This is a genomic window from Streptococcus sp. 'group B', assembly GCF_002073795.1.
Taxonomy (GTDB): Bacteria; Bacillota; Bacilli; order Lactobacillales; family Streptococcaceae; genus Streptococcus; species Streptococcus agalactiae.
The window spans coordinates 115,343-173,013 of sequence record NZ_CP020432.1 but is presented as its reverse complement, the minus strand read 5'-3'; the positions used below and the strand labels follow the sequence as shown (position 1 = coordinate 173,013).

Sequence of the window (57,671 nt, the reverse complement as noted above, 5' to 3'; positions counted from 1 at the left end):
GATATTGAAGATAATTTTTATAGCAGTGACTTAGCACTAAAATCTTTATTCTACAATAATAAGACACTTCGTTTACCTAAGTATGGTACAGCATCTTTAGTGGAATCAGAAAATTCATTTACAGCTTATCAAGAATTTCAGAAGATGCTTAAGGAAGATCAATTAGATATTTTTGTCGTAGGAGATTTTGATGACTATCGAATGATTCAGGCATTTAATCGTATGGCATTTGAGCCACGTCACAAAGTATTAGCTTTTGATTATACGCAGACTTATGAAAATATCACGAGAAGTCAAGTAGAAGATAAGGACGTTAATCAATCTATTATGCAATTGGCTTATCATCTTCCAATAACTTATAAAGATGAAGATTATTTTGCTTTAATAGTATTTAACGGTTTATTTGGTGCTTTTGCCCATTCCTTGTTGTTTACAGAAATTCGAGAAAAGCAAGGTTTAGCCTATACTATAGGTAGTCAATTTGACAGCTTTACAGGTCTCTTTACGATATATGCAGGTATTGATAAAGAGAATCGTGAGCGTTTTTTGAAGCTTATTAATAAGCAATTCAATAATATTAAGATGGGCAGGTTCTCTTCTACATTATTGAAACAAACAAAAGATATATTGAAAATGAACTATGTTTTAGCTTCTGATAATCCTAAGGTCATAGTTGACCACATTTATCATGAACATTATTTAGATCAGTTTCATACTTCAGCACTATTCATTGACAAAGTGGACGATGTAACAAAATCAGATATTGTCAGCGTAGCAACAAAATTAAAATTACAAGCTTTTTATTTTTTGGAAGGAAACTAGGATGACAGTTAATAAAATAACTTATCAGAACCTTCAGGAGGAAGTATATAAGTTAACATTAGAGAGCGGGCTAAATGTATATCTTATTCCAAAACCATCATTTAAGGAAACTGTTGGAGTATTGACAGCAAATTTTGGATCACTCCATACAAGATATACGAGGAATGGTTGTGTAGAACATTATCCGGCAGGAATTGCTCACTTCTTAGAACATAAATTATTTGAACTGGATAAAGGACAAGACGCTGCAACTCAATTTACTAAATATGGCGCCGAGAGTAATGCCTTTACAACTTTTGATAAAACTAGTTTTTATTTTTCAACTATAAGTCACATTACAAACTGCTTAGATATACTACTTGACTTTGTATTGACAACAAACTTTACAGAAGAGTCAATTACTAAAGAAAAAGACATTATCAAACAAGAAATTGAAATGTATCAAGATGACCCAGAATATAGGCTTTATCAAGGAGTGTTATCGAACCTTTACCCCAACTCTCCATTAGCATTTGATATCGCTGGAGATTACCAATCAATCTCTCAAATAACCTTAACCGATTTACAAGAAAATCACAAAGACTTTTATCAGTTGTCTAATATGAATTTAGTTCTTGTTGGACAATTTAGTCCACAAGAAATTATAACTTACCTTCAAAAAAATTCTCATTTAACAAATTACTCACAGAATATTGACCGAGATTCTATTAGTCTTGAACCTGTTATAAAAAACAACTCTTGCCATATGACAGTGACAAAACCTAAATTAGCTATTGGTTATCGAAAATCAAGTCATATGAGACATGGTTCTTACCTAAAAGAGAAAATCGGATTACAGCTATTTTTTGCAATGCTTTTAGGATGGACTTCTACAATTAATCAAGACTGGTACGAATCTGGTCAAATTGATGACTCTTTTGATATAGAAATTGAAGTTCATCCAGATTTTGAGTGCGTTATTATTTCTTTAGATACGACAGAGCCAATTGCTTTTTCAACTCAGTTGAGGTTATTGCTAAAAAATGCTTTGCAATCATCTGATCTTACCGAAAGCCACTTACAAAACGTTAAGAGAGAGCTCTATGGCGATTTTTTAAGGAGCTTAGATTCTATTGAAAATCTCGCAATGCAATTCGTCACCTATTTATATGATGGAAAAACGATGTATTTAGATTTGCCATCTATCGTTGAAGAATTAGACTTGGAAGATGTCATTACGATTGGTAAGGATTTCTTAGATAATGCTGACACATCTGACTTCGTTATTTTTCCAAAATCTTCGTAAATAATCTGAAATTTTGATATAATAAGGAAGCTTAGACATCTATAAAGTTGGTATGTCAAAAGTCTTTTACTAGTTTTGAAATAACATAATATAGGAATACTATGTTTCCAAAAGGAGAATTTATGGTGAAGAAAGAAAATATTCCGAATCTATTAACTGTAGTCAGAATTTTAATGATTCCGTTATTTATAGTATTAACTTCAGTAACAACAAGTACAACTTGGCATATTGTTGCAGCTATTGTATTTGCTATTGCAAGCTTGACCGATTACCTAGACGGTTATCTAGCACGTAAATGGCAAGTAGTAACAAATTTTGGGAAATTTGCAGATCCATTAGCTGATAAAATGCTAGTTATGAGTGCTTTTATCATGTTAGTTGGACTAGACTTAGCACCGGCTTGGGTTTCAGCTATTATCATTTGTAGAGAGCTAGCAGTTACAGGTTTGCGTTTACTTTTAGTTGAAACAGGTGGAACAGTACTTGCTGCAGCTATGCCAGGGAAAATAAAGACGGCTACTCAAATGTTTGCAGTTATTTTTTTGTTAGTACATTGGATGACACTTGGTAACATCATGTTATACATTGCTTTATTCTTTACCTTGTATTCAGGCTACGACTATTTTAAAGGTGCAGGCTTCTTATTTAAGGATACTTTTAAATAATGACAAATATTATTACTGTTAATAATCTCTTTTTTAAATATGATAGTAATCAAACACATTATCAATTGGAGAATGTATCGTTTCATGTGAAACAAGGAGAATGGCTATCTATTATCGGTCATAATGGTTCTGGGAAATCCACTACTGTTCGTTTAATAGATGGGCTTTTAGAGGCGGAGTCAGGCCAGATTATCATTGATGGACAAGAGTTAACCGAAGATAATGTCTGGGAGTTACGTCACAAGATTGGCATGGTATTTCAAAATCCTGATAACCAATTTGTAGGGGCAACTGTTGAAGATGACGTCGCCTTTGGTTTGGAAAATAAAGGTATTCCTTTGAAAGACATGAAAGAAAGAGTGGACCAAGCACTTGATTTGGTAGGCATGTCTGAATTTAAAATGAGGGAGCCTGCACGTTTATCTGGGGGACAAAAGCAGCGTGTAGCCATTGCAGGAGCTGTAGCTATGCGTCCACAAGTTATCATCTTGGATGAGGCGACTAGTATGCTTGATCCTGAGGGACGATTGGAACTGATAAGAACGATACGAGCTATTCGTCAAAAATATAATCTTACTGTTATTTCAATTACACACGACTTAGATGAAGTTGCATTGAGTGATCGTGTCATCGTTATGAAAAATGGTAAAGTTGAGTCGACATCCACTCCAAAAGCGTTATTTGGTCGTGGAAATCGTTTGATTAGTTTAGGTTTAGATGTTCCCTTTACAAGTAGGTTAATGGCAGAACTGGCTGCTAATGGTCTTGATATAGGGACAGAGTATCTTACAGAGAAGGAATTAGAAGAACAATTATGGGAATTGAATTTAAAAATGTAAGTTATACCTATCAAGCCGGCACTCCTTTTGAAGGGCGTGCCCTTTTTGACGTCAATCTGAAAATTGAAGATGTTTCCTATACCGCGTTCATTGGGCACACAGGTTCTGGAAAATCAACTATTATGCAACTTTTGAATGGTTTACATATTCCTACAAAAGGTGAGGTAATTGTCGATGATTTTTCTATTAAAGCAGGGGACAAGAACAAAGAAATCAAATTTATAAGGCAAAAAGTTGGTTTAGTTTTTCAATTTCCAGAAAGTCAGCTTTTTGAAGAGACAGTTTTAAAGGATGTTGCTTTTGGACCACAAAATTTTGGTATTTCTCAGATTGAAGCTGAAAGGCTGGCTGAAGAAAAATTAAGGTTAGTTGGTATCAGTGAGGATTTATTCGATAAAAATCCATTTGAACTTTCTGGAGGGCAGATGAGGCGGGTTGCTATAGCTGGTATTTTAGCGATGGAACCCAAAGTACTAGTACTGGATGAGCCAACAGCTGGACTTGATCCTAAGGGAAGAAAAGAATTAATGACTCTTTTTAAAAATCTTCATAAAAAAGGAATGACTATCGTCTTAGTGACTCACTTAATGGACGATGTAGCGGATTATGCTGACTATGTGTATGTTTTAGAAGCAGGGAAAGTAACCTTATCAGGACAACCAAAACAGATTTTTCAAGAAGTAGAACTTTTAGAAAGTAAACAATTAGGAGTTCCCAAAATCACCAAGTTTGCTCAAAGACTATCTCATAAGGGATTAAATTTACCTAGTTTACCAATTACTATTAACGAATTTGTGGAGGCTATTAAGCATGGATAAATTGATTTTGGGACGTTACATACCAGGTAATTCTCTCATTCATAAATTAGATCCTCGAAGTAAGTTACTAGCCATGTTGCTTTTTATCATTATTGTTTTTTGGGCAAATAATGTAGTGACAAATGTGATCGTATTCATTTTTACGTTGGTTATTGTGGGTTTATCTCAGATAAAATTTTCCTATTTTTTCAATGGTATTAAACCGATGGTTGGTATTATTTTATTTACAACCCTGTTCCAGATGCTGTTTGCACAAGGCGGGCAGGTTATCTTCTCGTTTTGGATTTTTAGCATCACTAGCCTTGGGTTACAACAAGCAGCACTTATTTTTATGAGATTTGTTTTAATTATCTTCTTTTCGACATTACTTACCTTAACTACTACTCCGTTAAGTTTAGCAGATGCTGTTGAATCTTTGTTAAAACCATTGGAAGTACTGAGAGTACCAGCACACGAGATTGGTTTGATGTTATCCCTTAGCTTACGTTTCGTTCCTACTTTAATGGATGATACAACACGTATCATGAATGCTCAAAGAGCTCGTGGAGTTGATTTTGGAGAGGGAAACCTAATTCATAAGGTTAAGTCCATTATCCCTATTTTGATTCCATTATTTGCTTCTAGTTTTAAAAGAGCAGATGCGTTGGCAATTGCTATGGAAGCAAGAGGTTATCAAGGTGGAGCCAATCGTAGTAAGTACCGTTTATTGAAGTGGACTGTTCGGGATACTTTTAGTATATTACTGATGTTATTATTGGGTTTGAGTTTGTTTCTATTAAAAAATTAAAAGGTTAAGGTCAGTTTATGGTCTTAGCCTTTTCATTTATATAATGTGAAAAGCTCAACAACTTTACTTAAAGAAAACTAAAAATTGTTTTTTGGAGGCCTTTTCTTTATTAATTTACAATTTATTTGTAATAAATTTCATCTAAGGCAAAACAATTAGTAATATTTACAAGGTATGATAGTACGCGTATCAATTAATGAAAGAGAGCATATATTATGTCAATAACCTCGGTTAAAAAATCAAAACCATTTAAATTAGGAGTGGCAGGTCTTTTAGTGGGTGCTTCATTAGCTTTACCACTTTCAGTAAGCGCAGCATCTTATACCGTGAAATCAGGTGATACCTTATCAGCTATTGCTAAAAATCATAAAACTACGGTACAATAGTTAGTGTCTCTCAATAGTATCAGTAACGCTGATGTCATCAGTATAGGTGATGTTTTAAAATTGGATAATTCTACAGCTAGTCAAGCAGAAGCAAAATCTCAACCAACAATTGAAAATTCAATGAATTCTTCATCAAATTTGAGTTCAAGTGATTCAGCTGCAAAAGAAGAAATAGCTCGTCGTGAATCAAATGGTAGTTATACTGCACAGAATGGACAATATTATGGAAGATATCAACTGTCTCAATCTTACCTAAATGGCGACTTATCTCCTGAAAATCAAGAAAAAGTAGCGGACAATTATGTGGCTTCTCGTTACGGATCTTGGTCGGCAGCGCTATCATTTTGGAATAGTAACGGTTGGTATTAATAAAAGTTGATAAAACAAAGAGATTTACTTAAAATTAAATCTCTTTGTAATATTTTTAACATCTATTCAATTGCAAGGTAACAAATAAAGTATAATATAGGTAACATGAATAAAAGAAGAAAATTATCAAAATTGAATGTAAAAAAACAACATTTAGCTTATGGAGCTATCACTTTAGTAGCCCTTTTTTCATGTATTTTGGCTGTAACGGTCATCTTTAAAAGTTCACAAGTTACTACTGAATCTTTGTCAAAAGCAGATAAAGTTCGCGTAGCCAAAAAATCAAAAATGACTAAGGCGACATCTAAATCAAAAGTAGAAGATGTAAAACAGGCTCCAAAACCTTCTCAGGCATCTAATGAAGCCCCAAAATCAAGTTCTCAATCTACAGAAGCTAATTCTCAGCAACAAGTTACTGCGAGTGAAGAGGCGGCTGTAGAACAAGCAGTTGTAACAGAAAATACCCCTGCTACCAGTCAGGCACAACAAACTTATGCTGTTACTGAGACAACTTACAAACCTGCTCAACACCAGACAAGTGGCCAAGTATTGAGCAATGGAAATACTGCAGGGGCGGTCGGATCTGCTGCTGCAGCACAAATGGCTGCTGCAACAGGAGTCCCTCAGTCTACTTGGGAACATATTATTGCCCGTGAATCAAATGGTAATCCTAATGTTGCTAATGCCTCAGGAGCTTCAGGACTTTTCCAAACGATGCCAGGTTGGGGTTCAACAGCTACAGTTCAGGATCAAGTTAATTCAGCTATTAAAGCTTATCGTGCTCAAGGTTTATCAGCTTGGGGTTACTAGTGAATAGCTATAAATTAACTTTACACTATTGTCAATAATAATTACAGATTGCTAAAACAAATAAATAAAAACGCTACAGTAAAGCTGTAGCGTTTTTATTTATTTTCAGGGAAAGAGTAGAAAATTGATAAACTTTATTCCCCAAAAATTTCTTTGCTATAACGTCTTCCTGTCGGCGTGGCAGCAAGTCCTCCTTCTGCAGTTTCACGAAAAGCAGTCGGTAAACTTGATCCAACTTGATACATTGCATCAATAACTTCATCTACTGGAATTTGCGATTCAATACCAGCCAAGGCCATATCAGCAGCAACAAGTGCAAAACTTGATCCAAGAGCATTCCGCTTCACACAAGGGACTTCAACTAAACCTGCAACAGGGTCACAGATAAGTCCAAGCATATTTTTAATAACAAATGCTATAGCTTGGCTAGCTTGGAAAGGAGTACCTCCAGCAGCCATAACTAAAGCAGCCGCAGCCATAGCACTAGCTGACCCAACTTCAGCTTGGCAACCTCCTTCTGCACCTGAGATAGAGGCATTATTACCAATGACAAGACCAAATGCGCCGGCTGTAAATAGAAAATTAAGTTGCTCTTCTTCTGTTAAATTAAGCTTTTCAATGGCTGTAGAAATCACAGCTGGTAAACATCCTGCACTACCTGCAGTTGGTGTTGCACAGACCAGTCCCATCTTAGCATTTAACTCATTAACAGCCATAGCATTCCTAACGGCAGCTAGGATTGTGGTATCTGAAATAGTTTTTCCTGATTGTAAATATTGATCCATCTTGACAGCATCACCGCCTGTTAAACCACTGATTGATTTACTAGGGGTCAATCCATCAATAACAGAAGCTTTCATAACCTCAAGGTTTCGGGACATAATATAACGAATTTCTTCACGACTTCTACCAGTCATTTCAATTTCCGTTTGGATCATGAGCTCTGCTATGTTACCCTTATGTTGGCTATTAGCTTGCTCTACCAGCTCTTCAATTGTATAAAACATAGTTACCCTTTCTCTTAATCAAAGAAGTTGACATTGTGTAAATGAGGAATAGCTTCTATCTTTTTGACAGCTTGTTGACAATCTCGTGAATCTACTTCTATAATCATGATAGCTTTTTCTCCTGCACTTTCGCGTGTTACATTCATTTGAGCAATATTAATGTTAAAGTCAGATAAAATATCAGTTACTTTAGCAATCATGCCAGGTATATCTTGATGAACGATAATTAAAGTAGGAGTATTCATTGTTAATGAAACTGAGAATCCATTCAACTCAGTAACTTGGATGTTTCCGCCACCAATTGACACTCCTGTAATACTCATGCTCCTATCCCCATTTTTAACAGTTATTTTCGCAGTATTTGGATGTGGTGAATTACTATCTTTTAGGATATCCCAGTAAATCTTAATTCCTTTTTGATGAGCAATTTCAAGAGAGTTTTTAATATCTGGATTATCTGTATCCATTCCTAGAATCCCTGCAACCAATGCTTTATCAGTACCGTGTCCTTGGTAAGTTTTAGCAAAAGAATTGTATAAATGAAAGGTTACTTCACTAGGTTCACCAAAAATAGAATGGACAACTTTACCAATGCGGACAGCTCCTGCAGTATGACTACTTGATGGTCCAATCATAACAGGACCAATAATGTCGAAGACCGATTGAAATTTTAAATGTTTCATAGTTTTTCCTCGTGATTTTTGTACATTCTCATTATAACAGATTATTTCTAAAAAATATCATAAAAAGATAAAAAAACTGCAATGTAATAAATATTTATCACAACAAAAACATACAACTTGACAACAAATAGTGCTATAATATATAAGCACTTTTATAGTGTTTCTTAGTCAATATGATTGATCTAAGAACAACTTGGCCCTTCAAGCCTAAGTTAAAAATAAAACTTTTTGATGGGAGAATTCTTATGACTGATAATTCAAACATTCGTGTCGTTGTAGGCATGAGTGGAGGTGTTGATTCATCAGTAACTGCCCTGCTTTTAAAAGAGCAAGGTTATGATGTTATTGGTGTTTTTATGAAAAATTGGGATGACACAGATGAATTTGGTGTTTGTACGGCTACTGAAGATTATAAAGATGTTGCTGCTGTTGCTGATCAGATCGGCATACCATACTACTCTGTCAACTTTGAAAAAGAGTATTGGGACAGGGTTTTCGAATATTTTTTAGCAGAATATCGAGCAGGTCGTACGCCAAATCCAGATGTTATGTGTAATAAGGAAATTAAATTTAAAGCATTTCTAGATTATGCGATGACATTAGGTGCTGACTATGTAGCAACAGGTCATTATGCACAAGTAACACGTGATGAGAACGGAATAGTTCATATGCTTAGAGGAGCAGATAATAATAAGGATCAAACTTATTTTCTAAGTCAATTATCTCAGGAGCAATTGCAAAAAACGTTATTTCCACTTGGTCATTTACAAAAACCAGAAGTTCGCCGTATAGCTGAAGAAGCAGGACTTGCGACCGCTAAGAAAAAAGACTCTACTGGTATTTGTTTTATTGGAGAAAAAAATTTCAAGGATTTCCTGGGTCAATATTTACCGGCTCAACCAGGTCGTATGATGACTGTTGATGGTCGTGACATGGGTGAACATGCTGGTTTAATGTATTATACTATTGGTCAAAGAGGGGGCCTTGGTATTGGTGGGCAACATGGTGGAGATAATAAACCTTGGTTTGTAGTTGGAAAGGATTTAAGTAAAAACATTCTTTATGTAGGTCAAGGTTTCTATCATGACTCATTGATGTCAACTAGCTTGACAGCTTCTGAAATCCACTTTACACGTGATATGCCTAATGAATTTAAGCTAGAATGTACAGCTAAGTTCAGATATCGTCAACCTGACAGTAAAGTTACAGTTTACGTAAAAGGTAATCAAGCAAGGGTTGTGTTTGATGATTTACAACGAGCAATCACACCAGGTCAAGCTGTTGTTTTTTATAATGAACAAGAATGTTTAGGCGGTGGGATGATTGATCAGGCTTATCGTGATGATAAAATCTGTCAATACATTTAATTGACACTTAATTATTAAGTGAGGTAATCGTATGATTTCAAAATTTATTTTAGCTTTCATGGCTTTTTTCGCCATTATGAATCCCATTTCTAATTTGCCAGCTTTTATGGCTTTAGTAGCTGATGATGATCAGAAGATTTCACGTCGGATTGCAGCAAAAGGAGTATTACTTGCTTTTGTCATTATTGTAATCTTTGTATTAAGTGGCCACTTACTTTTTAACTTATTTGGGATTACCCTAGCCGCCCTAAAAATATCTGGTGGAATATTGGTAGGCATTATAGGTTATAAAATGATTAATGGTATACATTCACCAACCAATAAAAACCTAGAGGAGCATAAGGATGATCCAATGAATGTGGCAGTTTCACCATTAGCAATGCCCCTTTTGGCAGGTCCGGGTACTATTGCAACTGCTATGGGGTTATCAAGTGGTGGTTTATCTGGCAAACTCATTACTATACTTGCTTTTGCCATATTATGTGTGATAATGTATGTTATTTTAATAAGTGCAAACGAAATTACTAAATTTCTTGGAAAAAATGCAATGACTATAATCACCAAAATGATGGGACTTATTTTGATGACTATCGGGATAGAGATGCTAATAACAGGCATAAAAATTGGTTTTCATTTAACATAGCCTATCCCCTCTGGTTGACTTTTAAAAGATAAATGCTAAAATAAATTTAACAATAACTATGATGGTCAAAGCTCATGGAATTTGTAAGTCTTTTTGACGTACAATTTTCGAGAGTTTTGGCTATTTTTGTGTTTTAATGAATTAGACTTTGAAATTGGAAAGGAATAAAATGACACATAATTTTGCAGAAAACTATGATATTATCGTTGTTGGAGCGGGTCATGCAGGTGTGGAAGCTAGTCTAGCTGCTAGTCGTATGGGATGTAAGACACTTCTAGCCACTATCAACTTAGAAATGTTAGCATTTATGCCTTGTAATCCTTCTATAGGTGGCTCTGCTAAAGGTATCGTTGTCAGAGAGATTGACGCTTTAGGTGGTGAAATGGGTAAAAACATTGATAAAACCTATATACAAATGAAAATGCTTAATACAGGTAAGGGGCCTGCTGTCCGTGCCTTAAGAGCACAAGCTGATAAAGCCCTCTATGCACAAACAATGAAGCAAACTGTAGAAAAGCAAGAAAATCTTACCTTAAGACAAGCTATGATTGACGAAATACTTGTTGAAGATGGAAAGGTTGTGGGGGTTCGTACAGCAACTAATCAGAAATTTTCAGCAAAATCTGTTGTTATAACAACAGGTACTGCTCTTCGAGGAGAGATTATATTAGGTGATCTTAAGTACTCCTCGGGCCCTAATAATAGTTTAGCTTCTGTGACATTGGCAGATAATTTAAGAGACCTAGGATTAGAAATTGGTCGTTTCAAAACTGGAACACCTCCTCGTGTAAAAGCCTCCTCTATTAATTATGAAAAGACAGAGATACAACCTGGGGATGAGCAACCAAATCATTTTTCATTTATGTCTAGGGATGAAGATTATATTACTGACCAGGTACCGTGCTGGTTGACCTATACGAATACTTTGAGTCATGACATCATCAATCAAAATCTACACCGTGCTCCTATGTTTTCTGGAATCGTTAAGGGAGTTGGTCCTAGATATTGTCCGTCAATTGAAGATAAAATTGTGCGTTTTGCTGATAAAGAGCGCCACCAACTCTTCTTAGAACCAGAAGGTAGATACACTGAAGAAGTTTATGTTCAAGGGCTATCAACGAGTCTTCCTGAGGATGTTCAAGTTGATTTATTACGTTCTATAAAAGGGCTTGAAAATGCTGAAATGATGCGTACAGGCTATGCTATTGAGTATGATATTGTATTGCCTCATCAATTAAGAGCAACACTCGAAACAAAAGTAATTGCTGGTTTGTTTACTGCAGGACAGACTAATGGTACTTCAGGTTATGAAGAAGCTGCTGGTCAAGGGTTGGTTGCTGGGATCAACGCTGCTCTTAAAGTTCAAGGGAAGCCAGAACTTATTTTAAAACGAAGTGATGCTTACATTGGTGTCATGATTGATGATTTAGTTACCAAAGGGACTCTAGAACCATATCGTCTGTTGACAAGTCGCGCAGAATATCGTCTGATTCTTCGTCATGATAATGCAGATATGCGTTTAACAGAAATCGGTTATGAGATTGGCCTAGTAGATGAAGAGCGTTATGCGATATTTAAAAAGCGTCAAATGCAATTTGAAAATGAATTAGAACGTTTAGACTCTATAAAGTTAAAGCCAGTTTCTGAGACAAATAAACGGATTCAAGAATTGGGCTTTAAACCTTTGACAGATGCTTTAACTGCCAAAGAATTTATGCGCCGCCCACAAATCACATATGCAGTAGCAACGGATTTTGTTGGTTGTGCTGATGAGCCATTAGACAGTAAGGTTATTGAACTTTTGGAAACTGAAATTAAATACGAAGGCTATATTAAAAAGGCTTTAGATCAAGTTGCAAAAATGAAACGAATGGAAGAAAAACGTATTCCCCCTCATATTGACTGGGACGACATTGATTCTATCGCAACAGAAGCTAGACAAAAATTCAAAAAAATTAACCCAGAAACGCTAGGTCAGGCTAGTCGTATTTCAGGAGTTAATCCAGCCGATATTAGTATTTTAATGGTTTACCTTGAAGGAAGACAAAAAGGTCGTAAAAATATCAATTGATAATAGTGTTCGCCCCTGTTTATCAGGGGCGTTTTGTGTTATAATTAGGTCTTAAGAGGTTATTTAATGAAAAGATTTCGTTTTGCAACCGTCCATTTAGTTTTAATAGGCCTGATTTTATTTGGACTATTAGCTATTTGTGTTAGGTTATTTCAATCCTATACGGCTCTATTATTGGCTATTTTTGTTGCTTTATCTTTTGTTGTTGCCTTATTATATTACCAAAAGATAACTTATGAACTATCTGAAGTTGAACAAATTGAATTACTTAATGATCAAACAGAAGTTTCTCTTAAGAGTCTTCTTGAACAAATGCCAGTTGGTGTTATACAATTTGATCTTGAAACAAATGATATTGAGTGGTTTAACCCTTATGCAGAATTGATTTTTACTGGGGATAATGGTCATTTTCAGTCTGCTACTGTTAAAGATATCATTACTAGTAGACGTAATGGAACGGCTGGGCAATCATTTGAATACGGTGATAACAAATATTCAGCTTATTTGGATACAGAGACGGGTGTTTTCTATTTCTTCGATAATTTCATGGGGAATAGAAGAAACTATGATAGTTCAATGCTACGTCCAGTTATTGGTATTATTTCCATTGATAACTACGATGATATTATGGATACTATGTTAGAGGCTGATATGTCAAAGATTAACGCCTTCGTGACTAGTTTTATTTCTGATTTTACACAGTCTAAAAATATTTTTTATCGTCGTGTCAATATGGATCGATACTATATTTTTACCGACTATAGCGTTTTAAATACATTGATAAAAGATAAATTTGATATTTTAAATGAGTTTCGAAAACGCGCTCAGGAAAACCATTTATCATTAACATTAAGTATGGGAATTTCTTATGGTGATGGTAACCATAATCAAATTGGGCAAATTGCTTTAGAAAATCTTAATACAGCACTCGTTCGCGGAGGAGATCAAATAGTAGTACGTGAAAATGATAGTAGTAAAAAAGCACTTTACTTTGGTGGTGGTGCTGTTTCAACTATTAAACGTTCACGAACACGTACCAGAGCTATGATGACTGCTATTTCTGACCGTTTGAAAGTAGTTGATAGTGTCTTTATTGTGGGACACAGGAAATTGGACATGGATGCACTAGGTGCATCTGTAGGGATGCAATTTTTTGCTAGTAATATTGTTAATGCCAGTTATGTAGTTTATGACCCAAATGACATGAATTCTGATGTTGAAAGAGCAATTGATTACTTGCAAGAAGACGGCGAAACACGTCTCGTAAGTGTTGAGAGAGCTTTTGAATTAATTACTCAAAATTCTTTATTAGTCATGGTAGACCATTCTAAAACAGCTTTAACCTTATCTAAGGAATTCTTTAACAAGTTTGCAGATGTTATTGTGGTAGATCATCATAGAAGAGATGAAGATTTTCCAAAAAATGCTGTTCTTTCATTTATAGAAAGTGGCGCAAGTAGTGCCAGCGAATTAGTTACAGAATTGATTCAATTTCAACAAGCTAAAGATAAATTAAGCCGCAGTCAAGCAAGTATTTTAATGGCTGGTATCATGCTTGATACAAGAAATTTTGCATCTAATGTAACGAGTAGAACTTTTGATGTGGCAAGCTATTTACGCGGTTTAGGTAGTAATAGTATGGCTATTCAAAAAATATCAGCTACAGATTTTGATGAATATCGTTTAATTAATGAATTGATTTTAAAAGGTGAGCGTATTTATGATAACATCATTGTTGCTACCGGAGAAGAACATAAAGTTTACTCGCATGTTATAGCTAGTAAAGCAGCTGACACCATGTTGACAATGGCAGGTATTGAGGCTACTTTTGTTATTACTAAAAACAGTTCAAATATTGGTATTTCAGCGCGCAGTAGAAATAATATCAATGTCCAGCGTATTATGGAAAAACTTGGTGGTGGCGGACATTTTAGTTTTGCTGCTTGTCAAATACAAGACAAGTCTGTAAAGCAAGTTAGACGTATGTTACTGGAAATAATTGACGAAGATTTAAGAGAAAATAGTACAGTCGAAAATAGAAGGGATTAATTGAGATGAAAGTTATTTTTTTACAAGATGTTAAGGGGAAAGGAAAAAAAGGTGAGGTTAAGGAAGTACCTACTGGTTATGCTCAAAACTTCTTATTAAAAAAGAATCTAGCTAAAGAAGCAACGACACAAGCTATCGGTGAATTAAAAGGAAAACAAAAGTCCGAAGAAAAAGCACAAGCAGAAATTTTAGCACAGGCAAAGGAGCTGAAAACACAATTAGAATCCGAAACTACCCGAGTGCAATTTATTGAAAAGGTAGGTCCAGATGGTCGTACGTTTGGTTCTATCACAGCCAAAAAGATTGCTGAAGAGTTACAAAAACAATACGGCATTAAAATTGACAAACGTCATATTGATTTAGATCATACTATTAGAGCGATTGGTAAGGTTGAAGTACCAGTAAAATTACATAAACAGGTTTCTTCACAGATTAAGCTTGATATCAAAGAAGCGTAAACTGAGAGATGATAAAGGTTGACAAGTCAGGAGGAATGAAGTTTGGTAGAAGTATCTGAGCTAAGAGTACAACCTCAAGACCTGTTGGCAGAACAGGCCGTTCTAGGATCTATCTTTATCTCACCAGAGAAACTGATTATGGTGAGAGAATTTATAAGTCCAGATGATTTTTATAAATATTCACACAAAGTTATCTTCAGAGCGATGATTACCTTAGCTGATAGAAATGATGCAATTGATGCTGCTACTGTTAGAAATATTTTAGATGACCAAGGTGATCTTCAAAACATTGGTGGGTTGGGCTATATTGTTGAATTAGTTAATAGTGTTCCAACAAGTGCTAATGCGGAGTTTTATGCCAAAATAGTTTCTGAGAAAGCCATGTTGCGAGATATCATTTCTAAGTTGACAGATACTGTCAACATGGCCTATGAAGGAAATGATTCTGATGAAATTATTGCCACCGCTGAGAAGGCTTTAGTTGATATTAACGAACACAGTAATCGTAGCGGGTTTAGAAAGATATCTGATGTTTTAAAAGTTAATTACGAAAACTTAGAATTACGTTCACAGCAAACCTCAGATGTCACAGGTTTACCAACTGGATTTAGAGATTTAGACAGGATTACTACAGGTTTACATCCAGATCAATTAATCATCTTAGCGGCTCGTCCTGCAGTAGGTAAAACAGCCTTTGTTTTAAATATTGCTCAAAATGTTGGAACTAAACAAAATAGACCTGTAGCTATTTTTTCACTTGAAATGGGGGCTGAGAGTTTAGTTGACCGTATGTTGGCAGCAGAGGGAATGGTTGATTCTCATAGTTTACGAACTGGTCAGTTGACGGATCAAGATTGGAATAATGTAACGATTGCTCAAGGAGCTTTGGCGGATGCGCCAATTTATATTGATGATACGCCCGGGATTAAAATTACAGAAATTAGAGCACGCTCTAGGAAGTTATCTCAAGAAGTTGATGATGGTTTAGGTTTAATCGTCATTGACTACCTCCAATTAATTTCAGGAACTAGACCAGAAAATCGTCAGCAAGAAGTTTCTGAAATTTCAAGGCAGTTGAAGATTTTAGCTAAAGAATTAAAGGTTCCTGTTATCGCATTAAGCCAGCTCTCTCGTGGGGTTGAGCAAAGGCAGGATAAACGACCGGTCTTATCTGATATTCGTGAATCTGGATCGATTGAACAAGATGCTGACATTGTTGCTTTCTTATATCGAGATGATTATTATCGTAGAGAGGGCGAAGAAGCAGAGGAAATTGTAGAAGATAATACTGTTGAGGTTATTTTAGAAAAGAACCGTGCTGGTGCGCGTGGGACAGTAAAATTAATGTTTCAAAAGGAATATAATAAATTTTCTAGTATAGCTCAATTTGAAGAATAGGAGATGTTAATATGAGTGATGCATTTGCAGATGTTGCAAAAATGAAAAAAATAAAAGAAGATATCAAGTCACATGAGGGACAGATGGTCGAACTTACTCTCGAAAATGGTCGTAAGAGGGAAAAAAATAAAATTGGGCGCCTAATTGAAGTTTACCCATCTTTGTTTATCGTAGAGTATAAGGATACTGCAGCTGTACCAGGAGCAATTGATAATACTTATGTAGAGTCTTACACTTATTCAGATATTTTAACTGAGAAAACTTTAATTCGTTATTTTGATGACGAGTCAGCAGAATAGTATGAAAACCTCGACTGAGGTTTTTTGTTTCTATAAAAAAATTTACTAATTCTCTATTGGTGGTTAGAATTAAGAATCTTTCTTATTATAATTGGAAATACTTATTAGATGTCTATTTGTATTTAAGGTTTAAGAGACATAAAAACTTGATTCAATATTATTTTCATGATATAATATAGCTTGTGTGAAATAACAGCAGAAAAATATGAAGCTCGTCAACAGGTGGTTAACTAATCTAGTACCCTTTGCTGTTTAGGCGAAAATCCCCTGCACGAATCAGGATTTTTTAAATCGTTATTTCCTCAATTATTTTAGAGGAGGACATTTAGATGTCACGTTATACTGGTCCATCATGGAAACAATCACGTCGCCTTGGTTTATCACTTACAGGCACAGGTAAAGAATTGGCACGTCGTAACTACGTACCTGGTCAACACGGTCCTAATAACCGTAGCAAGCTTTCAGAATATGGCTTGCAGTTAGCTGAGAAACAAAAACTTCGTTTTTCATACGGACTTGGTGAAAAACAATTCCGTAACTTGTTCGTACAAGCTACTAAAGCAAAAGAAGGAACTCTTGGTTTCAACTTTATGGTTCTTTTAGAGCGTCGTCTTGATAACGTTGTTTATCGTTTAGGACTTGCAACAACTCGTCGCCAAGCTCGTCAATTTGTTAACCATGGTCATATCCTTGTTGATGGTAAACGTGTTGATATCCCATCATACCGCGTTACTCCAGGACAAGTTATTTCAGTTCGTGAAAAATCAATGAAAGTACCTGCAATCCTTGAAGCTGTTGAAGCTACTTTAGGACGTCCAGCTTTCGTATCATTTGATGCTGAAAAACTTGAAGGTTCATTGACTCGCCTTCCAGAACGCGATGAAATTAACCCAGAAATCAATGAAGCACTTGTCGTTGAATTCTACAACAAAATGCTTTAATTTTAAGATATATCTTACAGAAAGCCTACAACAGTGGGCTTTTTGTCTTATCTTAAAACATTGATTTCTGGGTTTGCTTACTTTTTTGCTAACTTTTGATTTTTTACTATATTGAGTTAATTGCTGTTTCAAAGAATGAGACAGCTTTTTTTGCATTCTCTTTTGATAAATGGCTATAAATATCCATAGTCATAGATAGAGTAGAGTGCCCTAATCTATATTGGAGTTCTTTGTAGGGGATGCCTGTGTTCAGCAATAAACTAGCGTGAGTGTGACGAAAACCATGGAAGCCTATATTCGATACATTTGCTCTTTTAAAATGTGTTCTTAATCGAGTTTGTAAGGTTCTATTGTTTGGGTACTTATGGATAAAATCAGAAAATACCACTGTTTCTGAACGCCCTAACTTCCATGCTTCTTGAATCTGTCGTCGTCTATACTGCTTAAGCATTGTAACTGTTCGACTATCTATGTCAATATCACGATAGCTTGACTTTGACTTTGGACTATTAATTTCTTGCTTGTAATTTAGCGTTTTTGTGACATGAACAACGGCATTATCCAAGTCGATATCTGACCAGTTTAGTGCTAACGCTTCATTAATGCGACAACCTGTAGCTAATAAAAACTTATAAAGTGTGACTTCATAGAAGTATCTGTATTTACTTTTATCTAGATTGTTTAAGTAGTTGAAAAATGTTCTTAGTTCATCATTTTCGAAATGCTTTACTCTTTTAGTGTTAGCTTTCTTAGTGTTGCGAGGGAGAATGACCTCACGCGCAGGGTTGAATGGTATAGCTTGCATGATAACGCCATACTGTAGTATACGTTTATTCAGCGCGTGTATTCTGTCATAATGGAGGTAAGCTTTTCTTTCTCCTTTATTAGTTTTATCAGCTAGTTTATTAATGATAGACTGTATAAGTGGTGTCGTTAACTTATCAAGCTTATATGCTCCAAAAATTGGTATGACATGAACGGTTAACAGCTTTTCAGTAGCTAGCTGAGTATTGTATTTTACGGTATGTTTGTAACTATCCCACCATAAGGTTGCAAGTTCCTGATAACTTGTTACGGAAGTAGCTTTGAAGCGAGTAGAACCATTTTTTATAAACTCGACAGCTTCGTACTTAGCTTTTTCTCTAACTTCTTTCTTAGTTCGTCCTGTTATTTTAGTAGTTACTTTTTTACCTGTTACTTTATCAGTACCAAGATAAATACTGGCACGATAAATTACCGTACCATCTTTCTTTTTTACTTCAGTTATTTTCATGATCATAAACCTTTCCATCAGCAGGCAAGCTATTATTAAAGGGATTTTAGGTTTATATCATGGTATAATAATGGTATCGGGTAAATATCCGAAATATTACAAATAGAAAATTGTGATATAATATTAGACTTTTAAGGCCTTGCGAGCGTAAAAACTTGTGAAGTCTTTTTTGTTTTTTTGGGGTAAGTTGATAAATTTATATGATTGAGAGTTGAAATAGCTATACGAGGATATTATGCCTATTTTTTACATATCATCAAAAAGTGAAAGTTGATTATCGTCTGGTTGTTTATCTAGTTGTTTATGTTTCTTTTTCAAATCTTGGATACTCTCTTGAGGTGTAGGGAGATTTTCGGGCATAGTTGTGCCTAGTTTCTGCATTGTTTTTCTGATTGTTCTACCTACGTTAAAGTGTGTATCGTTAGCTAGATTTTCATCGTGTATCTGCCGATTTCTTAACACTTCATCGGTTTGAGTAGCACGGAATAAGTTAGCGGCCAATTCAGCGCTACCCATATAATCAAGAATACTTTGCCCTTTTTCCAGTTCTTTTCTATCATGAATATCTTGCATAGACATTCCACCATAAAGGCCTTTATATCCAAAGTTTTGAAACTTGCCGTAGTTAGTGACACCCGACATTTTAGCAGCTTCAGCTAAGGATTTATTATGTTCCTTCATCTCTTGGCGAATCGCTAAACGTTTGTGCTCTTCATCGAGTTTGTTGAAATTATCAGCTAGTTCTTGCTGACGGGTTTTAATAGCAAAATATGATTGACCCAGTGCAATGACTTCTTTTCTAGGGTCACCATTTTGGACAATCAAATAGCAGGCATAGCGAGATAGTTTATAATCTTTAATCTCCCTATCTCCTAGAGGGAGCTGTACAATTTTGCTGACCTCGGGAAAATTCATAGCGATGGGGTTTCCAGTGTTTTCACAAGCTATTTTAGCCCGCTCAATAACGTTTAAAAAATTGTCCCATTTAGCATACTCTAAAACAGTTTGTAATTCACGGGCATACCAAAACTCTACACCGTTTTCATCTATGTGTTTAATATTTTCGAAAGCTAATTCGTCATAATGTTGTAATTCGTTCATGCTTTTCCTTTCTATGTTCTAACGGTCAAGGTACGGTGAGTTAAAAATGACTAAAAATAATTTTATGTATATTTTTATGATATTTTATGCAACTGCTTAACAGATAAGATAATAGTTTTTAGTTATAGGTCGTTTTTTCTACTCTGGTAGCTCATTTTTAGACTTAAAGCAGTGGGGTATAGTTTTATACTGCTAGAGTATTTCATGTCTGTTTTAACACACCAGAGTGGGCGTTTTCGGCCTTAAAATAGAAACTATGGGTTATTCATCTCTATCCTTGCTAAATATGACAAAAATTCCAAAAGCTAAAATCAACTTGATAATTCCTCTTATATACTCACCAGATAGAAGCATATCAATGCCTGTCACTGAAATAGCAATACCACACAGTATCAAGAATACTTGTTTTTTGTTTATGTTCATAGAAAATCTCCTTTTATTGAAATACAACCACGCGCAGATAGCTTATTAATTACCGCCGACAAAAGTTCAGAAAAGTTCAGATTATACTCCAATTTTTGCTAAGTTTTGAGGGTCTTGTAATTAAAGAAAATAAAAGGCGTATCAAGGAGTTTGCGCGTAGGTAAAGATAATAAAATTGGCATTTAGACATGAAAATTTAACAGGTCGTTATTGAGTGGTAACTGTAAGGTAGCTAAATTTGTTCCACGCGCATAATGCTGAACTTCGAGCGAACTTAGAGAATAGAAGGTTACTACTCCCAACCACGAACACATGGTCGCATTTCGGAATGCTGGAAAATGTTGGCGCGTGGGTTAGTTGTCTATACTATTATTGCTGTTAGCAAATTCCCTACTTAAATCCATAATGAGTTTTCTTTGGTTGTCAGTCCCCATGGTCCAATATACTAACAAATCCCGAAAATCTTCAGGCAAAGTAGAAATATTGTTGATTAAGTGATTTATATCTCTACGAGCTTCTTCTTTTGAATTGTAGGCACCTAGCCCGAATTTCTTATTTTCAATGTTAGCTATATTGATAAGAGCATTGTAAAAATCGTCTCCCCTCTTTTCTCCAATAGTATTAAAAGTTAAAAGTTCTATAGGGTCGGCTCTTAGTTCAATAATATCTCCTACTTCTTCATGATGCACTATTTCACGACTATTTAGAAAATCTTCGGGTACTTTGAAATCACTATACCCCAACAGATACCCAACACTAACCCCGAAGAAATCAGCGAGGGCTTGAGCTTTGTCTGATTTGATGACATGCTTTTCATTTTCCCAATTTGAAACAGTTAATTTTGTTGTACCTATTCCATGTGCTAGCTCTGCTTGAGTTAGTCCTTTTTCTTTTCGTAATTCTTTCAACCTATTCATAAAATATCACACCTTTCAAAAACAATTATAACCGTGATTTTAACAAAAAGCAAAGAAAACTATATTTTTTTCAAAAAAATCGTTGACAAAGAATAGAAAACTATATATAATCAAAATCAAGGTATAGAAAACTATATCAAAATACCCCCCTAACACCTTTCACTTTTTCAATCTATTCATCTAGAAAGGAGAACAGAATGAGCAAATTAAAAGGCTATCGTGTCATGCTTGGGCTAACACAGCAAGCAATGGCAGACAAGCTGAATATCTCTTTGCAGTCTTACAATAACAAAGAGACGAAGAAAACGCCCTTCAATGACAAAGAGCGCCTAGCGATTAAGTCAATGGTTGCTGAAATTAAACCAGACATCACCATTGATGAACTATTTTATCAAGACTAGAAAGGAGCAAACCAATGGCAAAACAACCATTTACCCAAGAAACACTCTATAAGCTCTATGAAGATAACGGAGTTATCACTTTGGCTCTTATCGCCGAAGCTTTGCCAACGTGGACGCTTGCAGACATTAAGCAGCGACTTTCGGGTTGGCGGTATCGAAAGGCTATTGACTATAAGTTAGAAGATGATGAGCTGATAGATTTTGAATTTTTGAGAAATAAAAAAGCCCAACAAGTAGAAATTACAGAAGGGCATAGACTCAAATTAGACTTACTTTTTCGGCAAGTTCTCGCAACTTCTGAAATTATCGAAAAAAGCACTGCCAAAGCGAGCGACCGCAACAAAGCAATGGAACTGCAACAAAAAGCAATGCGGGCAATCCCTGACGCTGTTTTTAAAGAGCTATCAGAAGTTTACGAGTAAGAAAGGCAGGTCACAAATGAATCTAGTTTATTTAGACGGCAAGAAAGAGCCGTACACCACAAGCGAGATAATCGCTGAATGTGCTGAAGTACAGCACCACACAATTACACGCACCATCAGAAAGAACCTTGAACGTTTTGAGCGTTTGGGAAAGGTTGGATTTAATATCCAAGCTATGGAAAGCGGACAGCAGTCTAAAATCTATATTCTGAATGAGCAACAAGCAACCTTGCTGATCACGTTCTTGAAGAATACGGACCAGGTAGCAACATTCAAAGAAAATCTAGTCAAAGCCTTCTTTGAAATGCGTGACGAGGTGGCAGAGTTTCGCTATCAGAGGGCTCTAGAAAAGCCGAAACGTAAAACCTTACATGACAGTATAGAGAACTGGGAGCAAGCCCCTAAACACGCGCACAGCACGGTTACAAACCTATTGCTTAAAGGTGCCAGCGGATTGAATAAACGCCAGCTAGTGGCTCAACGTGGAGGTCTGACAGGCATTGATAGCCTAACTAGTAAGGAGCTAGTGAGATACCAAGCTTTGGAAGATATGGCAATCGCTCTTATCAATCTTAATTTTACCTATCAAGATATTAAGACAATGGCATTAAAAAACACGCTACAATGCGCGTGAGAGCAACAAAGAAAGGCAGGCAAGTATGAAAAGGAATTATAGCAAAGTCATAGATGAGCTAAGAACTTCCTATAACTTGAACTTGGTAGAAATTGGGCAACGTATCGGAATAGACCCCCGAACAGTTGGTAAATGGTGGCAGGGTAAACACAAACCTAACCAAGTTAGTAGAAGCAAACTGAACAAGCTATATAGAGAGGTAAAAGAAACTATGACAATACAAAATACAAAGAACCCATTTGAAGACTTTTTCAATTGGTCAAAGGAAATGAACAAGAAACCAACCGCTGACGTTATCGCTAGCCGACAATTTGGGGATAAGTCGTTTGAAATTTATGGCAATAAAGATAACCCGCTTTTTATTGCCGTTGAAGTTGCTGAAATGATTGAAGTGCAAAATACAACGGACTTATTAAAAAGGATTGATGAAGATGAAAAGCTGACCTATGTAATATCTAGGGCAGGTCAAAAACGTGAAGTAAATATGTTAACTGAATTTGGTCTATATGAAGTGCTTTTCCAATCACGCAAACCAAAAGCCAAAGAGTTTAGAAAAGCAGTCAAAAACATTCTAAAAGAAATCCGCTTGAATGGCTATTACATGCAAGGCGAATTGGTGCAAGAACTAGCTCAACCAAGCACCCAAAAACTACCAGGTATAAGTGACCTAACTTATATACGAAATAAGCTAGCTGATTTAGTTGATATGGATAATCTAACTGATATTTCAAATGGGATTGACCGAGTTCAGCAACTAGTGAAGCTGATCAGCTTGTAGGAGCAATCTATGAACAAAACAGAAACATGGAACGGATATACTATCCGATTTGTAGAGCACCAAGGTGAATGGTGGGCGGTGCTAGCTGATATTGCTAAAGCACTAGATCTGAATCCAAAATTTATTAAACAACGTTTGGGAGATGAGGTTGTTTCAAACAACCACGTCGCAGACAGTTTAGGGCGTCAACAAGAAATGTTAATCGTTAATGAGTTTGGCATTTATGAAACTATCTTCTCAAGCCGTAAGAAGGAAGCCAAAACCTTTAAATTATGGGTATTTGAGATTATCAAACAACTACGCCAAAGCACAGGGCTAGAGGGCTTCCAAGTATTTAGAATGTTTGATAAAGAACATCAAAAGAAAGCTATGAATAGGCTTGTCGATGGCTTACAAAATGCAACTAAGAAAGACCTTATCAAAGCAAACACTATCGCAAACAAAGCCGTTTCTGACCTATATGGTTATCCTAAGATGGTTAGTAAAAACGAGATGACAGAAAACATGTTGCGAGACCGTGAGCCTATCCTTGATGAAACGGTTGAACTAATCAAGGTTAAAGAAAAATACGGCTTAAATTTTAGCGTATCTGAAGCTATCTATAACCAAAACACAATAAAAAAAGCGCAGTGATGCGCGTGGATAAAGGAGAAATGATTATGAAAGCAACAACTTACAAAGAGTTGAAGAAATGGATTGATGAAGGTGTTGATTTAGCTGAGCTAGCACAGGGTTACGCTGACAAAGTACCAAATGCAGATCGCGAACAGTTTGAAGCAATCACACAGGAAATTTTCAACGTATTGGAAGGCGTATCGCTCATGCTTGATGACAAAGTGCTAATCTATAATCGCAAAGCAGAGCAAAAGCGTTTGAATGACATTGAACAAGGCAATTATTAATCAATAATCAAGAGCAACAAAAAAAGGCTTACCGAGACCAATCAGCACAGCCTTTAACTAGTATAACTAAACTCAAATAATAAAGCAGGCAAGCTATTATTAAAGGGGTTTTAGTAAAAGATTTGATAGCTAGATTATACCATATCTAGGATATTTTGACTACTATCCTTTAAAACTAGCACGAATCTAGTACAAGAAACAAGCAATCAATAAGAATACTACACAGAAAATAAAATTAAGCGAGAAAAGACATAATGAAATATAGAGCAGAAACAAATCCTTTTTCAAAAGATAGATACACTCCTGAACAGCTAGAAATGTTCAAAAATCGCCAACTCAGCAAAGATAAAGCTGAAGCATATTTCACTCGACTATATAACCAACATATTGCTTGGGTGATTATTGCTAACGTTATGACAGAATACGTCATTAAATTCAGAAAAAGTGCCACCAGCTTTGAAGAAGCATGGGAAGCTTTAGACTATCAACGAACCACAGAGATTGTCTTTAGAGCCGTTAACGGTTTACCTTGTTCAGAGAAAGACACTGGGGAACTTGAAACTCATTTAAGTGAGGTATCCGCATGAGGAGTATTGAAGAATTAAATGAAATCGCTAACTATATTTTAGAGCGTATGACTGACGAGGAAAAAGATAACTTTCCCAACATGACAAGAGAAGAAATAAAAGGATTAATTATTAAATATGGCAATTCAAGAACTTAATCTCACACCAACACAGACGCTTATTCTATTCTTTGTTTTAGGTCTCTTAGGGCTTCTCCTTAGCCTTTCTAAGCCATTAATAGAGATTGACTTACCAGAAGATCGCCAAACACCTAAACCACGTCAGAACGCAAACTATGGGGCTTATATTCAATCACAGAACCATTATTACAATTAGGGAGGAACTGAATGACACTACCAGAAAATTATAGACGTGTTCTTAATCTGATTAAGGTGGGGGCAGACAACCCCATTACAGGAGCAGAGATTGGCTTAATACTGAAACTTGAAGAACGCTCCGTCCAAAGTATCATCAGTAGCTTAATCACGCGCTATAACGTCCCTATTATCGGCATTAGACACGGATTCAATCGTGGTTACTTTATTCCAGCTAATAAAGAAGAATTGCTAGACGGTGCTAAAGCCTTTTACAACCAAGTACAAAAGGAACAAGAACGCCTAAGTGTGTTATTGAATGCCGATTTAACCAGCTATAAGAAATTACTCAAAGGAGGTTAGGCATGAACGTATTTAGTCAAGATTATGAAGCCAAACTCTTAGAACAAAACCTGACCGCGTTTAATCGCTTTTTGGAAGCCTACCAGAAACCTAAACCAAGAGTTTTAGGGTTGATAACGGCTGAACAGGTCAAAGAGGAATTAAATATCAAAGGCAAAACTCTAAAACGGTGGGAAAAAGCTGGTCTAAGACGATACCAACCACCACTAGAAGATACGAGGAAGCATTACTATAAAGTCAGTGATATTCTTATTTTTTTGGGGGTAAATGTGTAGATGGCTATTTATGAAGCAAGAGGCTTTAGCTCTTATTTGTACCCCTACAAAGGACCTTTAGAACCATTTGACTATATTGCTCAGTTTAGACCTTTGAAACCGCCTGAGGATATTGATATTGAAGAATACAAGCGAACACAAGCCCCCTACTGCCTGAGTGGCAAAGTCACAGCAGAGAAAAACGGTAGCTATAAGCGTAATAATACCAGTCTGGTATATCGTGATTTAATTTTTCTTGACTATGACGAGATTAACACAGGCATAGACCTACCTAAAATCGTTTCTGACGCACTTTTTGGCTATTCTTATATCATTTATCCCACAATCAAACACACGGCAGAAAACCCCCGTTATCGGCTTGTAGTGAAGCCCAGTTGCATCATGAACGAAGAATCCTATAAGCAGGTAGTGAAAGAAATTGCTGATAAGATTGGGCTACCCTTTGATATGGCCAGCCTTACTTGGTCACAGCTCCAAGGGCTACCAATAACAACAGGAGACCGAGCAGAGTATCAAAAAATCGTAGAGCATGGTCTAGATTATCCAGTACCAAAGGTTGAACCAAGAGCGAAGCAAGAAACTACTGAGCGTTACAAGCCTATAGCAAGTGGCCAGAGGTCAATGACCATGAGAATTATTGACACGCTTTTCAACGGCTTTGGAGACGAGGGAGGGCGTAACGTGGCACTCACGCGCTTTGTCGGGCTACTCTTTAATAAGTGGGTTGATTGTGATATAGAAACAGCTTACGAGTTGACAAAGATAGCTAACGGTGTGACAGATAACCCATTACCGATTGAGGAGTTAGACCGCACTTTTACCAGTATAGCAAGAGCAGAATTTAGAAAGAGAGGATAGAGCCATAGAAAAAGAAGATTTGAAAAGCCTTGAAAGTGAAATCTTAGAGGCGCGTGAAAGTGAAGATAAGTATTTCAAGACTTTCAAAAGCGTTAGGGGGCAACTTATTAAGGAATGTCAGAGTATTAAAGAAGAAGCCTATCAGATAGCTTATGATGAGGTCATGGCAGACAGCGAACAACTTGAGAATGTAAAAGCGGGCAGATTGACCGAGGTACAGCATAAAGAACTAGCCCACCAAAAAGGACAAGAAGCAAGCGAAAAAGCGTTGCCTAAAACACCGCTAGGGGTTGCTATCATGCTGAAACAATATATCCACTTTATCAGGATTAAACCAGAAGCGCAAGGACAGAAAGCCCCTCTGTACTACTATAACCCTGATTTTGGTATCTGGTTAGAGGATAACGAACTTTTACAAGACCTTATTTCTACAATTTTCCCAAACGCAACGGAAAAACAGGCTTTTGACACCCTTTATAAAATTGCCAGACAAAGCCAAATGAAAGAAATTCAAGGAAAGTATACGGTTATTGGCAAACAACTTTACAATGCTGAAACAGGCTTATTCGAAGAAATAACGCCAGAGATAATAGTTACACGAAAAATAAAAACAGGTTATAATCCAAATGCAAAAGAACCAAATTTAAAAGGCTGGAAGCCTACAACATGGCTAAAAGAACTTTTTGACCATGACGAGGAACTCTATAACCTTGCTATCCAAATTATTAAAGCTAGTATCACAGGGCAATCATTGCAGAAAATCTTTTGGCTATATGGTGAGGGTGGAACAGGGAAAGGAACGTTTCAACAGCTACTAATCAATCTGATAGGTATGGAGAATGTGGCTAGTTTAAAAATTACAGGATTATCAAACAGTCGCTTTTCAACTTCTATCTTATTAGGAAAATCTCTAGTTATCGGTGATGATGTACAGAAAGACGCTGTTATCAAAGATACGTCAGATATGTTTAGTTTAGCAACAGGCGACATCATGACCATAGAGGACAAGGGAAAACGCCCCTATAGCATACGCCTGAACATGACCGTAGTACAATCTTCTAATGGTTTGCCAAGAATGAACGGGGATAAGTCAGCCATTGATAGGCGCTTTAGAATTTTACCCTTTACTAAAATATTCAAAGACAAGCCCAATAAAGCCATAAAAGAGAGCTACATTAACCGCAAGGAAGTTCTGGAATACTTGGTTAAATTGGCGATTGAAACGCCAATCGCTGACATTAACCCTAGGAAGTCTATTGAAATACTAGAAGAACATCACAAAGAAATGAACCCCGTTATTGACTTTATTTCTAAGTTTTTTACTGATGAACTGACAAGCGAGTTTATACCTAATAGCTTTGTCTATCATGTTTGGAAAGGTTTCTTAGAGTATTATGACATCAAACAGACCAAATCAGAAAGAGGCCTACACAAAGAGATTAAAAACAATCTTCCAGAGGGTTTTGAAACAGGTATGAAAATTATACCATCAGGTCAACAACTCCATAAAGGTTTTTACCCTAAAGAAGATCTACCACCCTATGCTAGCTTAGCCTATTCTAACGGGAGAACATCGCCAGAAAAACAGAAAAAGCCCAAAAATGAAAGAGGGTACTACAATCATTGGCCAGAGTATAAAAAGAGGAGAAAAAAATAAAATTTATCACGTTTATCACAAACGAAAATTAAACGTGATACAAATGAGTCCAGTCATACCAAGGGGTTGACACATTTATCACGTTTAACACGAAAAAAACAAAATTTCCCATATATAGGTATATAGGAAGTAGTCCTTGAATATCTTATATATAGATTTTATTTTTAATGTATAAAACGTGATAAATGTGATAAATAAGAGTTAAACCCTTGATACTACTGACTTAAAATTTATCACGTTTAAAAAAGCTAGTGTGATAAACGTGATAAATCGGAGGTTATATAATGAAAATCAAACTATTTTATCAAAAACACAAAGAATCACTAGATGATTTTGAATATCGGGTCAATCAATTTACCTTATCGGTATCTGTGATAGACATCAAGTTTTCAGAAGCAACTTATGGCAATTATGAAGACATGAGTACCACAACTTCTTTATTGGTCTTGTACAGGTAACTGATATGAAACTACAATTACACACACGAGGTGGTAACACCATCACCATACAAGGAGACCGCACCCTTTATAATGAGTTGGTCAAATATCTTTTATCTGGCCAACAACCAAACTGGGTAGCGTGTCCTTCTGCCATTATCAATTTATCAGACATTATAGCAATCACAAAGGAGAAATAACATGAGAACATTTTCAGACACACCAAAAACATTCACATTCCACTACACTTTTAAAGACTTTGACACCGCTCAGGTAGCTTGTCATGCTATCTTAGGTTACATGACTGGTACTTATGAGCAACCAGTGATTGACGCAACTTATCACAATGATGACCAAGGTGGTCATGCTAATCAGTTAGTCTTAAAATATGCTGAAGATAGAAAGTTAAGCAAGGTCTTCAAGCGTATCTGTGACAGTTTCAAGGACTATTACAACCAACCTGAGGATATGACGGATGAAGAACTTGATGACATGGCTCAGGAAAATGAATTAATTAAGGAAGTTGAAGAACTTGATGATCAGCGCGTGGTTCCTTTATTTGAGATTACTCAAGAGGAAGCTAATGAACAAGACACACTCATGGCTTTCATCTCAGACCATGACCAACTAGCTGAACATCTCTCTATGAATTATCAGGAGATGAGCCAAGACGATTTAGGAGCTATCCTTGAAACTATCAGTCAAGCCTTTAACCATTTGTATGATATGGTTGTTGAAGGTCAGTTACTCGTTAAATAAACAATCAGAGGGATTTCCCTCTTTTTGTCGTTTTATCAATAGTTTTGGGTTGTTTGAGTTTTAAGGAGAAAGAATGTTAGAACTATCTATTGAGAGTATTATTAAACCGATGAAGAAATATGACAAGACAAAGATTACAGGAACAATGGATAACCAACCTATTCGCATAGACCTAGATAATCTGGTTATTCATTATAACCATCAAAACTTATTACTTGAAACGATACCAGGAACTTATGGTGGTAAACGCTACTTCTTCTTGTGTCCTAAATGTGAGAGACGTTGTCGGAAATTATTTAAGGCTTCTCATGCCTTTGCCTGTGGTTCTTGTCAGAAAGTTCATCAAGCCACACTCAATCGAAGCAAGACAGACTGTTGCTACTACTGGCGATTAGCCTTTAAAGAGTGTTTGAAAGTAAATCCAGAAGCAAGACACATTCATGGATATTATAGTCGTGATGACTTTCCTAAACGTCCAAAGTACATGAGATTGGCAAAATATTTACATCACTGGAGGAGATTTCATTATTATATGGATAAGGGAGACAGTCACTGGTTATAATACGGAAACACACCCACTCTTTTTTTAACGGGGCTATGTCGTTCATGTTTTTGAGAACGCCGCCCTTTTCCGTGCAAAAAATTCCCTTTTTGAAATTTTTGATAAAAATTAAAAGCTTGATTCTAAAGGATTTTATATCTAATTTAAGCTAAGTACCCTACCACAAAGAATGACTTTATCAGACTAAAATAAAACATGGTTTTAGAACTTCTATCTGACAAGTTGATATTTTATATTACCAACTTTAAAAAGCGCTTAGAAACGATTTTAGAAGCCAAAAGCGAAGTACTACAAAAAATATCTAGTTTACAAAACGAGAAACACAAAAAGACGCTCACACAGAACGTCTCCTTGGTTAAATTTAAGCTTAACTAAATTATACCAAAAAGGAGTTAATCATGGGCGCTAAAGAACAATTAAAAGAATTGAAGCCACTTTTTGCTTTAATGACCTTATTTGAGGAACAACGAGACAAGGACATCAAGCTGATGAATGCTTTTCGTAATCCTGAGTTACTAAATGGCATTGAAAAAGGTACTGCACAGCAACTCTTATGTTTGGCAAAAGAACGTGACAAGAGGCTAGCCATGATTACCTCCCTACAAGATGAGAATCAGATAGCTGTTATTAAGGCTAGATATGTGGATGACTTATCATGGGACGAGATACCAGATAAAGTAGGTTGTTCAAGGAATACTGTTTTCAAACTACATAGAGAAGCTTTAGAGGTGTTAGATGAGCAAGAAGAACGCCATGCGTAAACTTAAGGAGTTCCAGAGGTGGCAACGTATCGCCAATAGCCTTAATTTAACCTATAACGAGCGTTACCAGTTTGATATAGATTACCATCCCACGCGCAGAAAACACCTTGAAATAAGCCGAGAATGCGCTCTAGAGGAGCTAGACGCGATTAAGCATGCCATTAATCAACTATCTAAGATAGACTACAGACAAATACTGATCGAGTGTTACTTGATTAGTGAAAAGTTATCTAATCAAGAGATCATGACGAAACTTAATCGCTCTGAAAGTTGGTACTACGAGACTAAGAAAAGAGCTTTGCTTGAGTTTGCGGAGCATTATAGGGATGGAATTCTAAATAAAATAAATTAATAAATCATAGTACCTTTATATCTTATATGTGGCATAATATCCGCCAGGGAGTAATTTTTTGATATAATATCTTCATAATAATTTAAATTTATTTTTTAGATGGAGATAGTGAAATACAAATAAAAACTTTTAATATGGCATATCCAGATAAGTCGTTTAAACCAACACCCATTAATGAATTGATAGAAAAGTTTGATAAAGAAATCAATCAATTCATGGAAAATCAAAAAGAAGTTATCTCTGTTAACACACAAACAAATGGACTTGCTGGTGGTTTTCAATATTTTGTCACTGTAGTTTATCGAAACTGACTTTGAAGGGATAAAAGAAATTAAACAAGCGGATAGAATATTTAAAAACTATGCTGTATTTAAACGTCTATATAAGCTATCTTGACCAATCAATACTTAAAACCTAGCAAAAATAGGATAAGCAGGAGACAATTTTGTACTGATAATCAGATAAGCCTTTCAGAATATATAATGTTACGAGAAATAGCACTTCTAAATTTTTATGAAAAAATACCAATATTATTTTGATTAGATAATGAAAAAAGCGTAGCTGATGACTACGCTAGTTCTTGCCTACTGAACTCATTAATTGACAGAGTTGTAAATTAAATTTTTGCTTACTTTTTTGCTAACTTTGAAGGAAATTTTAATGTCAACTAATGTTGACAAAAAAAGCTTAAAATGTTGATTTAAAGCTATAAAGACTTGTAAAGCGATCTTAAGGAAGTCTCAAAAATGCAATACAACAAAATGCTTTAATTATTACATTACATACTTTAAAAGCCTATTTTATAGGCTTTTTTTGCTATATACTTTTTAGTGAGTCATTATATTTAATGAACCAAAAAGATTTTAAACTAACATTAGAATAAAAATCAACACTGTCAGTTTGTAATGAGTAATTTTTTACTTTGTAAAAAGGATATAGTAGAGTTAACGTTACAAATACTTGAGAATGATAACTTATCTCGTCGAATCTTATATAACTAAGGAGATTTTATTATGAATCTAAATGATAGATTAAAAATAGAAGAAATGGAAGAGAAGTATGATAGCTTCAAACCTAGAATCAATGCATTAGTAGAAGCTATAGATGATTTTCAAAAGCACTATGAAGATTACGTGAAATTAAGAGAATTTTATGGTAGCGAAGACTGGTTTAGACTATCAGAACAAACAGAAAATAATCTCAAATGCGGTGTACTGAGTGAGGATCAGCTCTTTGATTTTATAGGAGAACATAACGAGCTTGTAGGCCAATTTTTAGATATGTCTTCTCAAATGTATCGTCATTTATAATGTCAGTCCTTATTAGTGTTGTTATCCTATAATGAGGATAAAATAAACCTAACTAAAAATGACCAGCCTATAAGGAAGGCTGGTTTTAAGTTTGAGGTAATAAACTGAGTAGCACTTGTGTAATTTGTTGAGGGCTTTCTTTTTTTCCTCGTGTTATCCACATTTGATAGACTCCAAAAATAGCATGACTGAGATAGACACTATAATACAAACGGTTGATATCAGACTTTGTTGCATCTGGATTGACCACAGGTAATTCTTTAGAAAGCATTAATTGTAATTTATTAAGGATGTAGGTCTGAATTTCTTTTGTTCCATTTTGGGTTAAGAGAGCAGCAAATAATGATTCTCTATCTAAGAATTGAAAAATTTCGAGCAAGGCATCTTCTTTTTTAAATTGATTGCGATCAAAAATATATTCGACTTTATTGAAGAGTGACTGTTGGTATTGATCAATCATTTCATATTTATCTTTATAATGAGTATAAAAACTAGAACGACTGATTCCAGCTGTTTTAGTTAGATTAATCGTTGAAATTTCATCGAAGCTCTGATCTTTTAATAACGTAATCATAGCTGCTTCAATAGCTCTTTTTGTTTTTTCTCTCCTCGTATCGTTTACCATATTAATTACCCCTTAATATTTTTGTACATTTTTAAACACAGTGTCCAAAAACGAGATTTTTATCTTGAAATTATCTATCATCACTGTATAATATATTTTATCAAAAAAATGAACAATATGTCCAAAATAGGAGAAAAAATGTTAGACGAATTAAAAGCAATCATAAAAAGCCCAAAATTATGGATTACGATGGCTGGGGTTGCACTGATTCCAACGCTATATAATGTTATCTTTCTAAGCTCAATGTGGGATCCTTATGGGAATACTAAAAATTTACCTGTGGCAGTCGTTAACCAAGATAAATCGGCTAAATTAAATGGAAAAACTATTTCAATTGGCAAAGATATGGAGGACAATTTGTCTAAAAATGATAGCTTAGATTTCCATTTTACAACAGCTAAAAGAGCAGAAAAAGAATTAGAAAAGGGTCACTATTATATGGTTATTACCTTTCCTAAAGATCTTTCTAGAAAAGCGACAACTCTCATGACAGAAAAACCAGAAAGGTTAAATATTACTTATAAAACTACTAAGGGGCGTAGTTTTGTAGCTTCAAAAATGAGTGAGACAGCAGCTAATAAACTAAAAGATGAGGTAGCAGAATCTATTACAGGGACTTATACTGAATCAGTTTTTAAAAATATGGGTTCTATGAAAACAGGTATCAATAAAGCTGCTGATGGGAGTCAAGAATTATTAAATGGTTCTAATAAGCTACAGAATGGGAGCCAAACCTTGACAAGTAATTTAGATGTTTTAGCAAGCTCTAGTCAAACTTTTTCTGGAGGAGCTAATAAACTAAATAGTGGAATAAACCTTTATACAGATGGTGTGGGAACCCTATCTAACGGGTTAGAAACATTATCAGATGGTGTTACTGCTTACACAACAGGTGTGCATAAGTTGAGTGAAGGTAGTCAAAAATTAGATGATAAGTCTCAAGCATTGGTGGAAGGATCAGAAAAGTTGACGGTTGGTTTACAACAATTGTCACAAGCAACTCAACTAAAACCAGAGCAAGAACGTACTTTGCAGAACCTTTCAGATGGATTAAAGAATCTAAATCAGATTATTACAAATTTACAATCGACAGCAACTACTGATAGCGATACTAATAGTAAGTTATTTAATTTTTTATCAACTATTGAATCAAGTACAACGGCTTTGATGAATACGGCTGCTGCTGATAAACAAAAGCAAATGACTGCGGTACAATCAACGTCAGCTTTTAAAAGTTTAACCCCTGAACAACAATCTCAAATTACCTCAGCGGTTACTGGAACACCTACTTCAGCTGAGACAATTGCAGCAAATATTTCTTCAAATATAGAAAATATGAAAACTGTGCTTAGTGAAGCATCTAGTTCAGCCCCTTCTAATAATAACTCACAAAATTTTCAAACTTTGTCAGGAACAGCTAACAATTTAGTATTAAAAGCTATCTCAGATTTAGATAAAATTCAAAAATTGCCAACGGCTACTAAGCAGTTATATCAAGGTAGTCAAACCTTGACAAAAGGAATCACGGATTATACGAATGCTGTAGGGCAATTACGCAAAGGTGCAGAAACTTTAGATAGTAAATCCAATCAATTGATTTCAGGAACACAAAAAGCAAGTCAGGGAGCTCAAACTTTAGATAGTAAATCGGATCAATTGAGAGATGGAGCGGGGCAATTAGCTAGTGGTTCTGATAGAATTGCAGATGGTTCTAATAAGCTTGCTGGGGGAGGACATCAGTTGACAGATGGGTTGACAGAGTTGTCAGGTGGTGTTTCTCAATTATCAAGTTCTTTGGGTAAAGCTGGGGACCAGTTGTCCATGGTTTCTGTAAACAAGGATAATGCCAATGCTGTATCTAGCCCAGTCACTATCAAGCATGAAGATTATGATAGCGTTGATACGAATGGTGTTGGAATGGCACCATACATGATTTCAGTTGCGTTGATGGTGGTAGCTTTATCAGCCAATGTTATTTTTGCGAAAGCTTTATCTGGCAAAGAGCCAGCTAATCGTTTTAGTTGGGCTAAAAATAAATTATTAATCAATGGATTCATTGCAACTCTAGCAGCAACTATCTTATTTTTTGCAGTTCAATTCATAGGTCTTAAACCAGATTACCCTGGAAAAACCTACTTTATTATCCTATTGACAGCATGGACTTTGATGGCATTAGTAACTGCTTTAGTGGGATGGGATAATAGGTATGGTTCCTTCTTGTCGTTATTAATATTATTATTCCAGCTTGGTTCAAGCGCAGGAACTTACCCAATAGAATTGAGTCCTAAGTTCTTTCAAACAATTCAACCATTTTTACCGATGACTTACTCTGTTTCAGGATTAAGGGAGACCATCTCGTTGACAGGAGACGTTAACCATCAATGGAGAATGCTAGTAATCTTTTTAGTATCATCGATGATACTTGCTCTTCTTATTTATCGTAAACAAGAAGATTAATAGAAAGTATCTAGTGATAGACTAACAGTATGATATGCTATGTCAAAGTATTTAGGAGGAGAAGATATGTCTACTTTAACAATAATTATTGCAACATTAACTGCTTTGGAACATTTTTATATTATGTATTTGGAGACGTTAGCCACCCAGTCAAATATGACTGGGAAGATTTTTAGTATGTCTAAAGAAGAGTTGTCATATTTACCCGTTATTAAACTTTTTAAGAATCAAGGTGTATACAACGGCTTGATTGGTCTATTCCTCCTTTATGGGTTATATATTTCACAGAATCAAGAAATTGTAGCTATTTTTTTAATCAATGTGTTGCTAGTTGCTGTTTATGGTGCTTTGACAGTTGATAAAAAAATCTTATTAAAACAGGGTGGTTTACCTATATTAGCTCTTTTAACATTCTTATTTTAATACTACTTAGCCGTTCGATTTAGTTGAACGGCTTTTAGTAATCATTTTTTTCTCATAATACAGGTAGTTTAAGTAATTTGTCTTTAAAAATAGTATAATATAACTATGAATTCAAAGAGAGGTGACTTTGGTTATGACTGAGAACTGGTTACATACTAAAGATGGTTCAGATATTTATTATCGTGTCGTTGGTCAAGGTCAACCGATTGTTTTTTTACATGGCAATAGCTTAAGTAGTCGCTATTTTGATAAGCAAATAGCATATTTTTCTAAGTATTACCAAGTTATTGTTATGGATAGTAGAGGGCATGGCAAAAGTCATGCAAAGCTAAATACCATTAGTTTCAGGCAAATAGCAGTTGACTTAAAGGATATCTTAGTTCATTTAGAGATTGATAAAGTTATATTGGTAGGCCATAGCGATGGTGCTAATTTAGCTTTAGTTTTTCAAACGATGTTTCCAGATATGGTTAGAGGGCTTTTGCTTAATTCAGGGAACCTGACTATTCATGGTCAGCGATGGTGGGATATTCTTTTAGTAAGGATTGCCTATAAATTCCTTCACTATTTAGGGAAACTCTTTCCGTATATGAGGCAAAAAGCTCAAGTTATTTCGCTTATGTTGGAGGATTTGAAGATTAGTCCAGCTGATTTACAGCATGTGTCAACTCCTGTAATGGTTTTGGTTGGAAATAAGGACATAATTAAGTTAAATCATTCTAAGAAACTTGCTTCTTATTTTCCAAGGGGGGAGTTTTATTCTTTAGTTGGCTTTGGGCATCACATTATTAAGCAAGATTCCCATGTTTTTAATATTATTGCAAAAAAGTTTATCAACGATACGTTGAAAGGAGAAATTGTTGAAAAAGCTAATTGAAAAAGTCAAATCACTGACTTCTGTGATTAAAATTGTATTTTTTATATCTGTTTTAGTGCTTATTATTGTTGAAATGATTCATTTGAAACGAACTATTTCTGTTGAGCAACTAAAGAGTGTTTTTGGGCAATTATCTCCAATGAATCTTTTCTTAATTATCCTTGTGGGGGTTATCGCTGTCTTACCGACAACCGGATATGACTTTGTACTGAATGGACTTTTACGTACAGATAAAAGCAAAAGGTATATTTTACAGACTAGTTGGTGTATCAACACTTTTAATAACTTGTCAGGATTCGGTGGCTTAATCGATATTGGGTTGCGCATGGCTTTTTATGGTAAAAAAGGTCAAGAGAAGAGTGACCTAAGAGAAGTGACTCGTTTTTTACCCTATCTTATTTCTGGTCTGTCATTTATTAGTGTGATTGCCTTAATCATGAGCCATATTTTTCATGCCAAAGCTAGTGTTGATTACTATTATTTGGTATTAATTGGTGCTAGTATGTATTTTCCTGTTATTTATTGGATTTCTGGTCATAAAGGAAGCCATTATTTCGGAGATATGCCATCTAGTACTCGTATAAAATTAGGTATTGTTTCTTTTTTTGAATGGGGATGTGCAGCCGCAGCGTTTATAATTATCGGTTATTTAATGGGCATTCATCTACCAGTTTATAAAATTTTACCACTATTTTGTATTGGTTGTGCCGTCGGGATTGTATCCCTTATTCCCGGTGGATTAGGAAGTTTTGAATTAGTTCTATTTACAGGGTTTGCTGCCGAGGGACTACCTAAAGAAACTGTGGTTGCATGGTTATTACTTTATCGTTTAGCCTACTATATTATTCCATTCTTTGCAGGTATCTATTTCTTTATCCATTATTTAGGTAGTCAAATAAATCAACGTTATGAAAATGTCCCGAAAGAGTTAGTATCAACTGTTCTACAAACCATGGTGAGCCATTTGATGCGTATTTTAGGTGCATTCTTAATATTTTCAACAGCATTTTTTGAAAATATTACTTATATTATGTGGTTGCAGAAGCTAGGCTTGGACCCATTACAAGAACAAATGTTATGGCAGTTTCCAGGTTTATTGCTGGGGGTTTGTTTTATTCTCTTAGCTAGAACTATTGATCAAAAAGTGAAAAATGCTTTTCCAATTGCTATTATCTGGATTACTTTGACATTGTTTTATCTTAATTTAGGTCATATTAGTTGGCGACTATCTTTCTGGTTTATTTTACTATTGTTAGGCTTATTAGTCATTAAGCCAACTCTCTATAAAAAACAATTTATTTATAGCTGGGAAGAGCGTATTAAGGATGGAATCATTATCGTTAGTTTAATGGGAGTTCTATTTTATATTGCAGGACTACTATTCCCTATCAGGGCTCATATTACAGGTGGTAGTATTGAACGCCTGCATTATATCATAGCATGGGAGCCGATAGCATTGGCTACGTTGATTCTTACTCTCGTTTATTTATGTTTGGTTAAGATTTTACAAGGAAAATCTTGTCAGATTGGTGATGTGTTCAATGTGGATCGTTATAAAAAACTACTTCAAGCTTACGGTGGTTCTTCGGATAGCGGTTTAGCCTTTTTAAATGATAAAAGGCTCTACTGGTACCAAAAAAATGGAGAAGATTGCGTTGCGTTCCAATTTGTAATTGTCAATAATAAATGTCTTATTATGGGGGAACCAGCCGGTGATGACACTTATATTCGTGAAGCTATTGAATCGTTTATTGATGATGCTGATAAGCTAGACTATGACCTTGTTTTTTACAGTATTGGACAGAAGTTGACACTACTTTTACATGAGTATGGTTTTGACTTTATGAAAGTTGGTGAGGATGCTTTAGTTAATTTAGAAACGTTTACTCTTAAAGGGAATAAGTACAAACCTTTCAGAAATGCCCTAAATAGAGTTGAAAAGGATGGTTTCTATTTCGAAGTTGTACAATCGCCACATAGTCAAGAGCTACTAAATAGTTTGGAAGAGATTTCTAATACTTGGTTAGAAGGACGTCCTGAAAAAGGTTTCTCACTAGGATATTTTAATAAAGATTATTTCCAACAAGCCCCAATAGCTTTGGTAAAAAATGCTGAACACGAAGTTGTTGCTTTTGCTAATATTATGCCAAACTATGAAAAGAGTATTATCTCTATTGATTTAATGCGTCACGATAAACAGAAAATTCCGAATGGCGTTATGGATTTCCTCTTTTTATCATTATTCTCTTATTATCAAGAGAAGGGATACCACTATTTTGATTTGGGGATGGCACCTTTATCAGGAGTTGGTCGCGTTGAAACAAGTTTTGCTAAAGAGAGAATGGCGTATCTTGTCTATCATTTCGGTAGTCATTTCTACTCATTTAATGGTTTACACAAGTATAAGAAGAAGTTTACACCATTGTGGTCGGAACGTTATATTTCTTGTTCTCGTTCGTCCTGGTTAATTTGTGCTATTTGTGCCCTATTAATGGAAGATAGTAAAATTAAGATTGTTAAATAAGCTTTATTTGGCAATTAAAAAGAGCATGTCATGCGACATGCTCTTTTTAAATCATTTAATACCATTGATTGCTTGAATCTACTTTATAATATGATGTGCTTTTAAATATTGTTTAGCTACTGTAGCTGCTGATTTATGCTTTACAGCTACTTGGTAGTTCATTTCTTGCATTTCTTTTTCAGTGATATGACCAGCAAGTTTATTGAGAGCTTTTTTTACTTGAGGGTATTTTTTAATCGTATCTTGCCTTAGTAGCGGTGCTCCTTGATATGGCGGAAATAGATGCTTATCGTCTTTGAGAATTTGAAGTTGATACTGGATTAATTCACTATCGGTAGAGTAAGCGTCAATAATATTGACATCTTTACTATTGATAGCTTGGTATCGTAAAGCAGGTTCTAAGGTTGAGATATCAAGGTTTAAACCATAATGTTTCTGTAAACCAATACTCCCATCCTCTCTATCCTTAAATTCTAAAGTGAAACCAGCTTTTAGTTTATCTAATTTTTTTAGGTCGCTGATATTTTTGAGTTGATTAGCTTCAGCGTAATCTTTTTTAACAGCTACAGCGTAGGTGTTTTGATAAGCCATAGGTGACAAAAGTGACAACTTATCTTGTTTTAAAATACCGTTTTTGGCTAAGTTGTAAACCTGTTTAGGGTTATTACTTACTTTAGGAGGATTTTTAAGTAAACTTGATGTAATAGTACCTGTAAACTCTGGGTAAAGATCAATATCACCAGATTTTAGGGCTTGATATAAGAAAGTTGTTTTTCCGAAATTAGGTTTAAGCTTAACTTTGATATCTGTCTGATCCTCAATAAGTTCTTTGTACATATTAATTAAAATATCTGGTTCAGTTCCTAACTTCCCTGCAACAGTTATCGTTGCAGTATTTGTTCCAGGCATCCATTTTGGAGCATAGGATAGTCCTAAGCCTGCTAGTAAAAGTATACCAGAAACGGCTATGGTTCGTAATCTAGCCTTTTCTAGTAATCCAATTAAACCACTAAATATAATAGCTAAGACAGCAGAAGAGATTGCCCCTATGAGAATTAGAGAAGGATTGTTGCGATCAATCCCTAACAAAATAAATGATCCAAGGCCACCAGCTCCGATAAGACTAGCTAATGTAGCTGTACCAATAATCATAACAGAGGCAGTTCTAATGCCTGAGATGATAACAGGCATACTTAAAGCTAACTCAAACTTTTTAAGCCTTTCCCAACGTGTCATTCCAAAAGCGGTTGCTGCCTCAATGAGATTAGCATCAATTTGCATCAGTGCTGTTACAGTATTTTGTAAAATTGGAAATAGAGCGTAAATAATTAGTGCAACGACAGCTGGTACAGTTCCAATTCCCATAAAAGGTATAAATAAACCAAGCAAGGCTAAAGAAGGAATTGTTTGAAATATCCCAGTTATCTGAAGGACAACATGACTGATTTTTTTATAATGACTAATGATGATACCGAGTGGAATAGCAATTAAAGTTGCTAAAATAAGTGTTAGTAGTGATAGCTGGAGGTGTTCAATAAGACTTTGAGTCCAATCTCCAAAACGCTCTTGAAAGGTAGTGATTAGTGTTGTCATACTCAGTTCTCCTCTTCAAATAGGGTTCTAACAAATTGGTCAGAGGGATTATTTTGAATTATTTCTGGTCTATCCAATTGCACTATCTTACCTTCCTTAATAACACAAATTCTATCTGCAAGACGCATAGCTTCCTTCATGTCATGGGTGACAAACACTAATGTAATACCCAATTCAGACTGTAATTGTTTGGTGATATCTTGTAATTGACGTCTTGAGATAGGGTCTAAAGCAGAAAATGGCTCATCCATAAGTAGTACCTTAGGTTTAGCAACGATTGCTCGTAGGATACCTATGCGTTGTTGTTCCCCACCAGAGAGCTCATGAGGATAGCGATTAAAGTAGTCCTTAGCAGGTAAACCCACCTTATCAAGAAGGTCGCTAGCGGCTTTTTTTTGGTCACCTTTTGACCAGCCCTTCATTTCAGGGATAAGTTCTATATTTTCTCCAACTGTTAAATTAGGGAAAAGTGCAATTTGTTGCAAGACATAACCAGTTTCTAAGCGTAATTGTCGCAAATCAAGTGATGTAATGTTTTCCCCATCTAAAGTAATAGCGCCTTGGCTTGGTTCGATGAGACGATTAATCATCTTGAGGATGGTAGTTTTACCACTGCCACTGGCCCCCACAAGGACAAAGAATTCTCCTCTTTGAATATGGCAACTAATATTATCAATGATGGTATGATCACCATATGATTTACTAACATTTTCAAATGAAATCATGTAATTTACTTTCTAGTGCGTAACGAGTGTAGGTCGTATGATATTAGGGTTATATTAGCATAAAGTAGACATTCAAACAACTATCTGACATTTAAATTGTCAGAAACGATAAACTAGAAGCAAAAACAAACACCTTGCGGTAGACAAGGTGTTTGTTGGAGATTTATGAAAAGAAAAGTTTTAGGATGGTTATAGTATATAAGGCCATGCTTAAACAAGTCTTAAAACGTTTTACTCTGTAAAATAAGTTCATCGAAAAAACGTTTAAGTGAAATTTTACCACCATACATGCTTTTTCCTTGAATAAGTTGTGCCTCATTATGGATATTCTGAAATCCAAACAATGCATTAGCATATTGCAGTGTTAATTCATTTTCAAAATCATCAATGTACAGATGAGCCATATTTATCATAGCTTTTTTAACGGCACGACGAATACGTTGTAAAATGATTTTTTGTTGGTGTTCATCGATAGAAAGTTCTTTTTGAAAATCAAATTGGGCAAAATTTAATTCTTGTTTTAATAAAAGTTCACAGATGTTAAGAATATCTGTGTAGGCTGTCTCTGAAGTAATACCTAAATAACTGAGTATTGAACGGATTTTAGTGAGGTTACTAGTCGTTATAGGCTTTTGATATGATGGCGTATTTTCTAGGAGATTTTGGATTGTATTTAATTTTTTTTGCATTTCGATAGTATCAGTGACACGTTTCACGACGCTTTTTACTTCAATAATATTAATGGGTTTATTAATAAAAAATTCGATTCCTGCTTTATATGCTTCTTGTCGTAAATCATTATCTTTGACTTGGGAAATCATAATAAATTTTAAATCGGAACGCTGTTTATAGATTTTTTGGACTAATGTTACACCGTCTAATATTGGCATTAATAAATCAATCAATACGATATCAACATCTGCAATCAGCAATTCGTTGTATGCTTTACTGGAGACATTATTCACTCTGACTACTGTATTATTGAAATCTTCTTCAATAATATCTTGTAAAATCATAGTGATAGTGGGGTCATCATCAATAATATAGAATTTCACGTATTATCTCCTAACTTAAATCGATTTTTACGGAATAACAGTGTAAATGTTGTTCCATTTGGCTGATTAGGACAAACAGTTATCGTTCCTTGATATTGCTCTTCCATTAAAATACGCACGTGGGATAGCCCGATTCCTCGATAGATATCACCATTAGCATCAAATTTAGTCGAAAATCCAGGTTTGAAAATCATGTGTTTCATTTTATCAGGTATTCCTGGTCCGTTATCACTAATCTCAATTTTAATAAAATCTTCTAATTCTTCTGTGTGAACACTGATTGTACCCTTTTTTTGTTTATCAATAGCTTCTACTGCATTTAAAACGATATTGGAAATAATGGTTAGTAAATAGTAATAGTTTGATATTATCAAATTACATTTATTATTTTCGAGAATAATGATATCTTGATGCCGAAATTGAATAATACTCCTAGTATAAGATAAAACAATTTGAAAGATATCTTTCAATGCCATAGTTGATTCATTTTTTACACTAAAATAGGTTCCTAAGCCTTTAATAATATTTTGGTAATCTTTCTTAACTTCGTGAACGTCCCGCGAAATATCTAGAGAGAGGTGTTGGTATTCTTTAGGTAGGTGATATTTGGATAACTCTTTATCTAATAAATAAGCATTTTTCATGATGTTTTCAATTTCAATGATATTTTTTTGCATAAAATAAACCTCGCTTTTAACGGCTGAAGTTGACCACATAAAATAATAGTATCGACGTTCGTGATCGTCTTTTTGTAAGAGAAGTGATAGATAACTATAAGTATAAGCCACAGCGCAACTAATAAAAGCTCGCAAAAGTGCTATGGCAAATAAAGTAGCGAATATAGTTATAGTATAATTGTTAAACTTTATGAGAAAACTAATTTCTACAAGGTTGGCAAAATAATCACAAATAATGATAGAAAAGAAAAAAGTACCTTTATTACGGTAGGAACGATGCCAATAAATAGTATAAAAGGTGATGCCATAACAAATATAAAACGCCATATCAGTTAAAACGAATTCAATTATTTGATGAATCTCAGCCTCGCCAGCGATACTTAATATGATTCCTCTGAAGATAGGAGAAGCAAAAGTAATTCCTAGACAGAGAAGAATTGGATTAATGTCGTCATTAAAATATAAAAAGACAGGCAAAATGAACAAAGATAAGGTCATAATAAACCCATCAGCAAGTATTGAGATATTGATTTGAGCAGCTAAGGCGATAGCTATTGCAGAGATAATAATACGCTGCCTTCTTTCTAGATGTTTTTCTGATAATATATCTAGCATATAAATGTCCTTAAAGTTTTTTTGAAGATTTTTGATGAATTTTGATTATTTTTGAAAGCGCTATCTACAATAAGAGTATAAAAAAAAAGGAGGCAATAAGCAATGAAAAATTTACGTAACCGTAGTTTTCTTACTTTATTGGATTTTAGTACAGCAGAAGTTGAATTTCTTTTAAAACTTTCAGAAGATTTAAAACGTGCTAAATACGCAGGAATTGAACAACAAAAACTTGTTGGTAAAAATATCGCTTTGATTTTTGAAAAAGATTCTACACGGACACGTTGCGCTTTTGAAGTTGCTGCTCACGATCAAGGAGCTCATGTTACTTATTTAGGTCCAACAGGCAGTCAGATGGGTAAAAAAGAGACCTCAAAAGACACTGCGCGTGTGCTAGGTGGTATGTATGATGGTATTGAGTATCGTGGATTTTCTCAAGAAACAGTTGAGACTTTAGCCGAATTTTCAGGAGTTCCTGTGTGGAATGGTTTAACCGATGCTGATCATCCAACGCAAGTACTAGCCGATTTTCTGACCGCTAAGGAATGCTTACATAAGCCCTATAAAGATATTCGCTTTACGTATGTGGGTGATGGACGTAACAATGTCGCTAATGCCTTGATGATCGGTGCTTCTATTGTAGGCATGACTTATCATTTGGTTTGTCCTAAAGAATTAGAGCCAGATCCTGAACTACTCTCTAAATGTCAAGAAATTGCGAAAACTACTGGTGCTTCTATTGAAATCACTGCTGATATTGCAGAAGGCGTCAGAGATTCAGACGTCCTATATACAGATGTTTGGGTTTCAATGGGAGAACCGGATGAAGTTTGGAAAGAAAGAATAGCTCTTTTAGAACCCTATCGTATTACCCAAGAAATGCTTAATATGACAGAAAATCCAAACGTTATTTTCGAGCATTGCTTGCCCTCATTTCATAATATAGATACTAAAGTTGGATACGACATTTATGAAAAATATGGTTTGAAGGAAATGGAAGTATCAGATGAAGTTTTTGAAGGCCCTCACTCAGTTGTTTTCCAAGAAGCTGAAAATCGTATGCATACTATTAAAGCAGTTATGGTAGCAACTTTAGGTGATTAGGAGGAATTTTCATGGCAAAAATTGTTGTTGCACTAGGAGGAAATGCCTTAGGAAATTCTCCAGAAGAACAATTAAGATTAGTAAAACATACTGCAAAATCATTGGTGGCCTTGATAAAAAAGGGACACGAAATTGTTGTAAGTCATGGTAATGGACCACAAGTTGGTGCCATTAATTTAGGAATGAATTTTGCGGCTGAGAGTGGTCAAGGAACTAATTTTCCTTTTCCAGAATGTGGAGCAATGAGCCAAGGATACATAGGCTATCATCTCCAACAGAGCCTTTTAAATGAATTACGTCAAGAGGGAATAAATAAGGAAGTTGCTACAATTATTACCCAAATTGAGGTGGATGAATCAGACCAAGCATTTAGCGCACCTACCAAGCCTATAGGCACCTTTTATGATAAGGAGACATCAGAAAAGATTGCTATAGAGAAAGGGTATACTTTCGTAGAAGACGCTGGACGAGGGTATCGTCGTGTTGTTGCTTCACCTGAACCTAAAAAAATCATCGAAATTAATAGCATTAAAACACTTATTGAAAATGATACCCTAGTTATCGCAGGTGGAGGTGGAGGCATCCCTGTCATTAATAAGGGAGGTTATGAAGGTATTGCAGCTGTTATTGATAAAGACAAATCTAGTGCACTGTTAGCAGGAGAACTAGCTGCGGATCAATTGATTATTCTCACTGCAGTTGATTATGTTTATACTCAATTTGGTAAAGAAAATCAAAAAGCTTTAACAGAGGTTAATGAGAATCAAATGATTGATTACGTTAACCAAGGTGAGTTTGCAAAAGGAAGTATGTTACCTAAAGTAATAGCCTGTATGAGTTTCTTAGATCACAATCCGAAAGGAATAGCCTTAATCACCTCATTAAATGGTTTAGAAGATGCATTAGATGGGAAATTAGGAACACGTATAACTAAGTAATCTCAGATAAGTGCAAAGAAATGATTATTTAACCTTCATCTTTGCACTTTTTCTGATGAAGTCAATCTATTTTTATTATAGAGGAGGCGTGTCATGCCAGAAAAAATGACAAACAGTGAAAACAAAAGGAGTAAAGGTTTTCGAATGCCAGGTGCCTTTACAATATTATTCATTTTAACAATCTTTTCGGTTTTGGCTACATGGTGGATACCTGCTGGGTCCTATTCAAAATTACAATTTGATACAGCATCATCCAAACTAGTAGTAACAGATCCAAATGGTAAGACAGTTCATGTTCCAGCAACGCAAACACAGTTGGATAAGATGAATGTCAAAATTAAAATTAAAGAATTTACTTCTGGTGCTATTAGTAAGCCAGTTTCAGTTCCAAATACTTACAAACGTTTGAAGCAAAATCCAGCAGGCATTGGCTCCGTGACGACTAGTATGGTAAATGGAACCATTGAAGCTGTTGATATTATGGTATTTATCATGGTACTTGGAGGCATGATAGGAGTAGTTAGAAAGAGTGGCGCTTTTGAGTCTGGTCTTCTAGCTTTAACAAAGAAAACCAAAGGTAGAGAGTTTTTATTGATATTTTTAGTTTCCTTATTGATGGTTTTAGGCGGTACTCTATGTGGTATTGAAGAAGAAGCAGTTGCTTTTTATCCTATTTTAGTTCCAATCTTTTTAGCCATGGGTTATGATTCTATCATTTGTGTAGGTGCTATTTTCTTAGCAAGTTCTGTTGGGACATCATTTTCAACAATTAATCCGTTTTCTTCTGTTATTGCTTCAAATGCAGCTGGTATTAGTTTCACAGAAGGCTTATCATGGCGTACAGCAGGGTGTATTGCAGGTGCTATTTTTGTTGTGGTGTATCTACATTGGTATGCTAAAAAAATAAAAGCGAATCCAGAGTTTTCATATTCCTATGAAGATAGAGTAGAATTTAATGCTAAATGGGGCATGACAACTAACCATACACCCTCACTCTTTACTATTAGACAAAAAATTATTTTAAGTTTATTTGTTATTTCATTTCCTTTGATGGTTTGGGGAGTAATGTCACAGGGATGGTGGTTTCCAACCATGGCTTCTTCCTTTTTAGCTATTACAATTATTATTATGTTTTTAACAGCAACTGGGGCAAATGGTATTGGAGAAAGGGATGTTGTTGATGAGTTTGTTAATGGTGCATCAAGCCTTGTTGGGGTTTCATTAATCATTGGTTTAGCGCGTGGTATCAATATTATTTTGAGCCAAGGTTATATATCAGATACGATGCTTTACACAGCTTCAAAATTAGCTTCACATGTTAGTGGCCCTGTCTTTATCATTGTTATGATGTTTATCTACTTTGTGTTAGGATTTGTTGTTCCATCCTCGTCGGGTTTAGCAGTACTTTCAATGCCAATTCTAGCACCTCTTGCAGATACTGTTGGGATTCCTCGTTCAGTAGTAGTAATGGCTTATCAATTTGGGCAGTATGCAATGTTGTTTTTAGCACCTACTGGACTAGTTATGGCAACCTTGCAGATGTTAGATATGAAGTACTCCCATTGGCTAAAATTTGTGTGGCCGGTTGTTTTATTCCTCCTAATATTTGGTGGCGGTTTGTTAGTTCTACAAGTTTTAATACTTTAAAGATTTCAGCTATTAGTCTCAAAAATATCTGAAGAGATATAATAAATTGAGTTTAAGTTAAATAAAAAAAACGATAGGTGTAATCTATCGTTTTTTTTATTTCCTTTCTCTAGTCTTTCTTCAATTTTGGAAAGGTGAGCGTAAACTGACTGCCATCATCAGGTTTAGAATCAACCCATATTTTAGCACGGTGTATTGTAGCGATTTGTTTTACTAAAGATAGCCCTAAACCAATTCCAGACTGACTATCCTTGGTTCGAGCAGAGTCCACTTGATAGAAACGGTTCCAAATTTTACTTTGGTCATCAACTGAGATACCTAGACCATTATCTTTAATAGAGAAGACAATTTGATTATCGGACTGTCTTAGACTAATAGAAATATGATTGTTTGTAAATTTAATAGCATTTGAAAATAGATTATCAAAAAGCCGTTTGAGTAGTGTTTGTTGACCTATAATCCAAAGGTCATCTTCGATTTGAGAGTCAAGGTGTATAGGGGTATTATCTAATAATCTACTCGAATCGGATACTAGTTGCTTCATCATAATTGAGAAATTAAGAGGTTCTAACTGAATTGATAATGGATTTTCTGCCTTAGTCAATTCTAGAAGTTGCTCAACTAATTTTTTCATTGATAGTGACTGACGGTGTATAACCTCAAAGGATTCTTTTGCTTCACTTAAATTTTCTGCGTAGTTTTTTCCGTATTCACTTTCAGAAAGTATAACTGTTACAGGAGTCCGTAGTTCATGAGAAACATCATTGTTAAATTGTTTTTCCCGAACAAATGATGATTCAATAGAAGCCAACATAGTATTGATAACAGCTGCTAGCTCAGTTAATTCATTTTCGTTATTTTTAGTGATAATTCGCTTAGTATAGTCTTCATTTTGGGTAATAAATTGAGCGGTTTCAGTAATTTCTTGAATCGGTCTAAAAGCGCGCTTTAAAATTAAATAGCCACCAACAGTTATTATAATCAACATAAGAGGAAGAACGATACCCAAACTAAATAACAATTCAGTTAATTGCTTATCCAGTCTGTCAACAGTACGGATAGCACGTAACCACTGATTTTTCCCAGAAATTGGAATATCAACATACTGAAAGGTACGATTCTCCATGGAAAATAGAGATAATTTCTTTTTATGTTTATGTTGATGGTCTAAATCCCTTTTAAATCCTTTTGGAAAACCAGAATAGATAACTTTTCCATTTTGGTCATAGACTGAATAAAATATTCCATCTTCAAAAGCCTCATACCGATGACCTTTAGCTAACGCTTGACTCATTTGCACAGCTTTAGCTTCTAAATTTTTTTTAGATTTGTTTTCAGCAATGCTTTTTGAAATAAAAAATGAACCAATTAATACACCGATAACAAGGATAAAAATAAAAGAGCTGTACCAGAGGGTAATTTGAGTGATGATGCTAGACTTTTTAGGGTAATTTATTTTACTTTGGAATAACATATCCTAAACCTCGTTTAGTTTTTATTAGTGATCCATCTCGATTGTTATCTAGTTTTCGACGAAGGTTTTTGATAAGGACATCAATAATATTGGACTCTCCATAATAATCATAATCCCAAACGTGTTCACGAATTTGATGACGAGAGAGGACTTGGTCTCTGTGACGTGCCAAATACTCAAGGACTTCGTATTCCTTAGCTGTTAAATCAATCAAATTGTCGTTTCTCCAAACTTGCTTTGTAGATAAATTGATTGTTATATCTTGAATTTGAATATCATCAGAAGATACTTGTCTATTTGTACGTCGTAACATAGCTCGAATTCGGGCCATGAGTTCTCCAAATTCAAATGGTTTTACAAGGTAATCATCCGCACCAAAATCTAGACCTGCGATACGATCTTCAACGGCATCTCGAGCAGTCAACATAAGAATAGATACTTGACTTCCTTTGTTGCGAAGCAGTTTTAAAAAGGTGAAGCCGTCCATTTTTGGCATCATTACATCTAAGATAATCACATCATATTCTGCCACTGAAACAAATTGTAAGGCTTCTTCACCATTTGAAGCACTGTCAACACTGTAGTGTTGCTTTTTTAAAAGTTTTACAATACTACGGTTCAAGTCAAACTCATCTTCAACAACAAGGATTTTCATTTTTTGGCCTCCGTATGGCTTTTTTCCATTATATCACAAAAGGGAATGGAGTACTGAGGTCCTATTCCCTTTAATACACTAGTATTAGTCGTGATTTTTATGAGTTGTATTAAGCTTATTTGCCTTTATAAATGATGCTTTATCACTATCAAATTGGGCAATCTTAGGAGTATTTCCATCAAGTAGTTTTACTTTATAAACTAGCTTATTTGATTTGTTATTCGCAAGAGAAATTTCTTTTATTTTTGCATTTTTATATTTTGCTTGAATAGCTTGTAATGCAGTCTGAATATCTTTACTTGGTTGTTTTAATTGGGCATCTTTTGAATTGAGTTGATTATCTGATGTTGTTGAAAGGATCTTCCCAGAATTAGCATCAATTTTATATTTTTTAGCTATTTTATTATCAATAACTTTGATTTCATAAAAAGGTGTATCACCTTTGGTATTTAATTCAATTTGTGAAATAAAGCCTGAGCGAGCTTCTTTTTTGGCAGTTTCTAAGGCAGTCTTATAATCGATTTTTGTCGAGATATTCTTTAATGTTTTTAGTGAGTATTTTTCTCTATGATCGTGATGTTTATCGTGTCCTTCATGCTTATGTTCAAAAGACATGTGTTCTGAGTGATGGTTATGCGCTAATGCAGCTCCACTTACTCCTATAGCTCCCCCAATACCAAGTAGCGTAATGGAAGCTAACCCTACGTATAATTTATTGCTCATGAATTTTTTAAAGTTGTTTTTATAGTTTGTCATACTGACTTCCTTCTTTCTTTTTTCAAACCTTGGATTAGGTTTGTTACTTCTGAGTATATAGTCGTAAAATGAATCTAAAATGAATTTTTAAAATTAAGAACAATATTTTCAGTTATAAAAAAGTGAGTTTTAAAAGAATGACTAACTACCTGAAGGTAAGAGGTAAATTTATACTTTTTTGTCAGATTTTATTTTTAAAAATAAAAAGCCCAGAAATATTGATTTCATAGGCTTTTTTATAATCAATTATTTAACTTCAGTAAAAGTGTATTATTGTCTATTTCATTGCCTTTAAACCCTAATATAACAGTTTTTATCTAAATTTAAAAGAAAATGTAGAGAAAAATGTAGAGCTGTTAATGTGTTAATTCAGAAATTTTATTCAGAAAAATTTCTACGACTTCTTGTTTTTTTGTAGGTGCTAATTCTGCGTACGTATCCATAGTGGTAGAAATGGATTTATGCCCCATTCTAACTTGAAGCTCTTTCCAGTTTGCGCCTGCATTTAGCATCATGGAAGCATGAGTATGACGAAAAATATGAAAGCCATAATCAGGTAAATTAAGTGATGACAATCTTTTCTTTAATGTAAGACGTTCATTTCTATCACACATATAATTTCCATAGATTGTTGGAAAAATTAATTTTGTAGTTGGTAACCTATGGTCTTCAAAATAATTATTCATTTCTTGATGAAAGTCTTTTAATCCATTCAAAATTTCCTTTGGAACTAGAACTCGACGATTTCCCGAGTCTGACTTTGGACTTTGTTTACAAATCATCTCACCCTTAATACCTTTGTTCTTATTACCAGCTTTCCACACTAAAGTTTTGCTGACTATAATTTCATTTGTCATAAAATCTAAATCATCAATTGTTAAAGCTAATAGCTCGTTAATTCTAAGTGCTGATGCTAGAAGAGTATTACATATTATTTTAAATCTTCTATTAGCCCGATTATTTTCTAAAATTTCTAAATATTCTAACCAAATAGTTAGTTCATTGTCATGTAATACCCTAATTCTTTTTTTTAATGATTTTGGTTTTGGCGGAATTTTAATTCCCTTTACAGGGTTGCTTTGCAATCCAAAATTTATTACTCCAAAATCGAAAATATCATCGAGTTTATGGACGAAAGCTCCAAAATCCTTGGAATGTCCTTTTTTTGACTTTTTAACACCTGATGCAACTGATTTAACAGACTGTTTAGCTAATTTATTAACCCATATTTGGATGTCTAATGACTCGATATTTTCAGGCATATATTCTCCGAATTCTAGCTCTCAAGTACCGACAACACCTCAATATCAGGCACCTTCACCAAGTCCACAAGCACCGACAACACCTCAATATCAGGCACCTTCACCAAGTCCACAAGCACCGACAACACCTCAACATCAGGCACCTTCTCCAAGCTCACAAATACCGTCTACACCTAATACGCCTTCTAATAACTTTGGAAGTGGAGACAATGGAATTGATTTTGGGGAGGGATTATAAAAAAATAGAATTTATATCAATTTTTGAAGAAAAATAAAAAGAACCTTTGAAGGTTCTTTTTGATTAATTAATAGTTATATAATATTATAAAATATGATATATTATCAAATATAAATAATTCTTATGGGAAGTATTCTTCCACTTTTATTAAGTGGTTTTAGGTGAAATTAAATGATAACATATCAAGAATTTCTTAGTGAAAAAGACTCTCTAAGTTTTGAAGTGTGTACACAATATTTTCAAGACTTAGTTAATTCACTTGATGAAGTAGATGAATATTCGATAATCTACTGGAAAGACTTTATTACTGCTTCTTTAATTTATAGTCAATCAAGAGGTGAGTGGTTACTTTTGAGTCGTGAAGAAAAGCATGCAAAAGATGACACGAGAACTACAAAATACAATAAATTTATTTATACACTAAAAATCTATATTGCTTATTCAAAACAAAAAGGATATGAATTTCCATGGTTTGAATCAATAAAAGATAATCGTAAACAGTTGGGTGACTTGGCATGTTATATAGCCTATATATATGCGGTTAATGCTAGATGATTTTTTAAAGGAGAACTATGATAAAAGAACTTATAACTAAACAAAAAACATGGGAAATTATTTTATTAGTAGTTAGTGGAATTCTTATTCCAGTAATTTTGGCAATAATAAAAATGAAAGTCAATTCAATTAAGTACATTTCTATAACTGACCATAATATTTTAAATATTGATAGTAAAGGTAAGTTACAATATATAAATAAAACAAAAATTTTTTCAAACTTAATAAATCATCAATTAACTGTTGAAAATAAAGGAAATATGAAACAAGCAATAACAGAAATAATTATTTCTCAGATAAAAAAGGTAGAAACTCATATTCCGGATATACAATTGGATGGTGGCTTTTATGAAAAATTTCAAAAGTATTTGCTTATTGGTTACAATAATGGAAATATTGAATCAAAAGTAGAAACTATTCGATTACAGGTCTGCTCAGTAGAACAGAATACTTTTTGTGAAAATCTAATAGATGAAATATTTAGTGATGATAAAATTATTGATTCTGGGAGTGTGGAAAGTATATTTTTAATAGATTTAAAAAAGTATTATTCTATTTTTGACAACAATAAAAAATTATCTGATTTAAAAATAATAGCATTGGATGAAAATGGGAATGAGATTCAAGGATTTTTTATATTAGTTAGATATGATAGAGATGAAAAAATGTTTAAGCCCCATCCTAGGGGACTTGCTGGGCCAGGAGTTGAAAAATTACCATTGATTGATATAACTAAAGATGTTACTAAAGCTACAGCAAAAACCCATCAGATTTTGGAACAAGGAGCAAATCAAGTAGGTTTTAATATTCTTGTTGATAGAACTTGTATTCTGAAATACAAGGTCAAAATTAAAAGTGGACACAAGGTTATAATCGATAATAGTAATTATGAAGTAAAAATAAGAATACCAGAATATAATCAAGAAGTTGGTATGTTGGAGGGGGATTTTTATTATTTTATATATGATAATGTTGTTGAATTAGAAAATCATTTTGTATATTCAAAACAAAATATCAAAACAATAAGTCCCAAACTTGTATTTGATAAGTATAGGACAGTTAAAGAGATATACAAATGAAATTTTGTAAAATTAAAAAGATAACTATTAAGATATGTGAAAGAGTAATATAACTTCTGTATTATTTGTGAGTTCCATATTATTTTTTATATTATCAAGTATTGTGATGATTTGTCTTATCTTTATTTTTTATTTTGTAGAAGATAAAGAAAAGGTTCCCGAGTCTAAAATTCCTCACAAAAGAAACTGAAACCCTTACTATATTTTTAGTAAGGGTTTTTGTATCTTTAATACTTTATTTACATTTTAAATCTTTAGCTCTAGAAATACGAGTACTCCATCTATCGATTGTCTTTGGGTTAATATTTGATGACAGGGTGCTTTTTTTGAATCTTTCAATTCCTTCTTGTAGTATTAGAATTTCATCATCATAATTCTTTATTTTCCTAAAAGCCATCGCATAAGAATCGTATAAGGCGGGTACAAAATATCCTAGTTCACGTGCTTTATCAAATAATTCAATTGCACTAGTTATTTCGCCTTCTTTTCTCAGAATTTCTCCTTTTTCAAAAAGTGGAAAGCCTAGTTCGAATCCTTTATCAAAATTTTTTATATTTTTTATTTTATCAATATTAACTCTGTTGTAATTACTTGTAAGAATAAGATTTTGAGGACTTTTTTCTATAATTTTTGGAATAATATCAGTATTATTTTCTAGAATTTTTTTTCTTTATTAGTTTTCCTTTTTCTTTTTAAAAATAATTTAGTTTCTTCATGAGTCTCGGATAACAAGCTATATAAATCATTATATATATTCTTATCTGAAATAATATCAATAACTTTAATCTCTCGTTCATATAGACTAATATTTCCGAGCAAAAAGGCACCAACAGTTCCTAGTGAATGCTCATTTTTTATTTTTATAATATAGTATTCACTGTTAAAATCTTCTTTTATTTTTTTGCTAAGTATATTTTGAAATAATTCAGCTTCATTTTTTATATATCGTGTATTAGTAAAATTAACTAATTTATGAATTTTCATTATATCTTTTGGTGTTAAATAATGATTAAAACTAAACTTTAAAGCTAAAAAAGCATTATCCGAAAGAGTGTCAATATCAAAATAATTTAAATATTCTACTTTTTCTGTCTTTAATGCAATTAAAGCAAGAGCACTATTTGTATAAAATTGAAAGGAGCTATTTTTATGGTATTTTTTAAGTTTTAGTAGAATTGGGAAAACTTTTTCATAATCTCCGTTGGATATAAATCGTTCTAGACCATAATAAAAAGTAAAAACATAGCCAATCTCAACTGGTTGACTAATATCAGTTAACCAATTTAAATATTTGTTTCTTTGAGCAGGACTCATATTTGAATATGATGGATAGTATCCAAGTTCCCCTGTAATTCCATGACCAATTGGTAAAGATAAGTTTATAGCGGAAGGTTCGTCTTGAAAATTGTAATTTTTATATTTACCATTTGTAAACCATAACAATTCAAAAATTTCATTTGGAATTTTCTTTTGTTTTATACGGTGAAAAGTTAAATTAGCTCCCTGTTTGGGTTTGTCAGATAAATGGTTTTTTGTATTAGATGATGAAGAAGTTTCTTCAATACTAAAACATTTCTTACATAAACCTTGTTTATTAATTTTTAAAAAAAGTCCTATTTTTCCACAAGATAGACACTTACTCATACTAACCTCGCACATTATTATTTAAACAAATATAAAGTATTGAAATGATTGAATTTATTATATCATATACAGATACATTTATATTGAACGAATATAATTTATAATAGATTATTGAAATAAAGTAAATTGATTTATAAATAATAATAAAACCCCACTAACTCTTGCTAGTGGGGTTTAGTTATCCGTCATTTTTTTCTTACCAAAATGTAGAGAAAAATGTAGAGATTCAACTGATTTATATTGCAGTGTAGTGAAATATAAAATTTCAAAAACTCATAAAACCAATCTTTTTACTGCCTATTGACGTGTAATGAATCCTTATTTAACTTCAGTAAGAGTTAAATAATTTCTATTTTAGCTGTTAGAAACGTTGGTACATCAATGTTTCTAGAATGCTACATAATAAAAGGTAGAGTGAATGGTAGAGTAGTTATTGCGTTAGCTCAGCAATCTTTTCAAGATAAATCCCCACAGCTTCTAACTTTCGTTGTGGTGCTAATTCAGCGTAAGTATCCATTGTAGTTGAAATGGATTTATGTCCCATTCTGACTTGGAGTTCTTTCCAATTTGTTCCAGCATTAAGTAGCATTGAAGCATGAGTATGTCGGAATAAATGGAAACCATAGTTTGGTAATCCAAGACCTACTAACCTTTTCTTAAGAGTTGTTCTCTCGTTTCTGTCACACATATAGTTCCCATAGATTGTAGGGAAAATCAGTTTTGTTCTATGTCTGTTGTGCAATTCAAGATACTTGTTCATTTCGTGGTGGAAATCTCTGAGTTTTTCTATTATGGGGGGAGGGACAGGGACAGAGCGATTTCCTGCATCAGTTTTTGGTGTAGCTTTACAGATAACTTCCCCTTTTGTCCCATCTTTTTTATTTGCGGTTTTCCACATCAATGTTTTACTGACGTTAATAGAAGAATTTTCAAAATCTAGGTCATCAATCGTCAATGCAAGTAATTCATTTATTCGCAAAGCGGAGGCTAATAGAGTATTACAAATTAACTTAAATCTACGATTGGCTCTATTGTTATCTAAACTTTCAAGATAATTAAGCCATATTACAAGACCATCATCATGTAATACCATGATGCGTTGCTTATTTGATTTTGGCTTAGGTGGTATCTTAACAGTGCTAACAGGATTAGTGATTAGTCCATAGTTTGTAATTCCATAGTCAAAAATATCTTTCAACTTATGGATAACAGCACCAAAATCTTTAGCACTACCTTTATCAGCACGCTTTATACCAGATTCAATGGACTCTTTTGATTTCTTTGCCAAATCGTTTAACCAAAGCTGGATATCCGCAGATTCAATTTTATCTGGTTTGTAATCTCCAAATTTAGGGATAATATAATTATCAAGATAACCTCTTACTCTGTTCAGAGTATTATGCGAGTTAACCCAGGTTTTATATGATTTAAACCATTCTTCAGCTAAATCTTCCAGTGTATCAATGACGATAACTTTTTCTCGTGTTGAGCCATTTTTTTCAAATTCTAGTCGTGCTTGAATGATTGCTCTATCTAACTGTTTTAGTGTCTTGGCTGTAATGGTAGTAGTGACTTGCTTACCAGTTTTGATATCTTTTCCCAGAAATGTCCCCTTCAAAGTGTATGAGATGGACTTATCTTTTTTGATTTTTTTAATGACTTTTTTGCCATTATGAATAATTGTTTCAGTTTCCATATTTGCCTTTCTTCATGGATATTGAAGTAGGCTAAAATAGTTACCACTCTTTCTTTTAGATAAAACTATTTTAGCACAAATTTTCAGAATTAGGATTGTAAAAAGTTGATAATATCATCTAGTAGATAGAAGACGGTTCGAGTTCCCTCTATAGGAGGTTCTAATCTTTTTAATCCTTTTTGTTCCCAAGTTTTTAGTGTGTTTGGGGAGATATTTAGCTGTTTTAGCAATTCTCGCTGTTGTATTATCTTTAGTGGTATGTTCTGTTCTTTGATTTGAATGAGTTTGATAAG

Annotated in this window: 62 protein-coding genes and 2 pseudogenes (2 of these 64 running past the window's edge); 46 read left to right on the top strand and 18 right to left on the bottom strand. The window is 34.4% G+C overall.

The window, feature by feature from the left end; translation table 11 throughout:
• From yfmF to A6J68_RS00880, 8 genes and pseudogenes are all read left to right on the top strand, one after another.
• A protein-coding gene (yfmF, locus tag A6J68_RS00915; RefSeq protein ID WP_000706188.1) for an EF-P 5-aminopentanol modification-associated protein YfmF crosses the window boundary here: on the top strand, window positions 1–822 show its 3' portion. It extends 423 nt beyond the left edge of the window; 822 of the gene's 1,245 nt are visible here — the last part of the coding sequence; its start codon lies off the left edge, out of view; the stop codon is at window positions 820–822.
• Window position 823: 1 nt separating this feature from the next.
• Window positions 824–2,107, top strand: a complete 1,284-nt coding sequence (yfmH, locus tag A6J68_RS00910) for an EF-P 5-aminopentanol modification-associated protein YfmH (RefSeq protein ID WP_000217762.1) — start codon at window positions 824–826, stop codon at window positions 2,105–2,107.
• A gap of 122 nt (window positions 2,108–2,229) precedes the next feature.
• Window positions 2,230–2,772, top strand: a complete 543-nt coding sequence (pgsA, locus tag A6J68_RS00905; protein WP_000239224.1) for a CDP-diacylglycerol--glycerol-3-phosphate 3-phosphatidyltransferase — start codon at window positions 2,230–2,232, stop codon at window positions 2,770–2,772.
• Entirely contained in the window at window positions 2,772–3,611 is an 840-nt protein-coding gene (locus A6J68_RS00900; protein ID WP_000181757.1) for an energy-coupling factor ABC transporter ATP-binding protein, read from the top strand. Before pgsA ends, A6J68_RS00900 begins: the two co-directional genes overlap by 1 nt.
• Window positions 3,587–4,429: an energy-coupling factor transporter ATPase gene (locus tag A6J68_RS00895; protein WP_000510607.1), complete on the top strand. Its 843-nt coding sequence runs from the start codon at window positions 3,587–3,589 to the stop codon at window positions 4,427–4,429. Before A6J68_RS00900 ends, A6J68_RS00895 begins: the two co-directional genes overlap by 25 nt.
• The gene (locus A6J68_RS00890) at window positions 4,422–5,216 is read left to right on the top strand and encodes an energy-coupling factor transporter transmembrane component T family protein (RefSeq protein WP_000359358.1); all 795 of its coding nucleotides are present in this window, start codon (window positions 4,422–4,424) and stop codon (window positions 5,214–5,216) included. The genes A6J68_RS00895 and A6J68_RS00890 overlap by 8 nt, the downstream gene beginning before the upstream one ends.
• Before the next feature lie 215 nt (window positions 5,217–5,431).
• A pseudogene (locus tag A6J68_RS00885) lies at window positions 5,432–5,971 on the top strand (LysM peptidoglycan-binding domain-containing protein).
• Between the two features lie 105 nt (window positions 5,972–6,076).
• Window positions 6,077–6,781, top strand: a complete 705-nt coding sequence (locus A6J68_RS00880) for a transglycosylase SLT domain-containing protein (RefSeq protein WP_001042662.1) — start codon at window positions 6,077–6,079, stop codon at window positions 6,779–6,781.
• 134 nt (window positions 6,782–6,915) lie between these two features.
• Here A6J68_RS00880 and sdaAA read toward each other — a convergent pair whose 3' ends face one another.
• Together sdaAA and sdaAB are read right to left on the bottom strand one after the other, a co-directional pair.
• A complete protein-coding gene (gene sdaAA / locus A6J68_RS00875) occupies window positions 6,916–7,788 on the bottom strand; it encodes an L-serine ammonia-lyase, iron-sulfur-dependent, subunit alpha (RefSeq protein ID WP_000500148.1) in 873 nt (290 codons plus the stop codon).
• Between the two features lie 14 nt (window positions 7,789–7,802).
• Window positions 7,803–8,471 carry an L-serine ammonia-lyase, iron-sulfur-dependent subunit beta gene (gene sdaAB, locus A6J68_RS00870; RefSeq protein ID WP_000681579.1) on the bottom strand — a complete coding sequence of 223 codons (669 nt, stop codon included), beginning with the start codon at window positions 8,469–8,471 and terminating at the stop codon, window positions 7,803–7,805.
• A 245-nt stretch (window positions 8,472–8,716) separates the two neighbouring features.
• Here sdaAB and mnmA point away from each other — a divergent pair, with 245 nt between their 5' ends.
• From mnmA to rpsD, 8 genes are all read left to right on the top strand, one after another.
• Window positions 8,717–9,838 carry a tRNA 2-thiouridine(34) synthase MnmA gene (gene mnmA, locus A6J68_RS00865; RefSeq protein WP_000131746.1) on the top strand — a complete coding sequence of 374 codons (1,122 nt, stop codon included), beginning with the start codon at window positions 8,717–8,719 and terminating at the stop codon, window positions 9,836–9,838.
• Between the two features lie 31 nt (window positions 9,839–9,869).
• A complete protein-coding gene (locus A6J68_RS00860) occupies window positions 9,870–10,481 on the top strand; it encodes a MarC family protein (protein WP_000623752.1) in 612 nt (203 codons plus the stop codon).
• Between the two features lie 169 nt (window positions 10,482–10,650).
• Window positions 10,651–12,552: a tRNA uridine-5-carboxymethylaminomethyl(34) synthesis enzyme MnmG gene (gene mnmG / locus A6J68_RS00855; protein WP_000149487.1), complete on the top strand. Its 1,902-nt coding sequence runs from the start codon at window positions 10,651–10,653 to the stop codon at window positions 12,550–12,552.
• Between the two features lie 66 nt (window positions 12,553–12,618).
• Window positions 12,619–14,601, top strand: a complete 1,983-nt coding sequence (locus A6J68_RS00850) for a DHH family phosphoesterase (protein WP_000819773.1) — start codon at window positions 12,619–12,621, stop codon at window positions 14,599–14,601.
• Between the two features lie 5 nt (window positions 14,602–14,606).
• Window positions 14,607–15,059 carry a 50S ribosomal protein L9 gene (rplI, locus tag A6J68_RS00845; RefSeq protein ID WP_000864242.1) on the top strand — a complete coding sequence of 151 codons (453 nt, stop codon included), beginning with the start codon at window positions 14,607–14,609 and terminating at the stop codon, window positions 15,057–15,059.
• Between the two features lie 42 nt (window positions 15,060–15,101).
• On the top strand, window positions 15,102–16,457 hold the full coding sequence (dnaB, locus tag A6J68_RS00840; RefSeq protein WP_000230635.1) for a replicative DNA helicase: 1,356 nt from the start codon (window positions 15,102–15,104) through the stop codon (window positions 16,455–16,457).
• 11 nt (window positions 16,458–16,468) lie between these two features.
• Window positions 16,469–16,756, top strand: coding sequence for a Veg family protein (locus A6J68_RS00835; protein ID WP_001278152.1), 288 nt, complete (start codon window positions 16,469–16,471; stop codon window positions 16,754–16,756).
• Between the two features lie 329 nt (window positions 16,757–17,085).
• Window positions 17,086–17,697 (top strand): 30S ribosomal protein S4, encoded by a 612-nt coding sequence (gene rpsD, locus A6J68_RS00830; protein ID WP_000092759.1) that lies wholly within the window; start codon window positions 17,086–17,088, stop codon window positions 17,695–17,697.
• Between the two features lie 106 nt (window positions 17,698–17,803).
• Here the strand turns inward: rpsD and A6J68_RS00825 are convergent, their stop codons facing one another.
• From A6J68_RS00825 to A6J68_RS00815, 4 genes are all read right to left on the bottom strand, one after another.
• Window positions 17,804–18,970 (bottom strand): tyrosine-type recombinase/integrase, encoded by a 1,167-nt coding sequence (locus A6J68_RS00825; RefSeq protein WP_025195365.1) that lies wholly within the window; start codon window positions 18,968–18,970, stop codon window positions 17,804–17,806.
• Window positions 18,971–19,216: 246 nt separating this feature from the next.
• Window positions 19,217–20,071 (bottom strand): DNA damage-inducible protein D, encoded by an 855-nt coding sequence (gene dinD / locus A6J68_RS00820; RefSeq protein WP_017646039.1) that lies wholly within the window; start codon window positions 20,069–20,071, stop codon window positions 19,217–19,219.
• Between the two features lie 261 nt (window positions 20,072–20,332).
• Window positions 20,333–20,494 carry a hypothetical protein gene (locus A6J68_RS11455; protein WP_017644971.1) on the bottom strand — a complete coding sequence of 54 codons (162 nt, stop codon included), beginning with the start codon at window positions 20,492–20,494 and terminating at the stop codon, window positions 20,333–20,335.
• Window positions 20,495–20,847: 353 nt separating this feature from the next.
• Window positions 20,848–21,411 (bottom strand): helix-turn-helix domain-containing protein, encoded by a 564-nt coding sequence (locus tag A6J68_RS00815; protein ID WP_017644970.1) that lies wholly within the window; start codon window positions 21,409–21,411, stop codon window positions 20,848–20,850.
• 197 nt (window positions 21,412–21,608) lie between these two features.
• Between A6J68_RS00815 and A6J68_RS00810 the strand changes: the two genes are divergently transcribed.
• The 21 genes from A6J68_RS00810 to A6J68_RS00715 all read left to right on the top strand — a co-directional run bounded on the left by A6J68_RS00810 (window position 21,609) and on the right by A6J68_RS00715 (window position 32,762).
• Entirely contained in the window at window positions 21,609–21,812 is a 204-nt protein-coding gene (locus A6J68_RS00810) for a helix-turn-helix transcriptional regulator (RefSeq protein ID WP_003066809.1), read from the top strand.
• Between the two features lie 14 nt (window positions 21,813–21,826).
• The gene (locus A6J68_RS00805) at window positions 21,827–22,234 is read left to right on the top strand and encodes a hypothetical protein (protein WP_017644969.1); all 408 of its coding nucleotides are present in this window, start codon (window positions 21,827–21,829) and stop codon (window positions 22,232–22,234) included.
• 16 nt (window positions 22,235–22,250) lie between these two features.
• Window positions 22,251–22,868 carry a Rha family transcriptional regulator gene (locus A6J68_RS00800; protein ID WP_017644968.1) on the top strand — a complete coding sequence of 206 codons (618 nt, stop codon included), beginning with the start codon at window positions 22,251–22,253 and terminating at the stop codon, window positions 22,866–22,868.
• A 25-nt stretch (window positions 22,869–22,893) separates the two neighbouring features.
• Window positions 22,894–23,646 (top strand): BRO family protein, encoded by a 753-nt coding sequence (locus A6J68_RS00795; protein ID WP_017644967.1) that lies wholly within the window; start codon window positions 22,894–22,896, stop codon window positions 23,644–23,646.
• Window positions 23,647–23,655: 9 nt separating this feature from the next.
• Window positions 23,656–24,279, top strand: coding sequence for a phage repressor protein (locus A6J68_RS00790; RefSeq protein WP_017644966.1), 624 nt, complete (start codon window positions 23,656–23,658; stop codon window positions 24,277–24,279).
• Between the two features lie 26 nt (window positions 24,280–24,305).
• The gene (locus A6J68_RS00785) at window positions 24,306–24,548 is read left to right on the top strand and encodes a hypothetical protein (protein ID WP_000648623.1); all 243 of its coding nucleotides are present in this window, start codon (window positions 24,306–24,308) and stop codon (window positions 24,546–24,548) included.
• A 254-nt stretch (window positions 24,549–24,802) separates the two neighbouring features.
• Window positions 24,803–25,135: a hypothetical protein gene (locus tag A6J68_RS00780; RefSeq protein ID WP_017644965.1), complete on the top strand. Its 333-nt coding sequence runs from the start codon at window positions 24,803–24,805 to the stop codon at window positions 25,133–25,135.
• A complete protein-coding gene (locus A6J68_RS11450) occupies window positions 25,132–25,272 on the top strand; it encodes a hypothetical protein (protein WP_017644964.1) in 141 nt (46 codons plus the stop codon). Before A6J68_RS00780 ends, A6J68_RS11450 begins: the two co-directional genes overlap by 4 nt.
• Entirely contained in the window at window positions 25,253–25,450 is a 198-nt protein-coding gene (locus A6J68_RS00775; RefSeq protein WP_017644963.1) for a hypothetical protein, read from the top strand. Before A6J68_RS11450 ends, A6J68_RS00775 begins: the two co-directional genes overlap by 20 nt.
• A gap of 11 nt (window positions 25,451–25,461) precedes the next feature.
• Window positions 25,462–25,791: a hypothetical protein gene (locus A6J68_RS00770; RefSeq protein ID WP_000174502.1), complete on the top strand. Its 330-nt coding sequence runs from the start codon at window positions 25,462–25,464 to the stop codon at window positions 25,789–25,791.
• Between the two features lie 2 nt (window positions 25,792–25,793).
• Window positions 25,794–26,066 (top strand): hypothetical protein, encoded by a 273-nt coding sequence (locus tag A6J68_RS00765; protein WP_001100458.1) that lies wholly within the window; start codon window positions 25,794–25,796, stop codon window positions 26,064–26,066.
• Window positions 26,067–26,924: a primase alpha helix C-terminal domain-containing protein gene (locus A6J68_RS00760; RefSeq protein WP_017644962.1), complete on the top strand. Its 858-nt coding sequence runs from the start codon at window positions 26,067–26,069 to the stop codon at window positions 26,922–26,924.
• A gap of 19 nt (window positions 26,925–26,943) precedes the next feature.
• Window positions 26,944–28,581 carry a DNA primase family protein gene (locus A6J68_RS00755; protein ID WP_017644961.1) on the top strand — a complete coding sequence of 546 codons (1,638 nt, stop codon included), beginning with the start codon at window positions 26,944–26,946 and terminating at the stop codon, window positions 28,579–28,581.
• A 284-nt stretch (window positions 28,582–28,865) separates the two neighbouring features.
• Window positions 28,866–29,039 (top strand): hypothetical protein, encoded by a 174-nt coding sequence (locus tag A6J68_RS00750; protein ID WP_000694574.1) that lies wholly within the window; start codon window positions 28,866–28,868, stop codon window positions 29,037–29,039.
• 5 nt (window positions 29,040–29,044) lie between these two features.
• Window positions 29,045–29,218, top strand: coding sequence for a hypothetical protein (locus A6J68_RS11445; RefSeq protein WP_001873750.1), 174 nt, complete (start codon window positions 29,045–29,047; stop codon window positions 29,216–29,218).
• A 1-nt stretch (window position 29,219) separates the two neighbouring features.
• On the top strand, window positions 29,220–29,777 hold the full coding sequence (locus A6J68_RS00745; RefSeq protein ID WP_017644960.1) for a hypothetical protein: 558 nt from the start codon (window positions 29,220–29,222) through the stop codon (window positions 29,775–29,777).
• A gap of 73 nt (window positions 29,778–29,850) precedes the next feature.
• A complete protein-coding gene (locus A6J68_RS00740; RefSeq protein ID WP_000891800.1) occupies window positions 29,851–30,339 on the top strand; it encodes a hypothetical protein in 489 nt (162 codons plus the stop codon).
• 398 nt (window positions 30,340–30,737) lie between these two features.
• A complete protein-coding gene (locus A6J68_RS00730) occupies window positions 30,738–31,100 on the top strand; it encodes a DUF1492 domain-containing protein (protein ID WP_000500998.1) in 363 nt (120 codons plus the stop codon).
• A complete protein-coding gene (locus tag A6J68_RS00725) occupies window positions 31,075–31,452 on the top strand; it encodes an ArpU family phage packaging/lysis transcriptional regulator (RefSeq protein ID WP_025195363.1) in 378 nt (125 codons plus the stop codon). The genes A6J68_RS00730 and A6J68_RS00725 overlap by 26 nt, the downstream gene beginning before the upstream one ends.
• Before the next feature lie 134 nt (window positions 31,453–31,586).
• A complete protein-coding gene (locus tag A6J68_RS00720) occupies window positions 31,587–31,763 on the top strand; it encodes a hypothetical protein (RefSeq protein WP_017644958.1) in 177 nt (58 codons plus the stop codon).
• Between the two features lie 702 nt (window positions 31,764–32,465).
• Window positions 32,466–32,762, top strand: a complete 297-nt coding sequence (locus A6J68_RS00715) for a DUF4298 domain-containing protein (RefSeq protein ID WP_001052251.1) — start codon at window positions 32,466–32,468, stop codon at window positions 32,760–32,762.
• An 85-nt stretch (window positions 32,763–32,847) separates the two neighbouring features.
• Here the strand turns inward: A6J68_RS00715 and A6J68_RS00710 are convergent, their stop codons facing one another.
• On the bottom strand, window positions 32,848–33,387 hold the full coding sequence (locus tag A6J68_RS00710) for a TetR/AcrR family transcriptional regulator (RefSeq protein ID WP_000245860.1): 540 nt from the start codon (window positions 33,385–33,387) through the stop codon (window positions 32,848–32,850).
• 138 nt (window positions 33,388–33,525) lie between these two features.
• On the opposite strand from A6J68_RS00710, the gene A6J68_RS00705 reads away from it, so the two are divergent.
• From A6J68_RS00705 to mprF, 4 genes are all read left to right on the top strand, one after another.
• Window positions 33,526–35,844: a YhgE/Pip domain-containing protein gene (locus A6J68_RS00705; protein WP_000883428.1), complete on the top strand. Its 2,319-nt coding sequence runs from the start codon at window positions 33,526–33,528 to the stop codon at window positions 35,842–35,844.
• 66 nt (window positions 35,845–35,910) lie between these two features.
• On the top strand, window positions 35,911–36,267 hold the full coding sequence (locus A6J68_RS00700) for a DUF1304 domain-containing protein (RefSeq protein ID WP_000105936.1): 357 nt from the start codon (window positions 35,911–35,913) through the stop codon (window positions 36,265–36,267).
• Window positions 36,268–36,400: 133 nt separating this feature from the next.
• The gene (locus tag A6J68_RS00695) at window positions 36,401–37,144 is read left to right on the top strand and encodes an alpha/beta fold hydrolase (RefSeq protein ID WP_000138567.1); all 744 of its coding nucleotides are present in this window, start codon (window positions 36,401–36,403) and stop codon (window positions 37,142–37,144) included.
• A complete protein-coding gene (gene mprF / locus A6J68_RS00690) occupies window positions 37,128–39,668 on the top strand; it encodes a bifunctional lysylphosphatidylglycerol flippase/synthetase MprF (protein ID WP_000733236.1) in 2,541 nt (846 codons plus the stop codon). Before A6J68_RS00695 ends, mprF begins: the two co-directional genes overlap by 17 nt.
• 78 nt (window positions 39,669–39,746) lie before the next feature.
• Here mprF and A6J68_RS00685 read toward each other — a convergent pair whose 3' ends face one another.
• The 4 genes from A6J68_RS00685 to A6J68_RS00670 form a co-directional block, all read right to left on the bottom strand.
• Window positions 39,747–41,261 (bottom strand): ABC transporter permease/substrate-binding protein, encoded by a 1,515-nt coding sequence (locus tag A6J68_RS00685; protein ID WP_000209279.1) that lies wholly within the window; start codon window positions 41,259–41,261, stop codon window positions 39,747–39,749.
• Between the two features lie 2 nt (window positions 41,262–41,263).
• Complete coding sequence (locus A6J68_RS00680) at window positions 41,264–41,986, bottom strand: ABC transporter ATP-binding protein (RefSeq protein WP_000622721.1); 723 nt, start codon at window positions 41,984–41,986, stop codon at window positions 41,264–41,266.
• 221 nt (window positions 41,987–42,207) lie between these two features.
• The gene (locus A6J68_RS00675; protein ID WP_000675242.1) at window positions 42,208–43,041 is read right to left on the bottom strand and encodes a DNA-binding domain-containing protein; all 834 of its coding nucleotides are present in this window, start codon (window positions 43,039–43,041) and stop codon (window positions 42,208–42,210) included.
• Window positions 43,038–44,333: an ATP-binding protein gene (locus tag A6J68_RS00670; RefSeq protein ID WP_000884296.1), complete on the bottom strand. Its 1,296-nt coding sequence runs from the start codon at window positions 44,331–44,333 to the stop codon at window positions 43,038–43,040. The genes A6J68_RS00675 and A6J68_RS00670 overlap by 4 nt, the downstream gene beginning before the upstream one ends.
• A 102-nt stretch (window positions 44,334–44,435) precedes the next feature.
• Here A6J68_RS00670 and argF point away from each other — a divergent pair, with 102 nt between their 5' ends.
• From argF to A6J68_RS00655, 3 genes are all read left to right on the top strand, one after another.
• A complete protein-coding gene (argF, locus tag A6J68_RS00665) occupies window positions 44,436–45,434 on the top strand; it encodes an ornithine carbamoyltransferase (RefSeq protein ID WP_000793622.1) in 999 nt (332 codons plus the stop codon).
• An 11-nt stretch (window positions 45,435–45,445) separates the two neighbouring features.
• Window positions 45,446–46,372 (top strand): carbamate kinase, encoded by a 927-nt coding sequence (arcC, locus tag A6J68_RS00660; protein ID WP_001074356.1) that lies wholly within the window; start codon window positions 45,446–45,448, stop codon window positions 46,370–46,372.
• 93 nt (window positions 46,373–46,465) lie between these two features.
• Complete coding sequence (locus A6J68_RS00655) at window positions 46,466–48,019, top strand: YfcC family protein (RefSeq protein ID WP_001114295.1); 1,554 nt, start codon at window positions 46,466–46,468, stop codon at window positions 48,017–48,019.
• A 109-nt stretch (window positions 48,020–48,128) separates the two neighbouring features.
• Here A6J68_RS00655 and A6J68_RS00650 read toward each other — a convergent pair whose 3' ends face one another.
• The 4 genes and pseudogenes from A6J68_RS00650 to A6J68_RS00635 form a co-directional block, all read right to left on the bottom strand.
• Window positions 48,129–49,493, bottom strand: coding sequence for a sensor histidine kinase (locus A6J68_RS00650; RefSeq protein ID WP_000898851.1), 1,365 nt, complete (start codon window positions 49,491–49,493; stop codon window positions 48,129–48,131).
• Window positions 49,477–50,148 (bottom strand): response regulator transcription factor, encoded by a 672-nt coding sequence (locus tag A6J68_RS00645; protein ID WP_000699618.1) that lies wholly within the window; start codon window positions 50,146–50,148, stop codon window positions 49,477–49,479. Before A6J68_RS00645 ends, A6J68_RS00650 begins: the two co-directional genes overlap by 17 nt.
• 84 nt (window positions 50,149–50,232) lie before the next feature.
• Complete coding sequence (locus A6J68_RS00640) at window positions 50,233–50,904, bottom strand: PepSY domain-containing protein (protein WP_000186293.1); 672 nt, start codon at window positions 50,902–50,904, stop codon at window positions 50,233–50,235.
• A 356-nt stretch (window positions 50,905–51,260) separates the two neighbouring features.
• Window positions 51,261–52,181, bottom strand: a pseudogene (locus A6J68_RS00635) (tyrosine-type recombinase/integrase); the annotation flags it as partial.
• 394 nt (window positions 52,182–52,575) lie between these two features.
• Here A6J68_RS00635 and A6J68_RS00625 point away from each other — a divergent pair.
• Both A6J68_RS00625 and A6J68_RS00620 read left to right on the top strand, forming a co-directional pair.
• The gene (locus A6J68_RS00625; protein ID WP_000634190.1) at window positions 52,576–52,959 is read left to right on the top strand and encodes a hypothetical protein; all 384 of its coding nucleotides are present in this window, start codon (window positions 52,576–52,578) and stop codon (window positions 52,957–52,959) included.
• 17 nt (window positions 52,960–52,976) lie between these two features.
• Window positions 52,977–54,038, top strand: coding sequence for a hypothetical protein (locus A6J68_RS00620; RefSeq protein WP_000588843.1), 1,062 nt, complete (start codon window positions 52,977–52,979; stop codon window positions 54,036–54,038).
• Window positions 54,039–54,692: 654 nt separating this feature from the next.
• Here A6J68_RS00620 and A6J68_RS00615 read toward each other — a convergent pair.
• From A6J68_RS00615 to A6J68_RS00605, 3 genes are all read right to left on the bottom strand, one after another.
• Window positions 54,693–55,682, bottom strand: a complete 990-nt coding sequence (locus tag A6J68_RS00615; RefSeq protein WP_001873912.1) for a TerB N-terminal domain-containing protein — start codon at window positions 55,680–55,682, stop codon at window positions 54,693–54,695.
• Window positions 55,683–56,112: 430 nt separating this feature from the next.
• The gene (locus A6J68_RS00610; RefSeq protein ID WP_000447185.1) at window positions 56,113–57,378 is read right to left on the bottom strand and encodes a tyrosine-type recombinase/integrase; all 1,266 of its coding nucleotides are present in this window, start codon (window positions 57,376–57,378) and stop codon (window positions 56,113–56,115) included.
• 89 nt (window positions 57,379–57,467) lie between these two features.
• Window positions 57,468–57,671 carry the 3' portion of a MerR family transcriptional regulator gene (locus A6J68_RS00605; RefSeq protein WP_001058391.1) on the bottom strand. The gene runs 45 nt beyond the window's last position, so 204 of the gene's 249 nt are visible here — the last part of the coding sequence; the start codon falls outside the window, past its right edge; its stop codon occupies window positions 57,468–57,470.

Excerpts from the sequence above, each read along its gene's own strand:
- yfmH (WP_000217762.1), top strand. The coding sequence starts at position 824 with ATGACAGTTAATAAAATAACTTATCAGAACCTTCAGGAGGAAGTATAT.
- pgsA (WP_000239224.1), top strand. The coding sequence starts at position 2,230 with ATGGTGAAGAAAGAAAATATTCCGAATCTATTAACTGTAGTCAGAATT.
- A6J68_RS00900 (WP_000181757.1), top strand. The coding sequence starts at position 2,772 with ATGACAAATATTATTACTGTTAATAATCTCTTTTTTAAATATGATAGT.
- A6J68_RS00895 (WP_000510607.1), top strand. The coding sequence starts at position 3,587 with ATGGGAATTGAATTTAAAAATGTAAGTTATACCTATCAAGCCGGCACT.
- A6J68_RS00890 (WP_000359358.1), top strand. The coding sequence starts at position 4,422 with ATGGATAAATTGATTTTGGGACGTTACATACCAGGTAATTCTCTCATT.
- A6J68_RS00880 (WP_001042662.1), top strand. The coding sequence starts at position 6,077 with ATGAATAAAAGAAGAAAATTATCAAAATTGAATGTAAAAAAACAACAT.
- sdaAA (WP_000500148.1), bottom strand. The coding sequence starts at position 7,788 with ATGTTTTATACAATTGAAGAGCTGGTAGAGCAAGCTAATAGCCAACAT.
- sdaAB (WP_000681579.1), bottom strand. The coding sequence starts at position 8,471 with ATGAAACATTTAAAATTTCAATCGGTCTTCGACATTATTGGTCCTGTT.
- mnmA (WP_000131746.1), top strand. The coding sequence starts at position 8,717 with ATGACTGATAATTCAAACATTCGTGTCGTTGTAGGCATGAGTGGAGGT.
- A6J68_RS00860 (WP_000623752.1), top strand. The coding sequence starts at position 9,870 with ATGATTTCAAAATTTATTTTAGCTTTCATGGCTTTTTTCGCCATTATG.
- mnmG (WP_000149487.1), top strand. The coding sequence starts at position 10,651 with ATGACACATAATTTTGCAGAAAACTATGATATTATCGTTGTTGGAGCG.
- A6J68_RS00850 (WP_000819773.1), top strand. The coding sequence starts at position 12,619 with ATGAAAAGATTTCGTTTTGCAACCGTCCATTTAGTTTTAATAGGCCTG.
- rplI (WP_000864242.1), top strand. The coding sequence starts at position 14,607 with ATGAAAGTTATTTTTTTACAAGATGTTAAGGGGAAAGGAAAAAAAGGT.
- A6J68_RS00835 (WP_001278152.1), top strand. The coding sequence starts at position 16,469 with ATGAGTGATGCATTTGCAGATGTTGCAAAAATGAAAAAAATAAAAGAA.
- rpsD (WP_000092759.1), top strand. The coding sequence starts at position 17,086 with ATGTCACGTTATACTGGTCCATCATGGAAACAATCACGTCGCCTTGGT.
- A6J68_RS00825 (WP_025195365.1), bottom strand. The coding sequence starts at position 18,970 with ATGAAAATAACTGAAGTAAAAAAGAAAGATGGTACGGTAATTTATCGT.
- dinD (WP_017646039.1), bottom strand. The coding sequence starts at position 20,071 with ATGAACGAATTACAACATTATGACGAATTAGCTTTCGAAAATATTAAA.
- A6J68_RS11455 (WP_017644971.1), bottom strand. The coding sequence starts at position 20,494 with ATGAACATAAACAAAAAACAAGTATTCTTGATACTGTGTGGTATTGCT.
- A6J68_RS00815 (WP_017644970.1), bottom strand. The coding sequence starts at position 21,411 with ATGAATAGGTTGAAAGAATTACGAAAAGAAAAAGGACTAACTCAAGCA.
- A6J68_RS00810 (WP_003066809.1), top strand. The coding sequence starts at position 21,609 with ATGAGCAAATTAAAAGGCTATCGTGTCATGCTTGGGCTAACACAGCAA.
- A6J68_RS00805 (WP_017644969.1), top strand. The coding sequence starts at position 21,827 with ATGGCAAAACAACCATTTACCCAAGAAACACTCTATAAGCTCTATGAA.
- A6J68_RS00800 (WP_017644968.1), top strand. The coding sequence starts at position 22,251 with ATGAATCTAGTTTATTTAGACGGCAAGAAAGAGCCGTACACCACAAGC.
- A6J68_RS00795 (WP_017644967.1), top strand. The coding sequence starts at position 22,894 with ATGAAAAGGAATTATAGCAAAGTCATAGATGAGCTAAGAACTTCCTAT.
- A6J68_RS00790 (WP_017644966.1), top strand. The coding sequence starts at position 23,656 with ATGAACAAAACAGAAACATGGAACGGATATACTATCCGATTTGTAGAG.
- A6J68_RS00785 (WP_000648623.1), top strand. The coding sequence starts at position 24,306 with ATGAAAGCAACAACTTACAAAGAGTTGAAGAAATGGATTGATGAAGGT.
- A6J68_RS00780 (WP_017644965.1), top strand. The coding sequence starts at position 24,803 with ATGAAATATAGAGCAGAAACAAATCCTTTTTCAAAAGATAGATACACT.
- A6J68_RS11450 (WP_017644964.1), top strand. The coding sequence starts at position 25,132 with ATGAGGAGTATTGAAGAATTAAATGAAATCGCTAACTATATTTTAGAG.
- A6J68_RS00775 (WP_017644963.1), top strand. The coding sequence starts at position 25,253 with ATGGCAATTCAAGAACTTAATCTCACACCAACACAGACGCTTATTCTA.
- A6J68_RS00770 (WP_000174502.1), top strand. The coding sequence starts at position 25,462 with ATGACACTACCAGAAAATTATAGACGTGTTCTTAATCTGATTAAGGTG.
- A6J68_RS00765 (WP_001100458.1), top strand. The coding sequence starts at position 25,794 with ATGAACGTATTTAGTCAAGATTATGAAGCCAAACTCTTAGAACAAAAC.
- A6J68_RS00760 (WP_017644962.1), top strand. The coding sequence starts at position 26,067 with ATGGCTATTTATGAAGCAAGAGGCTTTAGCTCTTATTTGTACCCCTAC.
- A6J68_RS00750 (WP_000694574.1), top strand. The coding sequence starts at position 28,866 with ATGAAAATCAAACTATTTTATCAAAAACACAAAGAATCACTAGATGAT.
- A6J68_RS11445 (WP_001873750.1), top strand. The coding sequence starts at position 29,045 with ATGAAACTACAATTACACACACGAGGTGGTAACACCATCACCATACAA.
- A6J68_RS00745 (WP_017644960.1), top strand. The coding sequence starts at position 29,220 with ATGAGAACATTTTCAGACACACCAAAAACATTCACATTCCACTACACT.
- A6J68_RS00740 (WP_000891800.1), top strand. The coding sequence starts at position 29,851 with ATGTTAGAACTATCTATTGAGAGTATTATTAAACCGATGAAGAAATAT.
- A6J68_RS00730 (WP_000500998.1), top strand. The coding sequence starts at position 30,738 with ATGGGCGCTAAAGAACAATTAAAAGAATTGAAGCCACTTTTTGCTTTA.
- A6J68_RS00725 (WP_025195363.1), top strand. The coding sequence starts at position 31,075 with ATGAGCAAGAAGAACGCCATGCGTAAACTTAAGGAGTTCCAGAGGTGG.
- A6J68_RS00720 (WP_017644958.1), top strand. The coding sequence starts at position 31,587 with ATGGCATATCCAGATAAGTCGTTTAAACCAACACCCATTAATGAATTG.
- A6J68_RS00715 (WP_001052251.1), top strand. The coding sequence starts at position 32,466 with ATGAATCTAAATGATAGATTAAAAATAGAAGAAATGGAAGAGAAGTAT.
- A6J68_RS00710 (WP_000245860.1), bottom strand. The coding sequence starts at position 33,387 with ATGGTAAACGATACGAGGAGAGAAAAAACAAAAAGAGCTATTGAAGCA.
- A6J68_RS00705 (WP_000883428.1), top strand. The coding sequence starts at position 33,526 with ATGTTAGACGAATTAAAAGCAATCATAAAAAGCCCAAAATTATGGATT.
- A6J68_RS00700 (WP_000105936.1), top strand. The coding sequence starts at position 35,911 with ATGTCTACTTTAACAATAATTATTGCAACATTAACTGCTTTGGAACAT.
- A6J68_RS00695 (WP_000138567.1), top strand. The coding sequence starts at position 36,401 with ATGACTGAGAACTGGTTACATACTAAAGATGGTTCAGATATTTATTAT.
- A6J68_RS00685 (WP_000209279.1), bottom strand. The coding sequence starts at position 41,261 with ATGACAACACTAATCACTACCTTTCAAGAGCGTTTTGGAGATTGGACT.
- A6J68_RS00680 (WP_000622721.1), bottom strand. The coding sequence starts at position 41,986 with ATGATTTCATTTGAAAATGTTAGTAAATCATATGGTGATCATACCATC.
- A6J68_RS00670 (WP_000884296.1), bottom strand. The coding sequence starts at position 44,333 with ATGCTAGATATATTATCAGAAAAACATCTAGAAAGAAGGCAGCGTATT.
- argF (WP_000793622.1), top strand. The coding sequence starts at position 44,436 with ATGAAAAATTTACGTAACCGTAGTTTTCTTACTTTATTGGATTTTAGT.
- arcC (WP_001074356.1), top strand. The coding sequence starts at position 45,446 with ATGGCAAAAATTGTTGTTGCACTAGGAGGAAATGCCTTAGGAAATTCT.
- A6J68_RS00655 (WP_001114295.1), top strand. The coding sequence starts at position 46,466 with ATGCCAGAAAAAATGACAAACAGTGAAAACAAAAGGAGTAAAGGTTTT.
- A6J68_RS00650 (WP_000898851.1), bottom strand. The coding sequence starts at position 49,493 with ATGTTATTCCAAAGTAAAATAAATTACCCTAAAAAGTCTAGCATCATC.
- A6J68_RS00645 (WP_000699618.1), bottom strand. The coding sequence starts at position 50,148 with ATGAAAATCCTTGTTGTTGAAGATGAGTTTGACTTGAACCGTAGTATT.
- A6J68_RS00640 (WP_000186293.1), bottom strand. The coding sequence starts at position 50,904 with ATGACAAACTATAAAAACAACTTTAAAAAATTCATGAGCAATAAATTA.
- A6J68_RS00625 (WP_000634190.1), top strand. The coding sequence starts at position 52,576 with ATGATAACATATCAAGAATTTCTTAGTGAAAAAGACTCTCTAAGTTTT.
- A6J68_RS00620 (WP_000588843.1), top strand. The coding sequence starts at position 52,977 with ATGATAAAAGAACTTATAACTAAACAAAAAACATGGGAAATTATTTTA.
- A6J68_RS00615 (WP_001873912.1), bottom strand. The coding sequence starts at position 55,682 with ATGAGTAAGTGTCTATCTTGTGGAAAAATAGGACTTTTTTTAAAAATT.
- A6J68_RS00610 (WP_000447185.1), bottom strand. The coding sequence starts at position 57,378 with ATGGAAACTGAAACAATTATTCATAATGGCAAAAAAGTCATTAAAAAA.